The 57,183-nt window shown below is 64.2% G+C and carries 54 protein-coding genes and 1 tRNA gene (2 of these 55 only partly in view); 32 read left to right on the forward strand and 23 right to left on the reverse strand.

The window, feature by feature from the left end; translation table 11 throughout:
• Positions 1-271: the 3' portion of an SDR family oxidoreductase gene (locus ACNKU3_RS16820; RefSeq protein ID WP_418260711.1), read on the forward strand. 26 nt of this gene lie to the left of the window's left edge; only the last 271 of its 297 coding nucleotides appear in the window; the start codon falls outside the window, past its left edge; the stop codon is at positions 269-271.
• Positions 272-314: 43 nt separating this feature from the next.
• Here the strand turns inward: ACNKU3_RS16820 and ACNKU3_RS16825 are convergent, their stop codons facing one another.
• The 6 genes from ACNKU3_RS16825 to ACNKU3_RS16850 all read right to left on the reverse strand — a co-directional run bounded on the left by ACNKU3_RS16825 (position 315) and on the right by ACNKU3_RS16850 (position 7,297).
• Positions 315-2,165 carry a flavin-containing monooxygenase gene (locus ACNKU3_RS16825; protein WP_418260712.1) on the reverse strand — a complete coding sequence of 617 codons (1,851 nt, stop codon included), beginning with the start codon at positions 2,163-2,165 and terminating at the stop codon, positions 315-317.
• Positions 2,166-2,240: 75 nt separating this feature from the next.
• A complete protein-coding gene (locus ACNKU3_RS16830; RefSeq protein WP_418260713.1) occupies positions 2,241-2,768 on the reverse strand; it encodes a CoxG family protein in 528 nt (175 codons plus the stop codon).
• A 63-nt stretch (positions 2,769-2,831) separates the two neighbouring features.
• Positions 2,832-3,644: a TauD/TfdA dioxygenase family protein gene (locus ACNKU3_RS16835; protein ID WP_418260714.1), complete on the reverse strand. Its 813-nt coding sequence runs from the start codon at positions 3,642-3,644 to the stop codon at positions 2,832-2,834.
• Between the two features lie 175 nt (positions 3,645-3,819).
• Positions 3,820-4,458, reverse strand: coding sequence for a TetR/AcrR family transcriptional regulator (locus ACNKU3_RS16840; RefSeq protein WP_418260715.1), 639 nt, complete (start codon positions 4,456-4,458; stop codon positions 3,820-3,822).
• The gene (locus ACNKU3_RS16845) at positions 4,449-5,117 is read right to left on the reverse strand and encodes an NrdJb (protein WP_418260716.1); all 669 of its coding nucleotides are present in this window, start codon (positions 5,115-5,117) and stop codon (positions 4,449-4,451) included. Before ACNKU3_RS16845 ends, ACNKU3_RS16840 begins: the two co-directional genes overlap by 10 nt.
• Before the next feature lie 29 nt (positions 5,118-5,146).
• Complete coding sequence (locus ACNKU3_RS16850) at positions 5,147-7,297, reverse strand: adenosylcobalamin-dependent ribonucleoside-diphosphate reductase (RefSeq protein ID WP_418260717.1); 2,151 nt, start codon at positions 7,295-7,297, stop codon at positions 5,147-5,149.
• A gap of 532 nt (positions 7,298-7,829) precedes the next feature.
• Here ACNKU3_RS16850 and ACNKU3_RS16855 point away from each other — a divergent pair.
• Genes ACNKU3_RS16855 through ACNKU3_RS16875 form a run of 5 tightly spaced genes read left to right on the forward strand, consistent with a single transcriptional unit; the run spans position 7,830 to position 12,570 of the window.
• Complete coding sequence (locus ACNKU3_RS16855) at positions 7,830-9,755, forward strand: FAD-dependent oxidoreductase (protein ID WP_418260718.1); 1,926 nt, start codon at positions 7,830-7,832, stop codon at positions 9,753-9,755.
• Positions 9,756-9,773: 18 nt separating this feature from the next.
• Positions 9,774-11,195: a hypothetical protein gene (locus ACNKU3_RS16860; RefSeq protein ID WP_418260719.1), complete on the forward strand. Its 1,422-nt coding sequence runs from the start codon at positions 9,774-9,776 to the stop codon at positions 11,193-11,195.
• Positions 11,196-11,213: 18 nt separating this feature from the next.
• A complete protein-coding gene (locus ACNKU3_RS16865) occupies positions 11,214-11,792 on the forward strand; it encodes a Tll0287-like domain-containing protein (protein WP_418260720.1) in 579 nt (192 codons plus the stop codon).
• Positions 11,779-12,138: a c-type cytochrome gene (locus tag ACNKU3_RS16870; RefSeq protein ID WP_418260721.1), complete on the forward strand. Its 360-nt coding sequence runs from the start codon at positions 11,779-11,781 to the stop codon at positions 12,136-12,138. The genes ACNKU3_RS16865 and ACNKU3_RS16870 overlap by 14 nt, the downstream gene beginning before the upstream one ends.
• 27 nt (positions 12,139-12,165) lie before the next feature.
• The gene (locus tag ACNKU3_RS16875) at positions 12,166-12,570 is read left to right on the forward strand and encodes a globin family protein (RefSeq protein WP_418260722.1); all 405 of its coding nucleotides are present in this window, start codon (positions 12,166-12,168) and stop codon (positions 12,568-12,570) included.
• A 65-nt stretch (positions 12,571-12,635) separates the two neighbouring features.
• Here the strand turns inward: ACNKU3_RS16875 and ACNKU3_RS16880 are convergent, their stop codons facing one another.
• Together ACNKU3_RS16880 and ACNKU3_RS16885 are read right to left on the reverse strand one after the other, a co-directional pair.
• Positions 12,636-13,706 (reverse strand): Glu/Leu/Phe/Val family dehydrogenase, encoded by a 1,071-nt coding sequence (locus tag ACNKU3_RS16880; RefSeq protein WP_418260723.1) that lies wholly within the window; start codon positions 13,704-13,706, stop codon positions 12,636-12,638.
• 35 nt (positions 13,707-13,741) lie between these two features.
• On the reverse strand, positions 13,742-17,242 hold the full coding sequence (locus ACNKU3_RS16885; protein WP_418260724.1) for an indolepyruvate ferredoxin oxidoreductase family protein: 3,501 nt from the start codon (positions 17,240-17,242) through the stop codon (positions 13,742-13,744).
• Between the two features lie 128 nt (positions 17,243-17,370).
• Between ACNKU3_RS16885 and ACNKU3_RS16890 the strand changes: the two genes are divergently transcribed.
• The 4 genes from ACNKU3_RS16890 to ACNKU3_RS16905 all read left to right on the forward strand — a co-directional run bounded on the left by ACNKU3_RS16890 (position 17,371) and on the right by ACNKU3_RS16905 (position 19,640).
• Positions 17,371-17,847 carry an Lrp/AsnC family transcriptional regulator gene (locus ACNKU3_RS16890; protein WP_418260725.1) on the forward strand — a complete coding sequence of 159 codons (477 nt, stop codon included), beginning with the start codon at positions 17,371-17,373 and terminating at the stop codon, positions 17,845-17,847.
• Positions 17,848-17,946: 99 nt separating this feature from the next.
• On the forward strand, positions 17,947-18,267 hold the full coding sequence (locus ACNKU3_RS16895; RefSeq protein ID WP_418260726.1) for a YbjQ family protein: 321 nt from the start codon (positions 17,947-17,949) through the stop codon (positions 18,265-18,267).
• Between the two features lie 3 nt (positions 18,268-18,270).
• The gene (locus ACNKU3_RS16900) at positions 18,271-18,744 is read left to right on the forward strand and encodes a YbjQ family protein (protein ID WP_418260727.1); all 474 of its coding nucleotides are present in this window, start codon (positions 18,271-18,273) and stop codon (positions 18,742-18,744) included.
• The gene (locus ACNKU3_RS16905) at positions 18,741-19,640 is read left to right on the forward strand and encodes a M48 family metallopeptidase (RefSeq protein ID WP_418260728.1); all 900 of its coding nucleotides are present in this window, start codon (positions 18,741-18,743) and stop codon (positions 19,638-19,640) included. Before ACNKU3_RS16900 ends, ACNKU3_RS16905 begins: the two co-directional genes overlap by 4 nt.
• On the opposite strand, the gene ACNKU3_RS16910 is transcribed toward ACNKU3_RS16905, so the two are convergent.
• Positions 19,632-20,510: a DUF3667 domain-containing protein gene (locus ACNKU3_RS16910; protein WP_418260729.1), complete on the reverse strand. Its 879-nt coding sequence runs from the start codon at positions 20,508-20,510 to the stop codon at positions 19,632-19,634. The genes ACNKU3_RS16905 and ACNKU3_RS16910 overlap by 9 nt on opposite strands.
• A gap of 89 nt (positions 20,511-20,599) precedes the next feature.
• On the opposite strand from ACNKU3_RS16910, the gene ACNKU3_RS16915 reads away from it, so the two are divergent.
• Together ACNKU3_RS16915 and ACNKU3_RS16920 are read left to right on the forward strand one after the other, a co-directional pair.
• Positions 20,600-21,856: a valine--pyruvate transaminase gene (locus ACNKU3_RS16915; RefSeq protein ID WP_418260730.1), complete on the forward strand. Its 1,257-nt coding sequence runs from the start codon at positions 20,600-20,602 to the stop codon at positions 21,854-21,856.
• A 160-nt stretch (positions 21,857-22,016) separates the two neighbouring features.
• Entirely contained in the window at positions 22,017-23,597 is a 1,581-nt protein-coding gene (locus tag ACNKU3_RS16920; protein WP_418260731.1) for an AsmA family protein, read from the forward strand.
• A gap of 72 nt (positions 23,598-23,669) precedes the next feature.
• On the opposite strand, the gene ACNKU3_RS16925 is transcribed toward ACNKU3_RS16920, so the two are convergent.
• The 4 genes from ACNKU3_RS16925 to ACNKU3_RS16940 form a co-directional block, all read right to left on the reverse strand.
• Complete coding sequence (locus tag ACNKU3_RS16925) at positions 23,670-24,140, reverse strand: ferritin-like domain-containing protein (protein WP_418260732.1); 471 nt, start codon at positions 24,138-24,140, stop codon at positions 23,670-23,672.
• Between the two features lie 92 nt (positions 24,141-24,232).
• Complete coding sequence (locus ACNKU3_RS16930; RefSeq protein ID WP_418260733.1) at positions 24,233-24,523, reverse strand: DUF1330 domain-containing protein; 291 nt, start codon at positions 24,521-24,523, stop codon at positions 24,233-24,235.
• 102 nt (positions 24,524-24,625) lie between these two features.
• The gene (locus ACNKU3_RS16935; protein WP_418260734.1) at positions 24,626-25,492 is read right to left on the reverse strand and encodes an LLM class F420-dependent oxidoreductase; all 867 of its coding nucleotides are present in this window, start codon (positions 25,490-25,492) and stop codon (positions 24,626-24,628) included.
• Between the two features lie 101 nt (positions 25,493-25,593).
• Positions 25,594-27,489 carry an N-acyl-D-amino-acid deacylase family protein gene (locus ACNKU3_RS16940; protein WP_418260735.1) on the reverse strand — a complete coding sequence of 632 codons (1,896 nt, stop codon included), beginning with the start codon at positions 27,487-27,489 and terminating at the stop codon, positions 25,594-25,596.
• Between the two features lie 89 nt (positions 27,490-27,578).
• On the opposite strand from ACNKU3_RS16940, the gene ACNKU3_RS16945 reads away from it, so the two are divergent.
• The 6 genes from ACNKU3_RS16945 to ACNKU3_RS16970 all read left to right on the forward strand — a co-directional run bounded on the left by ACNKU3_RS16945 (position 27,579) and on the right by ACNKU3_RS16970 (position 34,627).
• Positions 27,579-29,045, forward strand: a complete 1,467-nt coding sequence (locus ACNKU3_RS16945; protein ID WP_418260736.1) for a protein adenylyltransferase SelO — start codon at positions 27,579-27,581, stop codon at positions 29,043-29,045.
• A gap of 114 nt (positions 29,046-29,159) precedes the next feature.
• Entirely contained in the window at positions 29,160-29,498 is a 339-nt protein-coding gene (locus tag ACNKU3_RS16950; RefSeq protein ID WP_418260737.1) for a YegP family protein, read from the forward strand.
• Between the two features lie 87 nt (positions 29,499-29,585).
• Entirely contained in the window at positions 29,586-31,211 is a 1,626-nt protein-coding gene (locus tag ACNKU3_RS16955) for a tRNA-dihydrouridine synthase (RefSeq protein WP_418260738.1), read from the forward strand.
• 25 nt (positions 31,212-31,236) lie between these two features.
• On the forward strand, positions 31,237-32,580 hold the full coding sequence (gene nhaA / locus ACNKU3_RS16960; RefSeq protein WP_418260739.1) for a Na+/H+ antiporter NhaA: 1,344 nt from the start codon (positions 31,237-31,239) through the stop codon (positions 32,578-32,580).
• 145 nt (positions 32,581-32,725) lie between these two features.
• Complete coding sequence (gene lysM / locus ACNKU3_RS16965) at positions 32,726-33,217, forward strand: peptidoglycan-binding protein LysM (RefSeq protein ID WP_418260740.1); 492 nt, start codon at positions 32,726-32,728, stop codon at positions 33,215-33,217.
• A gap of 822 nt (positions 33,218-34,039) precedes the next feature.
• Positions 34,040-34,627, forward strand: a complete 588-nt coding sequence (locus tag ACNKU3_RS16970; protein ID WP_418260741.1) for a carboxymuconolactone decarboxylase family protein — start codon at positions 34,040-34,042, stop codon at positions 34,625-34,627.
• Between the two features lie 14 nt (positions 34,628-34,641).
• Here ACNKU3_RS16970 and ACNKU3_RS16975 read toward each other — a convergent pair whose 3' ends face one another.
• Positions 34,642-35,127, reverse strand: a complete 486-nt coding sequence (locus ACNKU3_RS16975; protein ID WP_418260742.1) for a hypothetical protein — start codon at positions 35,125-35,127, stop codon at positions 34,642-34,644.
• A 304-nt stretch (positions 35,128-35,431) separates the two neighbouring features.
• Between ACNKU3_RS16975 and ACNKU3_RS16980 the strand changes: the two genes are divergently transcribed.
• Positions 35,432-36,259: a hypothetical protein gene (locus ACNKU3_RS16980; RefSeq protein WP_418260743.1), complete on the forward strand. Its 828-nt coding sequence runs from the start codon at positions 35,432-35,434 to the stop codon at positions 36,257-36,259.
• A gap of 330 nt (positions 36,260-36,589) precedes the next feature.
• Complete coding sequence (locus ACNKU3_RS16985) at positions 36,590-36,919, forward strand: hypothetical protein (RefSeq protein ID WP_418260744.1); 330 nt, start codon at positions 36,590-36,592, stop codon at positions 36,917-36,919.
• Between the two features lie 142 nt (positions 36,920-37,061).
• On the opposite strand, the gene ACNKU3_RS16990 is transcribed toward ACNKU3_RS16985, so the two are convergent.
• Positions 37,062-37,138, reverse strand: a tRNA-Val gene (locus ACNKU3_RS16990).
• A gap of 65 nt (positions 37,139-37,203) precedes the next feature.
• Here ACNKU3_RS16990 and ACNKU3_RS16995 point away from each other — a divergent pair.
• A complete protein-coding gene (locus ACNKU3_RS16995) occupies positions 37,204-38,097 on the forward strand; it encodes a fructosamine kinase family protein (protein ID WP_418260745.1) in 894 nt (297 codons plus the stop codon).
• Position 38,098: 1 nt separating this feature from the next.
• On the opposite strand, the gene ACNKU3_RS17000 is transcribed toward ACNKU3_RS16995, so the two are convergent.
• Genes ACNKU3_RS17000 through ACNKU3_RS17015 form a run of 4 tightly spaced genes read right to left on the reverse strand, consistent with a single transcriptional unit; the run spans position 38,099 to position 42,874 of the window.
• Positions 38,099-39,823, reverse strand: a complete 1,725-nt coding sequence (locus ACNKU3_RS17000) for a hypothetical protein (protein ID WP_418260746.1) — start codon at positions 39,821-39,823, stop codon at positions 38,099-38,101.
• Positions 39,824-39,825: 2 nt separating this feature from the next.
• Positions 39,826-40,776 (reverse strand): glycosyltransferase family 2 protein, encoded by a 951-nt coding sequence (locus ACNKU3_RS17005; RefSeq protein ID WP_418260747.1) that lies wholly within the window; start codon positions 40,774-40,776, stop codon positions 39,826-39,828.
• A 9-nt stretch (positions 40,777-40,785) separates the two neighbouring features.
• On the reverse strand, positions 40,786-41,193 hold the full coding sequence (locus ACNKU3_RS17010) for a GtrA family protein (RefSeq protein WP_418260748.1): 408 nt from the start codon (positions 41,191-41,193) through the stop codon (positions 40,786-40,788).
• On the reverse strand, positions 41,180-42,874 hold the full coding sequence (locus ACNKU3_RS17015; RefSeq protein ID WP_418260749.1) for a hypothetical protein: 1,695 nt from the start codon (positions 42,872-42,874) through the stop codon (positions 41,180-41,182). The genes ACNKU3_RS17010 and ACNKU3_RS17015 overlap by 14 nt, the downstream gene beginning before the upstream one ends.
• A gap of 121 nt (positions 42,875-42,995) precedes the next feature.
• Between ACNKU3_RS17015 and ACNKU3_RS17020 the strand changes: the two genes are divergently transcribed.
• The 4 genes from ACNKU3_RS17020 to ACNKU3_RS17035 all read left to right on the forward strand — a co-directional run bounded on the left by ACNKU3_RS17020 (position 42,996) and on the right by ACNKU3_RS17035 (position 46,327).
• Positions 42,996-43,850 (forward strand): class I SAM-dependent methyltransferase, encoded by an 855-nt coding sequence (locus tag ACNKU3_RS17020; protein ID WP_418260750.1) that lies wholly within the window; start codon positions 42,996-42,998, stop codon positions 43,848-43,850.
• A gap of 515 nt (positions 43,851-44,365) precedes the next feature.
• The gene (locus tag ACNKU3_RS17025; protein ID WP_418260751.1) at positions 44,366-44,866 is read left to right on the forward strand and encodes a hypothetical protein; all 501 of its coding nucleotides are present in this window, start codon (positions 44,366-44,368) and stop codon (positions 44,864-44,866) included.
• Between the two features lie 215 nt (positions 44,867-45,081).
• Positions 45,082-45,651, forward strand: a complete 570-nt coding sequence (locus ACNKU3_RS17030; protein WP_418260752.1) for a phasin family protein — start codon at positions 45,082-45,084, stop codon at positions 45,649-45,651.
• Positions 45,652-45,661: 10 nt separating this feature from the next.
• Positions 45,662-46,327, forward strand: coding sequence for a TetR/AcrR family transcriptional regulator (locus ACNKU3_RS17035; protein ID WP_418260753.1), 666 nt, complete (start codon positions 45,662-45,664; stop codon positions 46,325-46,327).
• On the opposite strand, the gene ACNKU3_RS17040 is transcribed toward ACNKU3_RS17035, so the two are convergent.
• On the reverse strand, positions 46,324-46,989 hold the full coding sequence (locus ACNKU3_RS17040) for a class I SAM-dependent methyltransferase (RefSeq protein ID WP_418260754.1): 666 nt from the start codon (positions 46,987-46,989) through the stop codon (positions 46,324-46,326). The genes ACNKU3_RS17035 and ACNKU3_RS17040 overlap by 4 nt on opposite strands.
• 49 nt (positions 46,990-47,038) lie before the next feature.
• On the opposite strand from ACNKU3_RS17040, the gene ACNKU3_RS17045 reads away from it, so the two are divergent.
• The gene (locus tag ACNKU3_RS17045) at positions 47,039-47,518 is read left to right on the forward strand and encodes a peroxiredoxin (protein ID WP_418260755.1); all 480 of its coding nucleotides are present in this window, start codon (positions 47,039-47,041) and stop codon (positions 47,516-47,518) included.
• A 54-nt stretch (positions 47,519-47,572) separates the two neighbouring features.
• On the opposite strand, the gene ACNKU3_RS17050 is transcribed toward ACNKU3_RS17045, so the two are convergent.
• Positions 47,573-48,943: an SLC13 family permease gene (locus ACNKU3_RS17050; RefSeq protein ID WP_418260896.1), complete on the reverse strand. Its 1,371-nt coding sequence runs from the start codon at positions 48,941-48,943 to the stop codon at positions 47,573-47,575.
• Positions 48,944-49,055: 112 nt separating this feature from the next.
• On the opposite strand from ACNKU3_RS17050, the gene moaA reads away from it, so the two are divergent.
• The 6 genes from moaA to ACNKU3_RS17080 are packed head-to-tail and all read left to right on the forward strand — an operon-like array spanning position 49,056 to position 54,737.
• Complete coding sequence (moaA, locus tag ACNKU3_RS17055; protein ID WP_418260756.1) at positions 49,056-50,066, forward strand: GTP 3',8-cyclase MoaA; 1,011 nt, start codon at positions 49,056-49,058, stop codon at positions 50,064-50,066.
• A gap of 28 nt (positions 50,067-50,094) precedes the next feature.
• Entirely contained in the window at positions 50,095-51,036 is a 942-nt protein-coding gene (locus ACNKU3_RS17060) for an AAA family ATPase (RefSeq protein ID WP_418260757.1), read from the forward strand.
• A gap of 3 nt (positions 51,037-51,039) precedes the next feature.
• Complete coding sequence (locus tag ACNKU3_RS17065) at positions 51,040-52,443, forward strand: VWA domain-containing protein (RefSeq protein ID WP_418260758.1); 1,404 nt, start codon at positions 51,040-51,042, stop codon at positions 52,441-52,443.
• A gap of 42 nt (positions 52,444-52,485) precedes the next feature.
• Complete coding sequence (locus ACNKU3_RS17070; protein ID WP_418260759.1) at positions 52,486-52,656, forward strand: hypothetical protein; 171 nt, start codon at positions 52,486-52,488, stop codon at positions 52,654-52,656.
• Positions 52,653-54,338, forward strand: a complete 1,686-nt coding sequence (locus ACNKU3_RS17075) for a DUF1631 family protein (protein ID WP_418260760.1) — start codon at positions 52,653-52,655, stop codon at positions 54,336-54,338. Before ACNKU3_RS17070 ends, ACNKU3_RS17075 begins: the two co-directional genes overlap by 4 nt.
• A 48-nt stretch (positions 54,339-54,386) precedes the next feature.
• Entirely contained in the window at positions 54,387-54,737 is a 351-nt protein-coding gene (locus ACNKU3_RS17080; RefSeq protein WP_418260761.1) for a PilZ domain-containing protein, read from the forward strand.
• Position 54,738: 1 nt separating this feature from the next.
• Here the strand turns inward: ACNKU3_RS17080 and ACNKU3_RS17085 are convergent, their stop codons facing one another.
• Complete coding sequence (locus ACNKU3_RS17085; RefSeq protein WP_418260762.1) at positions 54,739-55,959, reverse strand: PilT/PilU family type 4a pilus ATPase; 1,221 nt, start codon at positions 55,957-55,959, stop codon at positions 54,739-54,741.
• Positions 55,960-56,144: 185 nt separating this feature from the next.
• Positions 56,145-57,183, reverse strand: partial view of an endopeptidase La gene (gene lon / locus ACNKU3_RS17090; RefSeq protein ID WP_418260763.1) — the 3' portion only. Its footprint extends 1,385 nt past the window's final position; only the last 1,039 of its 2,424 coding nucleotides appear in the window; the start codon falls outside the window, past its right edge; it ends in the stop codon at positions 56,145-56,147.

A 57,183-nucleotide genomic window follows, 5' to 3' on the forward strand; every position in this document is an offset into this window, starting at 1 on the left:
CTTCAACGCGATAGCGCCCTGCCCGACCCGCACTGCCTTCATGGATTTCCAGGAAAAGGAACTGCCCGAGGGCTTCATGGACGCCTGGCCCTGCCCCTCGCTGGGCCGCATGGCGACCGCCGAGGAACAGGCCTGGCCGCTGATCCTGCTCAACAGCCCGCTGAAGCGGGTGGTCACCGGTACGTTCCTGTACACGGAACAGGGTTTCGCCAGCGGGGAATTCACCGGGGCCATCGACCCGGCGTTCATGATGGGCGGCCAGTGCAACTAGAAGTACCAGCAACACGGACTGGAGCACGGGCCTGCAAGCGGGGTCAGGTGATATTCAGCCCCTGCAGCTCGCCCTGCTCCCGCCATTCCCGCATCAGGCCTTCGAAGGCAGCCCAACCGGGGCCATAGGCCTCGCCGAGATACCAGCGGTATTTCTCCTTGCCTTCGCTGTCCACCTGCTTCTCGCCCTCGTTGTTGAAGTAACTCGGGGTGCACTCGCGCTGCAGTTCGGAGATATCGATGGCCGTTTCCCGGATGTGGCTGACCCAGGCCTGCTGTGCCGCGGCCTCCGGCTCGACGGTCGTCGCACCGCGCGCCTGCACCTGGCTGATGATGTAGGCGATGTGGCCGGCCTGCCGGTTGAAGGTCTCGGTGGTGGTGGCGTTGAAGCCGCCCTGGTAGAAACCCATGTAAAACTGGTTGGGAAAATTGCAGGCCATCATCCCGTGCAGGGTCTGGTAGCCGTCGGCCCAGTAATCGTAGAGCGAAATCCCGTTGCGGCCGGCGATAGTCCCGATGCCCCAGCGTCGGTCGAGGTCGCTGGTGACCTCGAAGCCACTGGCGAAAATCATGCAGTCGACCGCGTACTCCTCGCCGTGGGCGACAAAGCCGGTCTCGGTCATGCACTCCACGCCCTGGGTAGCGGAGACGTCGATCAGGGTGACATTGGGTCGGTTGAAAGTGTCGTAATAATCGTCGTTCGACAGGGGCCGTTTACAGTTGAAGCGGAAATACGGCTTCAGGGCCTCGGCGGTACGCCTGTCGTCGATCATCGCGTCGATCCGGCGGCGCATTCGCTCGACCACGCGATAGTCCATTTCCTCGCGGCGTTTCAGGTATTCCTCGATCGACATTTCCGGATAACCTTCAGCTGCCAGTTCCGCGGACAGGTTGCGGTTGATCTCCGTCCAGAAATCGCAGATCAGGTCTTCCTCGGCAGGCTTCGGCCCGTCGATGGCAAAGCGGTGGAAATTGTCGATGCGCTCCTGCTGCCAGCCCTCGCCCAGCGCAGCCTGCCAGGCCGGATCGGTGGGGGGGTTGTCGCGCTTGTCGACCATTGGCGGCGTGCGCTGCAGTACGTACAGCTGTTTCGCGTACTTGCCGAGGTAGGGCACCGCCTGGATCGCGGTAGCGCCGGTACCGATGATGCCCACGCGCTTGTCGGCGAGTTTGTCCAGCACCGGGTTCTTGTTGTCACCGCCGCTGTACTCGTAGTCCCAGCGGGCGGTGTGGAACATCTTGCCGCGGAATTCGTGGATACCCGGAATACCCGGCAGCTTGGGAATGTTGAGCAGGCCGTTGGCCATGATGACGAAGCGCGCGCGGATGTCGTCGCCGCGATCGGTGGTGACCCGCCAGCGCTGGATGCCCTCGTCCCACTGCAGGGAGGTGATCAGCGTGTGAAACAGGGCCTTGTCGTAAAGCTCGAAACGCCGGGCGATGGACTGGCAGTATTCGTAGATTTCATGGCCGTCGGAGAATTTTTTCGAGGGCGTATAGCCCATCTCTTCCAGCAGCGGCAGGTAGCAGTAGGCGTCGTTGTCGCACTGGGCGCCGGGGTAGCGATTCCAGTACCAGACGCCGCCGAAGTCGCCCGCGTGGTCGATATTGCGGAAATTGTTCACCCCCGCCTTGCGCAGGTGAAAAGCCGCCAGCAGCCCGGACCAGCCGGCGCCGAGCACCGCCACGTCGAGGTCCTCGCTGATCGCGGCGCGGGGTTCAACGCTCTGGTGCGGGTCACCTTCGTAAGTGTGCTCCGGGTCGCCCACCGTGCGCTCGTACTGTTTCTGGCCCTCCGGGCGGATACGCTTGTCGCGCTCGCGGCGGTATTTCTCACGCAGCGCGGGAATATCCAGTTCACTGGCTGGTGGTACGTCAGTTGGCTTACAGGACATCGTGCCTTCTCTTATCGGTGTTGGGGGCAGAACAGTAACAGAGCCTATCCAATTCGAACCCGCGATGAAACCACTTCAGGGGGTGCCCGCGCGACTGAACCAGCCGCGTAACCACCTGGCGAGGCGCGTGACCCAGCTGACCGCGGGTTCGGGAGTGATACCTGCCGCCTGTTCGATCTCGTTTTTCAATTTGCCGGAAAAGGCCCGGGCCATCTGCGGTAGCAGGGGCTTGCACATAGCCTCCCACATGGGCGCCATCGAGCCACTGCCCTCGACCACCAGGTGCAGGCTGACTTCCGTGGCTTCCGGCCCGAGTGGAGTGGCCCGATAGGAACCGCTGCCGACCACCGGCTCCGACGCCAGCTGATAGGTGAAGTCGACATTGCCGGGGCCATCCCAGCCCTGCACATGCACCATGACATTGACGGTTTTCACCATGCCGCCGGCGCCGACCTTGATCACCCATTTGGAGTGATGCTCGTCGATGACTTCGCACTCCTGGCAGCCCGGAAACAGCACCGCCCATTTGCGAATGTCCTGTACGTAATCCCAGACTGACGCGATTCCCGCGTCGATCTGCAGCGAGTGTGTCGCCTCAATCATGCCAGCTCCATTATTTCGGGTTTAACCTTGATCCCCTCCATCAACCGGGGAGCGCGGAAGGGCTCAGGAAAAGGCCTCTTCACCGACCAGGGTGGTTCGGTGCATTTCCCGGCCGCTGTCCATGGGATAGGGTTCCGCGCGATGCAGCACCCCGGTGTTATCCCAGATCAGCAGGTCGCCAACACACCACTCGTGGCGATAGACGAAACGCGGCTGGGTGGTCCAGGCCAGCAACTCATCGAGCAGCGCGTCGCTCTCCGCGCGATCCATGCCTTCTACATGCGAAGCGTGGCAGCCGATAACCAGTGACTTGCGCCCGGAGGCGTGCGTCCAGACCAGCTTGTGGGTACGGTCCTGGATGGCGTCGAAATGCGCCTGGTCCGCCGCGGTGGGTTCCACACCCGCCCGCCGCATGGAGGTTCTGAAACTGTGCACAACCCGGAGGTCGGCGATACGCGCCCTGGTCTGCGCCGGAAGCGCCTCATAGGCCGCGTAGGAATTGGCGAACTCGGTCTGGCCTCCCACAGCGGACAACCTGATTCCGGTGAGCAGGGAGCCAAAGACCGGCACCGAGTCGTGGGTGCCGTCCATGTGCCACAGGAAGGAACCCTTCAGGTAGTTACCCTGGGGATTGGTTTTCCTGTCGAGGGCAATCTTGTAGATACCCTTTTCGCCTTCCTCACGCACGGTGCCCATCATCCCGGCGAGGGCCACCTGCTGCTCGTCACTCAGGTGCAGTTCCGGGAACACCAGCACGCCCCGCCTGACCAGCAGCGTCCGCAATTCGACCGCCACTTCCGGACGCAACAATGCATCGACCCCGGCATGTATTTCAGTGCCGATGTCTTCCTTGAGATTGATCGCCTCGAATGCCATGAGATTCTCTCCCGACCTCCACGACAGACACGCGTGCGGGGCCAACTGGTTATCGTTATTGGTTGGCAGGCAGGCGCGACAACTGGCGCTCACAGCTCTGCCGTCAATTATGATACTGGACAGTCTTTTTATTCGTCAAGCGGCTTCGGGGGTGGCTCAGGTGAATGGTCCGGTATTACCAGTTCTCCCGCGCGGTGGTAAGGACACGGACTGATTTCCTGACCCAGTCCCTGCGCTGTTGCGCCGTCACCGACCCGCCGGTCAGCAGAATATCGATATACCAACCCCGCACGGTGAGGATGAACACCTCGGCCACGCTCTGGGGGTCGTTACAGGGGACGCCGTCCAGTGCTGCACGCTCCCGGATGAAATCAGCGATACGCTGGATGCCCAGCTGGCTGCGCCGGGCGGCTTCCGCGGCGAGTTCGGGGAAGCGGTGGCTTTCGGAGTACATCAGGCGGTTAACGCTGAGCATTTCGCCTTCGAAGCTGCGTTCGAGGATGTGATTGGCAAAGGCCTCGAGGCCCTCTTCCAGGCTCAGGGTCTGGTTGCCGGCGTTGAGCACGCTGTCGGGTGCGAGCCGGGCAATCTGGGCTTCGATAATGCCGTGAAACAGGGCCTCCTTGGAGGAGAACCGGGAATACACCGTGGTCTTGGACATCCGGGCATTCTTGACGATTCTCGACACCGACGCCCCGCCGTAGCCGTGCTGCAGGAATTCCTCCAGCGCGACGTCCAGCAGGGTGTTCTCGATATCAGCTACTTCATCCAGCCGGGGTCGACCCCGGGTACGCCGGGGACGGCTTACCCGCACTTGGACTCGCCGCAATTAAGGCAGGTGAGGCAGCCGTCCATCAGGATGGCGGCTTTAACGCTGCACTTGCGGCACAGTTCCGCGGTGGCGGGAAACTCACCGCCGGCGCCGTCGTCACCAGTCTTGGCGACGTATTCGGCCTTTTTCTCGTCGAGGATTTTCTGCTGGTGCTCGGACAGGCCGGGCGACTTCAGCATGCCGATGGTCTGCAGGTGATCCTCGATCACCCAGCCGATCTCGGCGACCAGCGAGGGCATGAAGCGGCCGCCGGACTTGAAATAGCCGCCCTGGGGGTCGAACACCGCTTTCAATTCCTCCACCAGGAAAGTGCAGTCGCCGCCCTTGCGGAACACCGCGGACACGACGCGGGTCAGCGCCACGATCCACTGGAAGTGATCCATGTTCTTCGAGTTGATGAAAATCTCGAAGGGGCGCCGCAACTCGTGATCGGTACCCGGATTGAGGATGATGTCGTTGATGGTCACGTACAGGGCGTGATCCGACAGCGGGGTCTTGATCTTGTAGGTGGCGCCGTCGAGGGTTTCCGGGCGCGAGACCTTCTCGTGCATCTGCACGATATTGCTCTCGACTTCGGGCGCCGCTTCCTCTTTGCTTTTCACCTGGAAACCGACGATTTTCTGGTCGATTTTCTTGCTCATCTGCTGTTACCTCGCCGAGGCCGCTGGCCTCAGAATTTGCCGTAATAACCTTCTTTCAGGGCGTCGAAGAGGTTGGCGGCGGTGTGGGTCTCGCCGTCGTATTCCACTTCCTCGTTGCCCTTCAGTTCAATGGTGGAGCCGTCTTCAAGCTTGAACACGTACTTGGTGTTCTCCAGATCCTGCTCCTTCACCAGCACGCCCTGGAACGCTTCCGGGTTGAAGCGGAAGGTGGTACAGCCCTTGAGGCCGCGCTCCGCCGCGTACAGGTAGGTGTCCTGGAAATCCTCGTAGGGAAAATCCGTGGGCACGTTCACGGTTTTCGAGATGGAGGAATCCACCCACTTCTGCGCCGCCGCCTGCACGTCCACGTGCTGCCGCGGGGTGACGCTGTCGGCGGCGATGAAATAGTCGGGCAGCTTGTTCTGCTCGTCCTCGGTAAAGGGCATGGCGCCCGGGTTGACCAGCTCGCGGTAGGCCAGCAGTTCGTAGGAGAACACGTCGACCTTTTCCTTGCTCTTCTTGCCCTGGCGGATGACGTTACGGCTGTAGTGGTGGGCGAAGCTGGGCTCGATGCCGTTGCTGGCGTTGTTCGCCATCGACAGGGAAATGGTCCCGGTGGGCGCGATGGAGGAGTGGTGGGTGAAGCGGCCGCCCTCACGGGTCAGGGCCTCTACCAGTTCCGGTTCCACCTTGGCCAGCGCCTGCATGTAGCGGCTGTACTTGCCGTGCAGCACCCGGCCGGGGAGCTTGTCGCCCACCTTGATGCCGTCCGCGGCCATTTCCGGCCGGCGGCGCAGCATGTCGCCGGTGACTTCGAATTCCTGTTCCATGATCGGCGCAGCGCCTTTCTCCCGCGCCAGGTCGAGGCCGACCTTCCAGCCGGAAACCGCCATCTCGCGGCTGACCTGCTCGGTAAAGTCGAGGGAGTCCTTTTCACCGTATTTCAGGCGCAGCATGGCCATGGTCGAGCCGAGGCCGAGGAAGCCCATGCCGTGGCGGCGCTTGCGGGTGATCTCGTCGCGCTGCTGCTCCAGCGGCAGGCCGTTGATCTCGACCACGTTGTCGAGCATGCGGGTGAACACCGCCACGACCTCGCGGTATTCCTCCCAGTCGAAATACGCCTTCTCGCTGAAGGGTTCGCGGACGAAACGGGTCAGGTTCACCGAGCCCAGCAGGCAGCTGCCGTAGGGCGGCAGGGGCTGCTCGCCGCAGGGGTTGGTGGCGCGCACGTCTTCGCAGAACCAGTTGTTGTTCTTCTCGTTGACCTCGTCGATCAGGATGAAGCCCGGCTCGGCGTAATCGTAGGTGGAGGTCATGATGGCGTTCCACAGCTTCAGCGCGCGAATCCGCTCATAGACCTTGCAGGCTACCCGGCCCTGGGCGTCGGTAACGTAGCCGCTGCTGACCGGGAACGGCCGCCAGATGATTTCCACCGCGGGGTCGGCCGCCAGGCGCTCGTAGTCCTTTTCCGGGATCGGGAAGGACAGCGGCCACTCGCTGTCCGCGCGCACCGCGCGGATAAAATCCTCGGTGATCAGCAGCGAGAGGTTGAACTGGCGCAGGCGGCCGTCCTCGCGCTTGGCTTTCACGAATTCGAACACGTCCGGGTGGTGGACATCGAAGGTGCCCATCTGCGCGCCGCGGCGGCCGCCGGCGGAGGACACGGTGAAACACATCTTGTCGAAGATATCCATGAAGGACATCGGCCCGGAAGTGTAGGCGCCCGCCCCGGACACGAAGGCGCCTTTCGGCCGCAGGGTGGAAAATTCGTAACCGATACCGCAGCCGGCCTTCAGCGTCAGCCCTGCCTCCAGGTTGCGCTGCAGAATACCTTCCATGGAATCGGGCACGGTGCCCGACACGGTGCAGTTGATGGTGGAGGTGGAGGGCTTGTGGTCCTGCGCCCCGGCGTTGGAAACGATACGCCCGGCGGGAATCGCGCCGCGCTGCAGGGCCCAGATGAAGCGCTGCTCCCATTCCTGGCGCACACTGGCATCCTCGACTTCGGCGAGGGCGCGGGCCACCCGCACCCAGGTGGCGTCGATATCCGCGTCCACCGGGTTGCCTTCCACATCCTTCAGGCGGTACTTGCTGTCCCAGATGTCCAGAGATGCGCCCTGGAGTTCGATGTTGGTGTGATTGCCGCGGAGACTACCGCGCTGCTTGGCCGCTGATTCCAAAACATTTCCCCCGTGAACGCCGCTTCCGCTGCCTCGCAACCGCCGCGCAGCTTTGTGGTTTGAACGAGTATTAAAACCTATATATCGACATTCCGGCAACGAAAAACACAATATGTGGGTGCGATTTTTTCTCCGACGAATCGACCAGGGGGAAAGCGCAGGCTCGAAATCGCTCCAGCATGGCGCAGTGCGCACCATCCGATGGCACCGCGGGCGCACGCAAATGGTGAATTCGGACCGCCGCGAACCTGCCTGTTTTTTGATCGAATTTTATAAGTCCATGTTTATAAAGAATTATTTAATCGTGGCACGGTAAGTGCTTTGGTACAGGTACAGCGAATGGATGTTCGTTGTTTCTGCAAACTTGGTACTTCAATACGGGCAAAGACGCCCTCCTCCCGACCTTGGGAGGAGGGCTTTTTTTTTGGTTTTTGAAACCGTATTTCTTTCAGGGGCGGAGTCGATGTCAGCGGTTTCAGCGACTAGCGAACAATCTCCAGCACCCACTGGCCAGGCAAGGGCACTGCCGCCAGTGGTAATCGTGGGGGCCGGACCGGTCGGCGTGCGGGCGTTGCGGGAAGTGCGCCGCTGCCGACCGGAACAACCGGTCATCCTCTATGGCGACGAACGCCATGACCCCTACAACCGGGTGCAGCTCAGCGGCCTGCTCAGCGGCGAGCACAAGCTCCACGAACTGGCCCTCGCCACCGACGTCCTCGCCGACGAGGACCAGTACATCGAATTCCGCCGCTGCCGGGTCAGCGCCATCGACCCGGGCAGCCACACCATCACCGATGCCCGCGGCCACCGCCAGGCCTACGGCAGCCTGATCCTCGCCACCGGCTCGCGGCCTTTCGTTCCGGCCATCGCCGGCGCCGGGCTGCCCGGCGTCTATACCTTCCGCGACATGGCCGACGCCGAGCGGCTTGCGGCGCGCCGGGTACAGAGCAAGCACACCGTGGTACTGGGCGCCGGCCTGCTCGGTATCGAGGCCGCCCACGGCATGCTGCGCCACCACACCCGGGTCACCCTGGTCGACCACAACCCGCACCCGATGTTCCGGCAGCTGGACCCTGCCGCGGGCGGTATCCTGGCAGGGCAGATAGAGGAAGCGGGCATCGAACTCCTGCTCGGCACCAGCATCCGGATGCTGATCGGTACCGGCAAGGTGGAGGGCGTGGTACTGCGCGACGGCACCGAACTGGCCTGCGACACCGTCATCGTCGCCACCGGCATCCGCCCCAATACGGACCTCGCAGTACAGGCGGGCCTGGCCTACGGCCGCGGCATCACCGTCAACCCGGCCATGCAGACCTCCGCCCCCGACATCTACGCCGTGGGCGAGTGCTGCGAGGTAGCCGGCGAGGTCTTCGGCCTGGTCGCCCCCGGGCTGGAACAGGCGGGCATCGCGGCGCGCAATATCGCCCGCAACCCGCCCCCGGCCAGCTACCACCAGCGACAGCAGGCGACCAGCCTCAAGGTCGCCGGCCTGCCGGTGTTCAGCATGGGCGTGGCGGACCCGCCCCTGAGCATGCACACCGTAACCTGGCGCGAGGGCGGCAGCTATCGCCGCCTCTCGCTGGTGGCGGGACACATCGTCAGTATCAACGCCGTGGGCGACTGGCCGCAGCTGTCCGCCCTGCGGGAAATGGCGCGCAAGCGCCAGTGGGTCTCGCCCTGGCAGCTCTGGCGCTTCCGCAAGACCGGTGAACTGCTGGCCGAGGAGGCCGCCGGCGACATCGCCAGCTGGCCCGCCTCCGCCATCGTTTGCAACTGCAACGCGGTTTGCGCCGGAGACCTGCGCGCGGCCATAAGCGCCGGCGCCGCCACACCTGCCGTACTGACCGCCCGCACCCTGGCCGGTAGCGGCTGCGGTTCCTGCAAGCCGCTCCTGCAGGAGATGCTCGGCAGCACCGCCCCGGTGGAGCCGGGCAAGGGCTGGCGCACCCTCGCCGGCCTGGCCACACCCGCCCTGCTGGTCGCCCTGGTGGCGCTGGTCCTGTCCCTGCCCTACCCGCAGACCGTGCAGCTGGACTGGGACTGGGGCGACCTGTGGCGCAACGACCTGTTCAAGCAGGTCAGCGGTTTCACCATTCTCGGCCTCAGCGCCGTCAGCGTGCTGTTTTCCCTGCGCAAGCGCATGCGCTGGCTGCGCCGACTCGGGGACTTTGCCTGGTGGCGTATCGCCCATGTACTGCTGACCGCGCTGGCGCTGTTGGCGCTGGCGGTGCACACCGGTTTCCGCATGGGCAGCCAGCTGAATTTCGCCCTCAGCCTGACCTTTGTCGCGCTGCTGGTGGCCGGCGGCGTACTCGCCGCCGGCATCGCCTTCGAACACCGGCTGGCCCCGGCACAGGCGCGCCGCCTGCGCAGCGTCGGCCTGTGGAGCCACGTGCTGCTGTCGTGGCCGCTGCCGGCGCTGCTGGCAGCGCACATTCTCAAGACCTACTACTTCTAGCCCCGGATATGTGGATGTATGACGAACAGGAACGCAAGCCTCTGGACCCTCTGGCTGGTATTGACGGTCGCGCTGGGTGGCTGGCTGCTGTACACCCTGTTCAAGGGCGAGGAGGCCGCTAAAACCGTGTTCCTCCCCGGCACCACCAGCCCCGGCCACCACCAGATCGAAGAGGTCTGCAGCGCCTGCCACGGCGCCTCCTTCTCCGACCTGGATACCATGCAGGAGAAATGCGAGGGCTGTCATGCCGACGCCCTGAAAGCCGCCAAGGACGACCACCCGAAATCCAAGTTCACCGACCCGCGCAACGCCGACCGCATCGCCGTGCTGGACGCGCGCTACTGCGTCACCTGCCACGTCGAACACCGGCCGGAGATCACCTTCGAGATGGGCGTCACCATCCCGCCGGATACCTGCTACCTCTGCCATGAGGACATCGCCGAGGACCGGCCCAGCCACGCGGGCATGGGCTTCGACACCTGCACCAGCGCCGGCTGCCACAATTTCCACGACAATACCGCGCTGTACGAGGACTTCCTGCTGCGCCACGCCCACGCGGCGCCCACGGATTTCGAGGGGCGACTGCTGCAGGCGAACCTTGCCGAAATCGCCGAGCAGCTGCCCGACTACCCGCTGGACAAATGGCCGATAGCGGCGGCAACCCTCGAACAGCAGCAACTGCCCGAAGGGGTCAACGCGGATGCGCACATCGCCGAAGACTGGCTGGCCAGCGGCCACGCGCGCTCGGGGGTCGGCTGCAACGCCTGCCACATTCCCGCCGCCAGCGAGGACAATCCCGATCCGGCCTGGACCGACCACCCCGACCAGACGGCCTGTGCCGCCTGCCACCAGGGCGAGGTCCAGGGTTTTGTCGCCGGCCGCCACGGCATGCGCCTGGACGCCGCCAACCTGGGCAAACAGCTCTCACCGCTGACCACCGACATGGCGCGCCTGCCGATGCAGGCCGACGCCGCCGGCCGCGAACTGACCTGCCAGTCCTGCCACGGCGCCCACCGCTACGACACCCGCGAGGCCCAGGTGGAGAGCTGCCTGGGCTGCCACGCGGACGAGCACTCGCTGGCCTACCGGGATTCGAAACACTACCAGCTGTGGCAGGCGGAGCTGTCCGGCGCGGCGGAGGCGGGCAGCGGTGTCACCTGCACCAGCTGCCACATGCCGCGCAGCGAGAAGGACTACTACTGGGGCACCTTCATCCACCACGAGGTCCAGCACAACCAGTCCGCCAACCTGAAACCCAACGAGAAGATGATCCGCCCCGTGTGCCAGAGCTGCCACGGCCTCGGCTTCACCATCGACGCGCTGGCCGATCGCACCCTGATCGACAGCAACTTTTCCCAGCCCCCGTCCGTGCATATCCAGAGCATCGACCTCGCCGAAAAGCGGGCCGCTGCCGCGGAGGCAAGGGCGAACACACCCTGACCCCAGAGGACTTCCGTTATGATCCCATTGCGCAAAACCCTGCTCGCCACCGGTCTCGCTTCACTCATGGCCCTGCCCATGACCAGCCAGGCCGACGAAGCCAGCACCCCCATGTTCACCCCCAAGCAGATGACCGACTGGCTGCACCTGGTCATGTCGTCTGACCGCACCGTGTACACCCGCATGATCGTCAACCGCCTGCAGAACAAGGAAAAGGTGATCAAGGCAAGCGAGCACTTCGAGGACGAAAAGGCCCTGGTGCTGCCGGCACAGATGTTCCGCTTCGGCGCCGAGATGGTCGGCGAGGCCACCGACGACTTCTCCTACTCGCTGCTCAGCGAGTGGCCGATCAACAAGCAGAACGCGCCGCGCACCGAGGTGGAGAAAACCGGCCTGGCCTACGTCGCCGCCAACAAGGGCGAGAACTACTACGCCACCGAGGAACTGGGCGGCAAGAAGTACTTCACCGCGGTCTACGCCGACACCGCCGTCGCACCGGCCTGCGTGACCTGCCACAACGACCACAAGGACACGCCGCGCAGCGACTTCAAGATTGGCGACGTGATGGGCGGAGTAGTTATCCGTGTACCGCTATAGCCTGGTAGCGGGACTGGCACTGCTGGCAGGCGCCGCCCAGGGCGAGGACTACCCGGAATTCCCCGGGGAGCGCTTCGCCCTGGGCCGCTCCGTGTGGGTCGAGAACTGTGCCACCTGCCACGCCTATGGCATAGCCGGCGCCCCGCTGGCCACCGATGCCAGCAAGTGGGAACCACGGGTCGCCAAGGGCCGGGACGTGCTCTACGAGCACGCCCTGGAGGGCTTTTACGGCCCCGGCAGCACCATGATGCCGGCGCGCGGCGGCAACGACAGCCTTAGCGACGAACAGGTGACAGCGGCCGTGGATTACATGGTCAAGCTCGCCACCGGCACCGAATTTGACTGAATTGCATCTGGATAACGAGGACACACTATGAATCCCGAACAAATCGTATTGGTAAAACAGAGCTGGGCGCAGGTCGTGCCGATTTCCGAGCAGGCCGCCGAGCTGTTCTACGGCAAGCTGTTCGAACTCAACCCGGACTACCGGGAGCTGTTCAAGGGCGATATGAAAAGCCAGGGCAAGAAACTGATGACCATGATCAACACCGCTGTCGGCTCCCTGGATGACCTGTCAGCGGTGGTGCCCGCGGTGCAGGACCTGGGCAAGCGGCACGTCGGCTACGGGGTCACAGACGAGGACTACAACACCGTCGCGGCGGCCCTGCTGTGGACCCTCGGCCAGGGCCTGGGCGATGGATTCACCCCCGAGGTAGAAGAGGCCTGGACCATCACCTATACCACCCTGGCCAATGTGATGATCGAGGCGAGCAAGTAAAAAGTGGGGGTCAGAGCCCTTTTCTTCACAGAAGAAAAGGGCTCTGACCCCCCATCCTCTTTTCCTTACCCCGCCGCCTTCAGCGGCGCCCTACCCAGCCGCGCCCGCTCCAGGATCTCCTCCGCCATCGCCTCGGCGACCTCCTCGGTGGTGTGCCCGCTCGCCTCGGCCCGCCGCAGCACTTCCAGCAGGCTGCCCTCGATACGCCCGACATGCTCCTGGCGCAGCGTGTCCGGGGAACCGAGGCGCTGGTGGTGCACATCGATGATACCGCCGGCATTCACGAGAAAATCCGGGCAATAGAGGATACCGCGATCGCGCAGCTGCGCGGCGTCGTGCTCCGTAGCCAGCTGGTTGTTGGCGGAGCCGCAGACGATGCCGGCCCGCAGTGCGGCGATACTGCGCTCATTGAGCACCGCCCCCATGGCGCAGGGGGCGAAGATATCGGCTTCCACAGCGAGGATCTCTCCGCTGTCGACGGTGAACACCCCCAGGTCATCGACGGCCCGGCGCAGGTTCGCCGCGTTGACATCAGCGCCTATCACCTCGGCGCCCGCATTGCGCAGGAATTTCGCCAGGTAGTAACCCACGTGGCCGAGGCCCTGCACCGCCACTTTCAGGCCCTGCAGGGATTTCTCGCCGGTCCGGTAGAACACCGCCGCGCGCATGCCCAGGAATACCCCGTAGGCGGTGCTCGGCGAGGGGTCGCCGCCGTACTGGTTGTCCTCGAGGCCGCTGACCCAGCGGGTGCGTTCGGCCATCACCCGGATATCGGCGACCCCGGTCCCGGAATCCTCTGCCGCCACGTAGCGCCCGCCCAGGGTGTCGATGAACTCGCCCATGGCGAGCAGCAGCTCGCGGCTCTTGTCCTTCTGCGGGTCGCCGATGATCACCGACTTGCCTCCGCCAAAAGGCAGCCCCGCCAGCGCCGACTTGTAGGTCATGCCGCGCGACAGCCGCAGCACGTCGTGCAGCGCGGCGTCCTCATCCGCGTAGGGAAACATCCGGCAACCGCCGACGGCCGGGCCCAGGGTCGTATCGTGCACCGCGATAATCGCGCGCAGCCCGCTGGCATTCGCGCTGGAAAAAGTGACCAGCTCGTGCCGGTCATAGGCGGGGGCGGAAAACACACTCATTGCCAATCCTCGTTGATGTCGGTGTCAATTCAGGTTCATGCCGCGTCGACGAAGCGCACTGCCGACGCCGGTACTTCGCCGCGCAGTTGTGCCAGCAGGTGGTCGCGACGCTGCGCCAGTTGCTCGCGATTGCGGTCCTTCACGTGTCCAAAGCCGCGCAGCTGTGCCGGCAGTTGCGCCAGCTCCAGTGCGATGGCGTAGTTGTCGTCGCGCAAATCCCCCAGCACGCTGTCGAGGAGCGCCTGGTAATCGGCGATATCGCTGCGTTCACGGCGGCGCTCCGCGGTGTAACCGAAGATATCCAGGCGGCTGCCACGCAGGCCGCGGCATTTCGCCAGCAGGCGGAAGACCGTCAGTATCCAGGGGCCGAACTCGCGCTTGCGCGGCTCGCCGCTGTGCGGGTCGCGCTTGCTGAGCAGGGGGGGCGCGAGGTTGATGCGCAGTGTCAGGTGCCCGGTAAATTGCTGGCGCAGTTTTTTCAGAAACTCGCCGTCGCTGTAGAGGCGCGCGACCTCGTACTCGTCCTTGTAGGCCATCAGTTTGTACAGGTTGCGCGCGGCGGCAATGGTGATCGAGCCGCGTTCACTGGCGCGCGGGTCTGCGGCGCGTACCCTGTCGACAGCGCGGCGGTAGCGCTCGGCATAGGCCGCATCCTGGTAGGCTGTGAGACGGCGGACGCGGTCGGCGATGATGTCGTCGAGGCCCTCCAGACGCGGGGCCGGCGCGGGAGACAGTTCCTCCACCAGGGCCAGCACCTGCTCGGGCTGGTGCGCGCAGCGGCGCCCCCAGAGGAAGGCGCGCTTGTTGAACTCCACGGCCACGCCGTTGAGTTCAATGGCGCGCTCCAGCGCCTGCGCGGACACCGGCACCGTGCCGCGCTGCCAGGCGAAGCCCAGCAGGAACAGGTTGGCGGCGATGGCGTCGCCCATCAGTTGCGTGGCGATACGCGTGGCGTCGATGAAATGGGTGGCGCCCTCGCCGACCTCGTCGCTGATCCGGGTTTTCATCGCGGCACCGGGGAACTTTGCGTCCGGGTTGAGGATGAAGGCGGAAGTCGGCGCTTCGGCTTCGTTGACGATTGCGCGGGTGCGACCATGGGACACCTTGCCCATGGCCTCGTAGGCGGCCGTCACCACCAGGTCGCAGCCCAGCAGCAGGTCCGCCTCGCCGGCCGGAATACGCACCGCCTTGATATCCTCCTGGCTCCGGCTCACCCGCACGTGACTGACCACTGCGCCAAACTTCTGCGCCAGGCCAGTCTGGTTCATGGTCGCGCAGCCCTTGCCTTCGACATGTGCGGCCATCGAAACCAGCGCGGCGATGGTCAGCACACCAGTGCCGCCGACCCCGGTCACCACACCATTCCACGGCGTGTCCAGGCCGGGCAATTGCGGTTCCGGCAGTGCCGCGAACTGCGCGTCGGAGTCCCCCGCGCCCGCGGGCTTGCGCAGCTCGCCGCCGAGGACGGTGACAAAACTGGGGCAGAAACCCCTGGCGCAGCTGTAGTCCTTGTTGCAGGAACTCTGGTCGATCTGGCGCTTGCGGCCGAGTTCGGTCTCCAGCGGCAGTACCGAGAGGCAGTTGGATTTCACGCTGCAGTCGCCGCAGCCTTCGCAGACCGCGTCGTTGATGAACAGCCGTTTCGCCGGGTCTTCCATCGCGCCCTGCTTGCGCCGGCGGCGCTTCTCGGCGGCACAGGTCTGCACGTAGACAATTACCGAGGTGCCCTTGAACTCGCGCAATTCGCGCTGCAGGGCGTCCATTTCATCGCGTCCGTGCAGCGAGTACCCGGACACAGCGGCAAACTCGCCGCGCCAGGCTTCCGGCGCATCCGACACCAGCGCGATCCGGTGCACGCCCTCCGCGCTGACCTGGTGGATGACGTCGCCCACGCTGAGGCTGCCGTCGATGGGCTGGCCACCGGTCATGGCGACCGCATCGTTGTAGAGAATCTTGTAGGTGATGTTCACCCGCGCCGCTACCGCCGCGCGAATCGCCAGCAGGCCGCTGTGGAAATAGGTGCCGTCGCCGAGATTCTGGAAGATGTGCGGCGTTTCGGTGAACGGGGCCTGGCCGATCCAGGTCGCACCCTCACCGCCCATCTGGGTGAATGTGTGGGTCTCGCGGTCGGGCATCCAGGTGGCCATGTAGTGGCAGCCGATGCCGCCGCCGGCGCGACTGCCTTCCGGGACTTTGGTGGAAGTGTTATGGGGGCAGCCGGAACAGAAATGCGGCACCCGCTCGATGATTTCCCGGGGCTGCGCCAGGGAGGCTTCCTTGCGGTTGATCCAGGCGATGCGCTGCTCCATTTGTTCGGAGTGGAAAAAGCGCTTGATCCGGCTGTGAATGGCCAGCGCCACCATGGCCGGGGTCAGCTCACCGAGGTTGGGCAGCAGGTCGCGGCCGTTCTCGTCGAACTCGCCGAACACCCGCGGACGCGAACCAACCGGGTAGTTGTAGAGCTGCCCGGTGAGCTGGTCCTCGATGATGGAGCGCTTTTCCTCCACCACGAGGATTTCCTCCAGGCCCTCGGCAAACTCGTGGGTTGTGCGCGGTTCCAGCGGCCAGGGCATGCCCACCTTGTACACCCGCAGGCCGATCTCGGCGGCGGCTGCCTGGTCGATGCCCATGTCCTCCAGCGCCTGCAGCACGTCCAGGTAGGCCTTGCCGGAGGTGATAATGCCGAAGCGCGGATTGGGACTGTCGATGACGATGCGGTTGATACCGTTGACGCGGGCGAATTCGCGGGCGGCGTAGATCTTGTACTTGTTCAGCCGCAGCTCCTGCTCCAGCGGCTTGTCCGGCCAGCGCGCGTGCACGCCATCCGCCGGCAAGCGGAATTCCTCGGGAATGTGGATCTGGATGCGGCCGGGATCGACAGCGGCGGAGATGGCCGAGTCCATGTTTTCGGTGATCGCCTTGAGCGCCACCCAGCAGCCGCTGTAGCGCGACAGCTCCCAGCCGTAGACGCCGAGGTCGAGGACTTCCTGGACGTTGGCCGGCGCCAGCACCGGCACCGAGGCGCCGATGAACATGTGCTCGGACTGGTGCGGCAGGGTGGAGGATTTGCAGGCGTGGTCGTCCCCCGCCACCGCCAGGACGCCGCCGTACTGGCTGGTGCCGAAGGCGTTGGCGTGCTTGATCACATCCATGGAGCGGTCGACCCCGGGGCCCTTGCCGTACCACATGGCGAACACGCCGTCGTATTTCGCGCCGGCGAACAGGTTGGTCTGCTGGCTGCCCCAGACGGAAGTGGCGGCGAGGTCCTCGTTGACGCCGGGCTGGAACACGACGTTGTGCTGGTCCAGCCAGGGCCGGGCGCGCCACAGGGCCTGGTCGATGCCGCCCAGGGGCGAGCCGCGGTAACCGGAGATGAAGCCGGCGGTGTTGAGGCCGCGCTGGCGGTCGCGCTGCTGTTGCAGCATCGGCAGGCGCACCAGCGCCTCGATACCGGTCATGTACGCGTGGGTGGTGTCGAGGGCGTATTTGTCGTCCAGCGACACGTCCCGCAGCACTGGCGAATGATCCCTGCCCATGATTGGCTCCATTTAGGCGAATTTTGCCTAGTTTGGCCGGCTTCAGGGGAAAAAATTATTTCAAATTACCCCTATAAATGCCATTTAGTGCATAATTTATTCTTAATAATGCATATAGGAGAATAAAAATGACTGAAAGCTTCAACCGCCAGGATATCGACATCCTCAGCCTGCTGCAGCGCGACGCCACCCTCAGTACCAACGCCATTGCCGAGCGCATCAATATCTCCCAGTCACCCTGCTGGCGGCGCATCAACCGGCTGGAGGAAAACGGCGTCATCCGCCGCCGTGTCGCCCTGCTGGACCGCCACGCCCTCGGCATGGAAGTGGTGGTGTTCGCGACCATCAACCTGACCTCCACCGGACGCCAGAACCTGATCGAATTCGAACGCGAGATCGTCCGCCACCCGGAGGTAATGGAGTGCTACACGATGACCGGGATCTGGGACTACATGCTTAAGATCGTCACCCGCGACATCCGCCACTACGAGAATTTCGTGCGCAACACGCTGACCGCCAGCCCCGCTATCCGCGAACTGCATTCGCATATGGCGGTGACCGAGATCAAGAACAGCACGGAGCTGCCCCTGGATACGCAATTGTGAGCCAGTCCCCACAATTGACCGGTAACACTGCAACAGGCTCGCTCGCCGGTGTGGCGCTGGCTATGATGTCGCCTTCATGGACAGGGAGCGCATAACAACATGCTGGTCAGCAATATCGAAGTCATCCCCAACAAGCGGGTCATCAGGCACCTGGGCCTGGTCCAGGGCAGTACCGTGCGCGCCAAGCACGCCGGCCGGGACATCATGGCCAGTTTCAAGAACATCTTCGGCGGTGAACTGGGCAGCTACACCGAACTGCTGCAGGAATCGCGCGACGAAGCGGTTAACCGGATGACCGAACAGGCCGCGGCGATCGGCGCCAACGCGGTGATCAACGTGCGCTTCTCCACCTCCTCCATCGCCGCCGGCGCCGCCGAGATCCTCGCCTACGGCACCGCGGTCGAAATCGCGGACAACTGAGCCGTGGGCGCACTGGCCCAGTTGGGCATTTTTTTCGCCCTGCTGCTGGCGGGCTATCTCTTCGGCCGGCGGGCGGAATCGCGCCACTACCGGGAGATTCGCGAGCGCGAGGACCAGCTGCGGCACCTGCTGGTACTCGCCGAGCGCTTCCCGCCGGAGGGTATGCTGCGCCACCAGAGCCAGCTGGTGAACGGCAGCGTGGTCATTTCCGTGGACTACTTCAAGACCGTGGTGGCCGGCCTGCGCAACCTGGTCGGCGGCAACGTCAGCGCCTACGAAACCCTGCTCGACCGCGCCCGCCGCGAGGCTATCCTGCGCATGCAGGAGCAGGCGGACAGCCTCGGCGCGCAGGCGGTGATCAACATGAAGTTCGAGACCGCGCGGGTCTCCGGCAACGCGGCCCAGGGCCTCGGTTCGGTGGAAGTACTCGCTTACGGCACAGCCCTTATTCCTCCCGGGACAGCGGGATCGCGGTGAGCCTGCCAGAGGGCAATCCACGGATTCCCGAGGGCATCAACGCCCACAACGACAACCCGCTGCGCGAGTTCCTGGTCCTCGCCATCGGGGTGAGCGCGGCGCTGGTATTCGCGGTCGCCGCGCTCAGCCTGTCGATCCACCTCCTTGCCCCCTGCATCCCCTTCGCCTGGGAAGCCCGCGCCCTGCCACAGGATGGCCTGCCGCTCGGACCGACGTCTCCCGACGCCCGTGAAGACGCCGTCGCCGCACTCGGCGCAAGCCTTCTCGAGAGCAGCCTCGCACTGCCCATCGAGGGGGAACCCCCCGCGCAGCGCGTGCCCCCCGCGTACTTCCATTTCCACCTGGTCGATATGGACGCGCCCAACGCCTTTGCCACCCTCGGCGCCAACATCGCTGTCACCCTTCCCCTGTTGAACAGCGTGGATAGTGAAAACGGGCTGGCCATGGTACTGGCCCATGAAATCGCCCACGTGCAACTGCGCCACCCGATCGAGGCCGCCGGGCGAGGGGTGGTGGTGCAGATTGCCCTGGCGGCGCTGCTCGGGCGCAATGCCAACAGCCTGTGGGGCAGCAGCCTGGGAGCTGGCGGCCTGTTCACCCTGCTCAGCTTCAACCGGGAAATGGAACTGGCGGCCGACCGCCGGGCACTGGCCATCCTGCGCCAGCACTACGGCCATACGGCGGGGGCCGACGGGTTTTTCCGCGCCATCGATGACGGCCCGGGGCAATGGGCGGAGTTCACCCGCACCCACCCGAGCAGCGAACGCCGGATCGCACTGATCCGCGAGGCCATGGCTGGCGACAGCGCGGACGCCCACACCCGGCCATTGCCCGAGGCGCTGCGCAGCGCGACCCCGGCTGCGGACCCCGGGGACGGGGAACCGGCACTACAATAGCAGCAGCGCCATCACCGCCACTGCCGCGGAAGCCATCACCATGCAGGCCCCGTAACTGACATAGACAAGCAGCGACTTGCCGAGAGCGCCACCCCAGCCGGAGCCGTAAGCCCGGCGCAGGGCCAGCGGCAGGTAACAGAGCATCCAGAGGATCAGGACACTTCCCGCGCCCTCCCAGAACTTCTCCAGCGCCACGTCCAGCAGGTACAACAGGAACGTAAAGGAATGGTAGTGCAGCGCAAATACCAGGTGCTGCAGGTAGTGGAAGGGCGAAAAGAGATAGGCGAACTGCACCAGCAGGGCAAACAGGGGCAGCAGCAGGAACATCACCTGCGGGGCGTAATCGAGCATCGACTCGACCAGCGGACCGGGGTCGTCGCGCAGGCCGGCGATATTGTGCTCCATGCGCTCCTCGGCCTGGCGCAGCCACTCCGGGCTGTTTTCATTGGTGATCGACAGGTGGATATCGAGGTCGTTGGGGTCGTCGGGCTTTACATTGACCTGCACCAGCGCCTCGCTGTCCGCCGACACCTCGTCCCCCACCACGATAGCGGGGGCGAGACCACTGGACGTCGCGAAGGAAAAGTAGAGAAACAGGCAGAAACTCAGTACCAGGTAAAGCCGCAACGGCGGCAGGTAGCGCGCCCGGCGGCCGGCGAAGTACTCGGCGCTGAGCAGGCCGGGGCGCAGCATCAGGGGGTAGAGGGTGCGCCAGAAGCGTGAGTCGATCTCGATGAAATCGCTGGCCAGGTCCCTCGCCACATCGAGGAAGCGCTGGTCGGCAATGCCCTCGCGCTGGCCGCAATCGGCGCAGTATTGACCGCGCACCACGGCGCCGCAGTTGCGGCAGTGTTTCAGGTCCTGCTCCATCGATCCCCTTCCCCGCGGTTTTTCCCATTATGCACCCGGGCGCGCCCGCGCTAACATAGCGCCCTTCGTTGCCCTGTGAAGATTGTGTCGTGAAGCTGTCCCGATTTGGTGAAAAATTTGCCGGAGAGTCCGGCATCGTCGCATTGATGGACGATCTCGGTACCGCGCTCAATGAGAATCCGGACATGATCTTCATGGGCGGCGGCAACCCTGGCCGGGTGCCGGGCATGGAGGCCGTGTTCGGGGAAAAACTCGAAGCCCTGCTCGCGGACCCGCAACAACGCCACTCCCTGTTCGGTATTTACCAGTCCCCCCAGGGCGACCGCGAATTCCGCCGTGAAATCGCCCGCTTCCTGCAGCAGCAGTTTGGCTGGCAGCTGGGCGAGCAGAACATCGCGATCAGCAACGGCAGCCAGGCGGCCTTTTTCCTGCTGTTCAACATGCTGGCGGGGGAAATGCCCGACGGCAGCAAGCACAGCATCCACCTGCCGCTGGCGCCGGAATACATCGGCTACGCGGATACCGGGCTGTGCGAGGGATTTTTCAGCGCCACCAGGCCCGCCATCGAATTGCTGGATGACCGGCAGTTCAAGTACCACGTGGACTTTTCGCAGTTGCAGGTGGGTGCGGAGGCCGCTGCACTGTGTGTCTCCCGGCCCACCAACCCGACCGGCAACGTACTCACTGACGAGGAGATCGCCCACCTCGACAGTATCGCCCGGGCACAGGGTATCCCGCTGATCATCGACGGCGCCTACGGCCAGCCCTTCCCGGAGATCGTGTTTACCGAGGCCCGGCCCCACTGGAACGAGAACACCATCCTCGCGCTGAGCCTGTCGAAGCTCGGGCTGCCCGGCGTGCGCACCGGCATCCTGGTGGCCCGGGAAGAACTGGTCAGCGCCTTCACCAACGCCAATACCATCGCCAGCCTAGCCTGCGGCACCCTCGGGCCGCTGCTGACCCGCAGCCTGTTCGCCAACGGCGAAATCCGCAGGCTGGCACAGCAGCACGTCACCCCCTTCTACCGGGAGCGCTCGCAACAGGCCGTCGGTTTCTGCCGCGAGCACTTTGGCGACCTGCCCTGGCGGGTGCACAAACCGGAGGGTGCGATCTTCCTCTGGCTGTGGTTCGAGGGCCTGCCGATCAGCAGCCAGGAACTCTACCAGCGCCTGAAGCAGCGCGGTGTGCTGGTCGTGCCGGGGCACAATTTCTTCGTCGGCCTGGAGGACGACTGGCGGCACCGGCAGGAATGCCTGCGGGTCTCTTATGCGATGGACAGCACCACGGTCGAGGCGGGCATCGCCATCATTGCGGAGGAAGTGCGCCGGGCCTACGACGGGGACTGAGCGCCGCCGATTACCGCGGATCCAGCCTACCCCCTCGCCCCAAAACAGGAAATCTCAGCATCACCGACCAGAGGTCTGGATTGCCACAGGGACGCACGACACGAACCCTCGTGCGCTTTTCCGGTCATAATGGGACGTTCGACACTGCTCAAGGTAAACCATGCTGCGCAAGACCCTGCTGATTCTCGCGATTTTCCTCGCACTGATCCTTCTGGCACTGCTGCTCCTGCCCGCCTTCGTGGACAGTAAAAAGCTGCTCGACCCGGTTCTGGCGCAAATCGAGGACAGCAGCGGCATCAGCCTGAAAATCGGCGGTGACGCCAGGCTACGGCTGATCCCGCGCCCGGGCATCAGCCTGCGGGATATTTCTCTGCAGATGCCCGACGATCAGGAACCCGGCCTGCACGCCGACGGCTTCGACCTCGGGCTGCGCCTGTTTCCCCTGCTGTCGCTGCGCGTGGAGGTGGAACGGTTCGCGCTGGATAACCTGACCTTTGCCGCTGCAGCCAGCGGTGCTGACACTCCGCCAGGCGTCGATGTAAGCGGCAAATTCAGTTTCGATGAACGCGCCCGGCTGCTGAACCTCTCCGCGGTGCGGGCCATTCTCAACGGCATCACCGATGACCCGGTGGTGCTGGTGCTGTCAGGGCCTGTCGACATCGAATCCCGCAATGCCGAACTCACACTCGACCTGGAGCATGGCGAGGTCCGGGGCGGAGGCACCCTCAACTACGCTGCGGATGCGAGTCCTGAAGTTGATGCCAAATTGCATCTCAACCGTTTCTCTCCGGCCCTCTATGCCCTGGCCGGCCCCGACGCTGCCGCCGAGGTGGATACATCATCAAGCGCGGCGGGAGCAGAGGTCCTGCCACTGGACGCGCTGCGCGCGATGGACACCCGGGCTGAACTCACAATCGATGAAGTGCTGTGGCAGGGATACGCCATCCACAACCTGCAGGCCCGGCTCCGCGTGGTCAACGGCAACGCCATCCTGCCCGGCATTACCGGCGATGTGTACGGCGGCAAGCTGGCGATGAAGGCAAATCTCAATGCCCAACCCGCCGTTCCCCGTATCAACACCGAAGGCAGCCTCACCGGCGTCGATATCGCCAGCCTGCTGGCGGCCTCCCAGGTGGAGACGGTGCTGACCGGCAGCGCCAACCTGGATTGGGACCTGCGCGGCCAGGGCAACACCGCGGACGCCATCCGCGACAGCCTGCGCGGCCCGATTCACCTCACCACGGACAACGCGGAGCTTACCGCGGTAGGTGTCGAACAGAAACTCTGCGAGGTCGTCGCGCTGGCCAACCGTGAAGCCATGAGCAATGCCCTGCCCGACAGCAGCCAGTTCCAGCAGCTTTCCGCCACCGTCCAACTGGAGAATGGCAGGGCGCTGCTGCAACCGCTGAAGGCGGACTTGCCGGAAATGAGCCTCAGCGGCAAGGGCAAGCTGGACCTGGCAAGCCAGGACTTCGACGCGGTGTTCAACGCCCGGCTGTCGCCGGCGCTGGAGCAGCTCGACCCCGCCTGCCGGGTCAATGAGCGCATTACCAGCATCAAGTGGCCGGTTGAGTGTGAGGGCAATCTCGCCGGCGAGCCGAAGGAATGGTGTTCGGTGGACAGCAAGGAGATTCTCAAGGACCTCGGCGGCAACGAGTTGAAAAACAAATTGCAGGACGAGTTGGAAGACCGCTACGGCAAGGACGCCGGCGACAAGCTGAAGAAACTGTTCGGCAAATAGCCGGGCACATCGCGCCCGTGGATGCGGGCGCGGGCCGGGAATTGTTTACGCTGCCCGGGGCGGTTCCCGGCTTCAGGCCACCCGGTCCTGGATGCGCGCCAGTCGCGCCACCAGTTGCTGGGCGTGGGAGGCCTCGTCGGCGGCGAACTGGGCGGCGATGACCCGGGTTTCCGGATCGCCGCAGTTGGTGGCGTAAGCCGCGTAGAACTTGTTCGCAGCGCGCTCGTTGACCAGCGCCAGCAGGATCGCCTCGCGCAGGCTCATGGACGGGGTCGCATCGCCGCTGGCCGTCGACTCTGGCGGCACGTCGCCCGCCCAGTCGAACTCGTCCTCGCTGTAATCCGGCAGTTGCATGCCCTCGGCCAGTTCCGCGACCTCGGCCAGGTGCAGGTTGGACTCCTCGGCCATACGGGCGAAAAAGTCCGCGACTTCGAAGTTTCCGGCGGACTTCAACTCACCCGCCAGTTGCAGGTAACAGCGCCGCGCCTCGCGTTCGAGCTCCACCGAATGGGCGAGGAAACGGGCCAGTTTCTCGTTTGCCATCTCTACCCTGCCTCTAATCCACAGAAAAAGTCAGGACATTCTGTACCAAAGCGCGCTGGCGGCCAAGCCCCCAGCACGAAATAAGAATAGTCTCAGAGACCCTCGACGATGATGGTGCGGTAGTCCGCCGCCTGCAGGCGCTTGGGCAGCGCGGCCTGGTAGGCAGGGCTGTTGTACCAGGCCTTGGCCTCCGCCACGGAGGGAAACTTCAGCACGATCACGCCCTCGGGGGCGTGGCCTTCCAGGGCCTCGGTCTTGCCGTAGACGGCCAGCGGGGTCAGGTCGAAGTCGCCGCGCGCCTCGCGGGTCATCTTCTGGTATTCGGCGTAGGAATCCGGATCGCGGATTTCACTTTCCTGGTAAACGATAACGTATGCGGTCATTGCCTGTTTCCTTGTCGTTGTCAGAGTGCGACGCACTCCCCTTTATACATAACAGTCAGCGGGTGGGCCATCGGTGAACAGCGCCCGGTTTGCCGCTGCGGCTCAGCCCCGGTCCCAGAGCCGCTTCGCCTCGGCGATGTAATCGATGTGCGCGTCGATATCCGCGCCCAGCCCTCGCCCGGCGGAAGGGATACAACCGCGCTGGCCGCCGGCATCCCGGAAGGTGCGCAGGTGATCCACGGCCTCCTGCGGGCTGCGTGAGAAGATCGCCAGCAGTTCGCGGCCGTAGCTCCCGACGTCGCGCCCCAGGTGTTCGAGGTGGTGGCGGACCCGGGCCCAGTGTTCCACCGCGGTCGCGCCGTCCGCGGCAAAGATAAAGCCGTCGCCGTAGGTCGCGCCGCGGACGAAGCCCGGCTCGGAATGCCCGCCCAGCCAGATCGGGATCTGGCGCCGCGGCAGGGGGTTGATGCCGCCGCGGTCGATGCGGTGATAGCGACCGGTGAAATCGATTACCGGTTCCGTCCACAGGCGCCGCAGCAACTCGATCTGCTCCTCCGCCCGGCGGCCGCGATTGCGGAACTCCATACCCAGCGCCTCGAATTCCACGTAGTTCCAGCCGATACCGACGCCGAGGCGCAGGCGCTCGCGGGAGAGCAGGTCCACATCGGCCGCCTGCTGGGCCACCAGCGCAGTCTGCCGCTGCGGCAGGCACAGCACCCCGGTGACGAAATCGAGGGTATCGCTCACGGCGGCGGCAAAGCTGAAAAATACGAAGGGGTCCTGGAAACTGTCCTTTTCCGTGTAGGGGCCGGTCAGCGGCGGCTCGCGCCCCTCCTGCGGAGTTTTCACCACGTGGTCGTAGGCCATCAGCGTGGTATAGCCGAGCGTTTCCGCGGCGCGGATAAACTTGCGGATGGCATCCGGATCACCGGGTACTTCGGTAGTGGGATAGGCGACGCCAAGCTGCATGGTGCGGGACTCCCTGGGGCCGGCTACTCGGGCCGGCTCTCCTTTTTTATTGGTACTGCTTTTTGCGAACGGTTTTACCCGCGCTACAGCGGGCGACCATCTTAGTGGCTGGCGGCGGCACTGTCACTGCCGGCGCGCAGGGCGCGACCCAGGGGCTGCCTGCCCAGCACCTCTGTGTATTCGCCGTTACGCCACACCGCTGCGCCGTTGATGAAGGTGTGGGTGACCACGCCATCGGAGCGGCTGACCATCTGCCGGTGCTCGAACAGCGGGCGGTAGACGAATTCGCGGCTGGCGTTGCAGTCCCAGTCCTGCAGGGCCTGCGGGTCGATCATCACAATGTCCGCCTGGGCGCCAATCTCCAGGCTGCCCACGTCCAGGCCGAAGAACGCCGCCGGTTCCCGGGTCAGGCGCCGGACCATCTGCGCGACGGTGCGCGGCGAGCGCTGCTGGGCCAGCTTCAGGGCGTTCAGGTTGCTGTCGAAGAAGGCCATGTTGGTGATATGGGCGCCGGAGTCGTTGAAGCCCGGCAGGGTGTGCCGGTGCAGCAGCAGGTCCAGGGTCCTGCCGGGGTCGGTGTTGGCCACGTCCACCCAGAAGCGGAAGGATTTGTCGTAGTGGCGCATCAGGTGCAGCATGAAACTGGCGTCGTCGCCCACCGGGCAGGGAAATGCCTCGAAAGCCTCGCGCTCGGCATCAGAACGGGCCTTGCCGCGCCCGCCATTCTGGAAATACTGCAGGCGCTGGTAGACCGCCTGCAGGGTTTCGCCCTCCCACTCCGGCAACGGCGCGCCGTCGAAATGCATCATCGCCAGTTCCCGCGGCACCAGGTTGTCCGGCAGGCCGAGCTTCGCCCGCAGGGTCGCGGCGTCGTAGCCGTTGCGGCCGTGGCTCCAGTCGCGGCGGAAATCATCGACAAATTCCGGATCGTTGAGCAGCGCCCGACGGCCCTCGGCGTCGGCGTACTCCCGGGCGATCAGGCGGCTGGTGGAGCCGAGTTCCTCGAACAGGGGGCTGACGATGCCGTCCGACCAGATGCGGAAGTTGGTGGCCAGCGCCTGGAAGTGGATGGCGCCGCGAAACAGCCGGCTGTTCATCAGCGCGGCGAAGCCCAGGAAGGCTTTATTGGCCCGCGGCGCCAGTACGAAGCGCACCGCGGACAGCGCCGAGGTCTTCAGGGGTTTGCCGAACAGGCGGCCGCTGGTCAGCAGGAAGAAGAAAAAGGCCTTGAGCCGGTTGTCCAGGATCGGCGTGGTCTGCCACACCCGGCCGCGCTCGCGCACCGGCTTCAGCAGCCGCTTGAGTTCCCCGAAACCGGCAAACTGGGTGGGGATACGCTTGTCCTTGTGGGGCTCGTTGGCCAGGTAGTGGAAGGGCAGGCCATCGGTGGAAAGGCCGAGATAGCCCTGCTCCATCGCCTGCGCCACCAGCCTTTCCATCTTCTGCAACTCGGCCTCGGTGGGTTCGCGGGAAATGCTCGCCTCCAGCCCCATCACCTCCACCCGCAGCATGGAATGCGGCAGGAAGGTCGCGACATTGGGCCCCAGTGGCAGTTTCGCGAAATGCTCCATGTACCCGCCGGTAGTGCTCCAGTGCAGCGCGTCGACACACTTTTCCAGCACCGGCTTGGGGATATTCTCCACCCGGGTAAAGCAGTCGACGATGGGGTCCTGGCCGTTGCTGCGCTGGGGCCCGAAACAGGTCCCGAGACTGCAGTTGCCCACCACCACGGTGGTGGTGCCGTGGCGCACCACCTCCGGCAGACCCGGTTCCAGGTCCACTTCCAGGTCGAGGTGGGTGTGGATGTCGAGCAGCCCGGGCATCAGCCACTGGCCACTGCCGTCGATCACCTCCGCCGCCATGGAGCGTGGCAGGAACATGCCCTTGGCGGCGATCCTGCCGTTCTTGATGGCGATGTCCATTTCCGCAGGGCGCTCCCCGCTGCCGTCGAAAACCAGCGTATTCTGGATCAGGGTATCCCAGGTTTTACGCGACAACTGCCCCTCCTTAAGACCTGTGGCCGGATGGTTTACCATTACTCAACGCACATATAGCAGAATCACGCAGCGCAGGACAGAGAGCGACCATGGGACCGATTCCCTTCGACAACAGTTACACCCGGCTTCCCGGCGCCTTCTACACCCGCCAGGAACCGACGCAGGTACACCGGCCGGGGGCAATCCGGGTCAACCACGCACTCGCCCGCCAGCTGGGTATCGACCCGGACTGGCTGGACTCCGCGGAGGGCATCGCCACGATCGCCGGCAACCACGTCCCGGAGGGCGCCGAGCCGCTGGCCGCGGTCTATGCCGGCCACCAGTTCGGCAGCTACAACCCGCAACTGGGGGACGGTCGCGCCCTGCTGCTCGGGGAGGTGCTCGACCGCAACGGGCAGCGCTTCGACATCCAGCTCAAGGGTTCCGGCCCCACCCCCTACTCCCGCGGCGGCGACGGCCGCTCGCCACTGGGCCCGGTGTTGCGCGAATATATTGTCAGCGAGGCGATGGCCGCGCTCGGCGTACCCACCACCCGGGCGCTGGCCGCGGTGAGCACCGGCGAGCCGGTGATCCGCGACCGGGCCCTGCCCGGCGCCGTGCTGGCGCGGGTGGCCTCCAGCCATATCCGCATCGGCACCTTCCAGTATTTCTCCGCGGTTGGCGACCACGCTTCGCTGCGCCTGTTGGTGGAGCACAGCCTCGCCCGCCACTACCCCGAATTTGCCGGGGCGGAAAGTCCCGCACTGGCGCTGCTGCAGTGCGTTGTCGACGCCCAGGCCGCGCTGGTGCCGCGCTGGCAGGCCCTGGGTTTTATCCACGGTGTGATGAACACAGACAACATGCTGGTCTGCGGCGAGACCATCGACTACGGCCCCTGCGCCTTCATCGACGACTTCCACGCCGACAAGGTATTCAGTTCCATCGACCGCGGCGGCCGCTACGCCTACCGCAACCAGCCGGGCATCGCCCAGTGGAACCTCGCCTGCCTCGCCCACGCCCTGCTGCCGGTCATCGACGCGGACCAGGACCGGGCGGTCGAGCTGGCCCAGGCGGCAGTGGATACCTACCCGGACAAATTCCTCGCCGCCCAGTCCCGCTGCATGGCGGACAAGCTGGGACTGGACAGGCTGGAAGGCGACGACAAGGCGCTGGTGGATGCCCTGTTCGCCAACCTCGACACCCACGGCACCGATTTCACCCTCGCCTTCCGCCGCCTCTATGAACTGGCCGGCGGCGAACCAGCGGTGGGCGAACTGTTCGAATTCCCCGCGGCTTTCGCGCCCTGGCTGGCACAGTGGCGCGCGCGCCTGGCCGCCGACAGCCTCACCCCGGAACAGCGCCTGGCGGTCATGCGCCGCGCCAACCCGGTGTTTATCCCGCGCAACCACCTGGTGGAAGCAGCGATCCGCGCCGCGGAGGACAGGGGCGACCTGCAACCCTTCCACGCGCTGGTGGAGCGCACCGCCCGGCCCTTCGATTTCGACCCGGATGACCGCCCCTACGCCACGCCCCCGCGCCCGGAGCAGGTTGTGGAGCGCACTTTTTGCGGCACCTGATGCATCGGCGCGGTTTGAACTGCAACATACTGGCGCTTTCCCCGCCACCGGCTAGGCTGTAAAGAAGCCGCAGGGGCGGCTTGCTTGCCAGACATAAACCACGGGGAGACTAAAATGCCGGGCTATTTTGAAATCAAGGCCGCCAAGGGCGGCAAATTCTTTTTCAACCTGGTCGCCACCAATGGCCAGACCATCCTGACCAGCCAGATGTACAAGAGCAAGAAAACCGCCAAGAGCGGTATCGCATCGGTGCAGAACAACTGCAAGGATGCCGAGCGCTACGAGAGCAAGAAGTCCAGCAATGGCAAAGCCTACTTCGTGCTGAAGGCGAAAAACCACCAGGTCATCGGCAAGAGCGAGATGTACGAGTCCGATGCCGCCTGCAAGGGCGGTATCAAGTCGGTGAAGAACAACGGCGCCACCACCAAACTCAAGGACGAGACCGCCAGCTGATTTCCGGCCTCGCGGCGCGGTCGTGCATCGCGCCGCGAGGCAGTATAATTGCCCCAGTTTCCCGCAGTTCAACCGACGAGCCCCGCTTTGAGCATACAATTCTTCAACAAGACCCTGTCCGGCCCTTTCACCATCCCGTCCGGCATCGTCAGTACCGCCGTACCGATCATCCAGTACATCTTCGACAACATGCCCGAGGTCGGTGTGCTCACCACCAAGAGCGTGGGCCTCGAGCCGCGCCTGGGCAACCGTGAGCCGGTCCTGAGCCAGTATGCCCCCGGCTGTTTCGTCAATGCGGTGGGCCTGACCAACCCCGGCGCCCACGCCGCCGCCGAAACCATGGCGCAGCTGCGCATCCCCGAGGACCGCTTCCTGCTGACCTCCATCTTCGGCGGCAGCGTGGCGGAGTTCGTGGCAGTAGCGAAGATTCTGGCGCCGGTCTCCGATGGCCTGGAGCTCAACCTGTCCTGCCCCCACGCCAAGGGCTACGGCATGGCCATGGGCCAGGACCCGGACATGGTGCGCGAGATTGTCGCCGCGGTGAAAGCGGTGGTGGACATCCCGGTAATTCCCAAGCTCACCCCCAACACGCCGGACATCGCCGTGATCGCCCGGGCCGCGGAAGCGGGCGGCGCCGACGGCTTCTGCGCCATCAACACGGTGGGCCCGGGTTATACCTCCGCCCACGGCCACCCGGTGCTCTCCAACGGCGCCGGCGGCATGTCCGGCAAGGGTGTGCTGCCGATCGGGCTCAAGTGCGTGCGCGAGATCCGCTCCGCCAGCGCGCTGCCGATTATCGGCTGCGGCGGCGCCTCCTCCGCCGATGACGTGCGCGCCTACATGGATGCGGGCTCGAACATCGTCGGTATCGGCTCCGCCCTGGTCGGCATGAGCACCGCCGAGATGGGCGACTATTTCCGCACCCTCGCCAACGATCTCGAGCGCGGCAGGAACCAGGCGGAGGAGCAGGTCTACTACGACGTGGACATGCGCTTCGAGCCGGTCACCCTGGTCAGCAACCAGCGGGTCTGCGAGGACATCGCCCTGCTGCGCTTCGACCGCAAGGTCAACGTCCAGCCCGGCGAGTTTTTCTTCCTGTGGATTCCCGGCCTCGGTGAAAAGCCCTTCTCCGCGCTCACCGACGACCCCTTCACCCTGGCCATCATCGACGTCGGCGAGTTCACCCACGCCCTGATGGCACTGCCGGAGGGCACCCAGTGCTACGTGCGCGGGCCCCACGGCATCCCGGTGGACCCGCCGGAGGACGCGCGCATCGTCGCGGTGGCCGGCGGTACGGGCCTGGCGGCGGTCTACCAGATCGCCCGGGATTTCGGCAACGCGACCATCTTCGCCGGCGCCCGCAGCGCCAATCGCCTGTACTTTGTCGACGAGTGCCGCAAGGTTGCCGACGTGCACGTCGCCACCGATGACGGCAGCGAAGGTTTCCACGGCGTGGTCACCGAATCGCTGCGCCAGTACCTGCAGGGCCTCAGCACCGGGGAACTGGACAAGCTGGTCTTCTATAACTGCGGCCCGGCGCCGATGGTGCGCGCGGCGGAAGCCGTGCAGCGGGAGTTCTGCCGCGAGGACCAGATCAACAGTTCCATCGACTACCTGACCAAGTGCGGCGTGGGGATTTGCGGCGCCTGTGCCGCCCCGGACGGACGCCGCCTCTGCGTCGACGGCCCCTTCCTGCCCGCCAGCGAAGCCTGACAGGTCCGGCACAAGGAGAAACAGCGTGGCTAAAGGCGTCTACAACGCCCCCTGGGAAAAAGCGTTCGACCGCATCCTGACCCCGCTGGAGGAGTTCATCCACCGCCAGACCACCAGCGGCGTGCTGCTGATGATCTGTGCGGTGGTCGCCCTGGTGATCGCCAACAGCCCCCTGCACGAGGGCTACCAGCACTTCCTGCACGAGGAAATCGCGATCCGCTTCGGACAGTACGAGTTCGCCCTGTCCATCCACCACTGGATCAACGAGGCCCTGATGGCCATGTTCTTCTTCGTGATGGGCCTGGAACTCAAGCGCGAACTGCTGGCGGGGGAACTCGCCTCGCTCAACCAGGCCCTGCTGCCGATCTTCGCCGCCGTCGGCGGCATGCTGGTCCCGGCGCTCGGCTACTACGCCTTCAACCCGACGGGCCCCGAGGCCAAGGGCTGGGGCGTCCCCATGGCGACGGACATCGCCTTCGCCATCGGCGCGCTGAGCCTGCTGGGATCGCGGATTCCCAAGAGCCTGATCACCTTCCTGATCGCCCTGGCCATCGTCGACGACCTCGGCGCGGTGGCGGTAATCGCCCTGTTCTACACCGCGCAGCTGGACCTGGTGGCGTTGCTCTACGCAGTCCTGCTCACCGGCGTCCTGGTGGCGCTCAACCTCGGCGGCGTGCGCCGGCCATCGCCCTACGCGCTGGTCGGCGCCATGCTCTGGACGGCCATGCTCGCCAGCGGCATCCACGCCACCATCGCCGGTATCGTGGTGGCCTTCGTGATACCCATCCGGCCCAAGTTCCATCCCGCCACCTTTATCGAAAAGGTCCAGGACAGCACCCGGGAGATGCAGAAATCGATCGCCTCGAGCCCGGACATCATCCACAACCACCGCCTGCGCGCCCTGGTCATGACCCTCGGCAACGGCGCCCGCCTCTCCCAGGCGCCGGCCCAGCGGATGGAACACTTCCTGCACCTGCCGGTGGCCTACCTGGTGATCCCGATCTTCGCCCTCGCCAACGCCGGCATCCCGGTGAACCTCGGCGAGATCGGCAGTGTGCTCACCAACCAGGTCACCCTCGGCGTGGTCTGCGGCCTGCTGCTGGGTAAGCCCCTGGGCATCGCCGCGTTTACCTGGCTGGCGTTGAAACTGGGGGTCGCCCGCCTGCCGGCGGACCTCAGTATGAGCCACGTGATCGGCGTGGGGCTGCTCGGCGGCATCGGCTTCACCATGTCCATCTTTATTGCCGATCTCGGCTTCGCCGGCCGGCCCGAGCTGTTGCTGGCCGCGAAAACCGGCATTCTGCTGGCCTCGGCGGTTGCCGGTGTCAGCGGCGTCGTCTGGTTACTGACGCGCACCCCCAGGCCCTGAAGCGGCCGGCCTTCGCTGGTTTATCGCCGGTCGGGTTTAACAGGCCGGGAAAAACTCGTTTCTCACCGCAGCTTGACTATAGTTGGTATGTCGCCGGCCACCCGCGCGCCGGCGGCTCGACTTTTACCCGCAAGGAGATACCAACATGGGCCTGTTTGATTTCATCAGGAACGCCGGCGTAGACGAAGACCTGGAAAAAGCCGTGGAAATAACCCCGGAACGCCTCAACCAGCTGCGCCAGGAATCCATCAGCAAGAAAATCGCCCAGCTCGACATCGACGGCGAACAGGTCAGCGTCGCCGTCGACGGCGAGGTCGCCACCCTGACCGGCAGCGCTCCCAGCCAGGAAGCGCTGGAGAAAATGGTGCTCTGCGCCGGCAACCAGCACGGCATCGCCAGCGTGGACTGCCAGCTCAGCGTGGATGCGCCCGCGGTAGCCGCCGAGGCAGCCAGCCCCGCCGCCAGTACGGAGGCCCGGTTCTACACCGTGCAGTCCGGGGACACCCTGGGCAAGATCGCCCAGCAGTTCTACGGCAGCGCCAGCAAGTACCCGCTGATTTTCGAGGCGAATACCCCGATGTTGAAGGACCCCGACCACATCTACCCGGGCCAGAGCCTGCGGATTCCGCCGGCCTGATCACCAATACCCGCCTGCGCGGGGTGGTCGGAACCATTCAACGGTTAAAACCTGCCACGTTAGTGGCGGGCTTTAACCCCTGCAATCAAGGAAAACACGGATCATGTGGCCAAATGACGTGCATGGCCAGTATGGCTACAACCGCAGCGTGTCAGACGCGCCAGCAAACTGTCCCCTGGTAATTCGATAGTCGCAAGCACACCCCACAGGACGGCGTTATTGGGCGTAATCGCTTCTTCCGCGACATTCAGGTTTCATATCAGCGTACGAATCAACTGCGGAGGTGTGCCGACATGCCTCGTACCCCAAAATTTTTTCGCCGGATTGACGAAGTCATTCTCGCGGCCATTTTCCTCTGCCTCTGCACCATCCTGACGGCGGTGGAAGTTTATTATGTAGACGCGAACCCTGAACCGTCGCTGAGCTTTGACCAGTGCGCCAATTGTGGACAATCGGGAAACCGGATGCCCCAGCACTCGAGATCGCTTCGGGTGCATACGATCGAGGGCCCGCGAATGGTGACCTTGTGGTAGCTGCCCGGCGCGCGACGAGAACGGCCGGACCAGGACTCCACCAGTCATCCTGTTCCGGTAGCTGCGAGCGTCCTGGATAGCGCGATACCTACGCGAAGCTACAGTTCAATTTGATGGGGATGCTCTCCCCGCTCATACGCTGCATTGCGCGAGAAGCAAGGCTACCTCTGTTTCCACAGGCCTCCTGCGACTAGAATGTCAGGCTGTGGACTGACCTCCACCGGGCAATTCCGCGCCGATGAGGCGGTTGCCCGACTGCCAGCATAAACAATAAGACGGAGTAGCAGCCATGCCGCAAGCCGATCCTCCCGCGCGCCTGCCACAGATACAGCCAGACGAATTCACCGATGAAACCCGCGCGTTCTTCGGCCAATGGAGCAACGACTTTTTCCGCGATGTGGACAAAAATCCGGTGTTGCTCACCTTCGCCCACCACCCCGCGCTGGCCAACGCCTTCTCGCCGCTGAACGTGCATGTCCTGACGGAGAATACACTGCCGGTAAGACAGCGCCAGATCGCCATCATGCGCACCGCGTGGATCTGCCAGTGCACCTATATGTGGTCGAGCCACCTCAACACCAGCCAGCGCTGCGGCCTGCCCACGGAGATTTTCGATCCGATCAAGCGCGGCGCGGACGACCCCTACTTCAGCGAGTTCGAACGCACCGTGATCCGGGCGGCCGAAGAACTGGTACAGGAAAGGAACATCAGCGAAGGCAACTGGGAACTGCTCGCCAGCCAGTGGAGCAAGCAGCAACTACTGGATTTCATGTTTACCGTCGGTTGCTACGCAATGGTGGCAGGTGTGATGAACAGCGCGGGCGTCGAACGCAACCCGGATTTGCTCGCGCTGGCCGAGGAATTCGGACAACCCTGACCGGGGCCCCTGTACTACGCTGTTTTCTCCAGGTCGCGCAATCGCAGCAGTTCCGTTGCGCCAATCAGGGGCACCAGGACCAGTAACATCATCAGGGTGGGGGCGATCATCTGGATCGCGGACAGCTGGGAAAACTCCTCGTAGACCTGCGCTACGGAGCGATCGTGAAACCAGCCGACGATGATTTCCTCCAGTATCTTGAACACGATCAATAGCAGCAACATGGCCAGGCTCTTCCACGCGATACGCCAGGCTATCGGGTGTGCGTCACCCCGCCGGCCGATCGACAGGGCCTCGCCGATCAGGATGAACTTGCCCATCACCAGGGCCTTCACCAGGGCCAGGCCCACGGAAATCTCCTCTATCCCGGCGCTCCCCTGCTGCGACACACCGTACAACATGACCACGAAAAAACACACAAACAGGTACGCGCTGATAATGGCGAAGCGGTACAGTTCTTCTTTCAGGCGAGATGAAACCGATTTTCCCGTACTTCCCATTATGTCGCTCCACAGTTTTCCAGGTGGAAAATGCTGAATCAGTGCCTGCCAGCCCTGCTGCCTGCGAGGTCGACGAAGAATCCGCTCCCAGGGCACTGAGGCCTTAAAGCCAGAAGTATAATTCGCCGCGTGCGGACCTGCGCAGGGTTTCGGATTGATCTTGATCAACGAAGCACCAGATTATCGCACCCCGGATCACTTTATTCCCCGGGCTGTCGTACAAGAGTCTGGCGGGAGAGCGCCGTTACTGGTAAATAAAACAACTGGCGGTACGATTGATCGACCTATCCTGGAGCTGCTTCCAATGATGAAACCTCTGATGCTATTCACCGCAGTCACCCTGATCGCCAGCAATGCATCTTTTGCAGAGGATTCCCCCCCCGCCAGTCACGACCTGGCGGCCCGGCACACCTTCCTGCTCGGTGCAGCACACCAGGAGGCGAATGCCGATATCAGGGCCAGTGTGGCCCATTTACCGGAGCACACCGTCAACCTGGACGACCTCGGTGTCGACGAAAGTTATTACTCCTGGTACGCGGAGTACCGCTATAACTTTGCCAGGCACTGGGGCCTGGTTATCGCCGCGGATGCCTTCAATGGCGACGGCAATGTAAGGAGCGACTCGGAATTCAACTACGGGGGATCGATTATCCCGGTGGACGCAGCGCTGAAAACCGACTTCAGCGTGAACACCCTGTTTGTCGATCTCATGTATACCGTCTACAACTCCGCGGCCACCGAAGTCTCGCTCGGGGCGGGGATACACATGCTCGATTTCGAGACCAGCCTGCGCGCCCGGATCGAAACAGACAACAACCAGTTCGACAGCAAAAAGGCCAACGAGGACCTGCTGGCGCCGCTACCCAATATTCGCGGGCAGTGGATCCAGCGCCTCGGGGACAAATGGACCTTTTTCGTGACTGCCGGCTGGATGAGCGCCAATGTCGACGAATGGGACGGCAGTTTTGTCTATGCCCACCCGCGGGTGCACTACCGCTTCAGCAAGCATTTCGGCGCGGCGCTCGGCTACCAGTTTACCGATGTCGATGTCACCCACGAGGGCAAGCGGGTAGAGACCGAGTTCGACGTCGAACTCAAGGGACCGACGCTCACCCTGAGCTACCAGCTGTAGCCTGACAGCAAGCTCTCCCCGGGGCCACCACGAACCAGTGGCCCCCGGCGGCGGGGCAGCCTTGATTACCCTGATCGTGCACAACTCAACCGGCCTTCAGATCCTTCAAACGCCATAACAATTGACCTCTTCACGGTGCAACAACAATGGAGAAAGATGCTATTGAGGGTTCCACAGCGGGGTCAAAGGCCCACCGGGGGACAATTTGAAGGAAATTGAAAAACAGCAAATCCCGGGAGCCGCAGGAGAAGTCGCAGCGTTCTCGCGAGATTGTGCTATCAGTTAAAGTGAACCTGAGACCTTCGAATGCACGATTCAGGAGAACGCCTAATGCCTCGGGAAATTTTCATCGCCTTGACCAACGCGGTACCCGGGAAGGATGAGGCCTTTAACCAGTGGTACGACAACTGCCATCTTGCAGATGTCCTGGACTGTCCGGGTATCGTTTCAGTGCAGCGCTTCGATGTCAGGGATTTCCGCGGAAATCGCGCAAAACACCAGTACGCAGCGGTATACGAGGTGGACCACCCCGATCCAGTGGCTGCCGTGGAGGAGGTATTCCGCCGCTTCAGTGAAGGCGAGATGACGCAGACCGACGCGATGGCCGATGACTTTGTCGCCCTGCTCTGCACACCACGGGATGGAGCAATCTGCCGGTAGGGAGCCACTCCCTGGAGAAAGCAGGGCTTCGGCGCTGGCGCACCTCGTTGCAGCAAGCTCGCGCTTGCTGTCGAACGGCCAGTTCTCAACCGGGGGCCGGCCCAAACAAAAAACCCCCGCCTGGCGGCGAGGGTTTTGTGTTTGGTAGGACTACCCAGATTCGAACTGGGGACCTCTACCATGTCAAGGTAGCGCTCTAACCAACTGAGCTATAGTCCTGTAATGAGGCCGGCGATTATATAGACGACCGCGGCAATGCTCAACACCTTCTGGAGAGAAATTCCTTGGTCGATCGGCAGGACTGGCAGGCGCTCGCATCGGCGGTATCCGCGGCAACCGGGCGCCGGTTCCGGGCTGAGGATGCCCGCGCCGTCGGCGGCGGCTGTATCAGCAGCGCATACCGCGTGGAGGGCGACGGGGCATGCTACTTCGTCAAGACCGGCCCGCTGGCGCGGCGCGGGATGTTCGAGGCTGAACTGGAGGGGCTGGAGGCCATCCGCGCCAGCCGGACCCTGGCGGTACCCCGCCCCCTCATGGCTGGCGCCAGCGGCGATACCGCCTGGCTGGTGCTGGAATTCCTCGTACTGGGAGGATCCGCCGGCACTGCCGGCGCGCAGTTGGGAGAGGGGCTGGCAGCGCTGCATGCGCAGGCCGGGGAGTCCTTCGGCTGGGCGCGGGACAATTTCATCGGCGCCACACCCCAGCCCAACCAGGCTTCAGACAACTGGGTCGCATTCCTCGGAGAGCAGCGGCTCGGCTTCCAGCTCGACCTGGCCGCCCGCAACGCTGCTCCCGCCCGGTTGGAAACGCAGGGGCGCCTGCTGATCGAAGCACTCCCGGCCTTCTTCACCGACTACCAGCCCCACCCCGCCCTGCTCCACGGTGACCTGTGGGGTGGCAACTGGGGTGTGCTGGCATCGGGAGAGCCCGTGGTCTTCGATCCGGCGGTCTATCGCGGCGACCGCGAAGCGGATATCGCCATGACCGAACTGTTCGGCGGCTTCGGCGCGGACTTCCACATCGCCTATCGTCACCACCTGCCGCTGGATGCCGGCTACAGCACGCGCCGGGACCTCTACAACCTCTACCACCTGCTCAATCACTTCAACCTGTTCGGTGGCGGCTACGCCCGGCAGGCACTGGCGGTAACAGAACGCCTGCTGGCCGAACTGGGCTAGCTCAGCGCAACATGCGGGTCGGGAAGCTGGCCAGGCATTCGGCCAGTACGGCATCCGCCTCCGCCGATTTTTGCTGGTGGCGCAGCAGGTTGATTTCCAGCTGGCAGGCAGTCTTTTGCCAGGGTTCCTGCTGCCTGGCCTTCTGCGCGTATTCCAGTGATTTGGCGGCGTCGTTCCTGCGGGCGTAGCCCATTGCCGCGCTCAGGTCCCGATCGGCCGATGGCGGCGAGGGCAGCAGGCGCGGCGGCAGCGATCGGTCAGACCTTACCAGCAGCCAGGATACGGCATCCTGGTACAGCAGCCGCCACTTGCCGCTGCCCACCAGTGCCTGCAACATGCCCTGCCCGTTGCGCTGGGTACTCGGCCAGAGGATAAAGTCCGCCCCGGTGGCTTCGATCGCCTGCATCCAGCCGGGACGGTTGTTGAGAATGCCCACGTACTGGAGATAGGTCTCCGCCGAGTACAGGGTATCCGCCCGGCCGTCGATGAATACCTTGAGCTCGCCGTCGGTGCGCAGGTGCAGGTAGCCGCCCCAGTTGTACAGCGCGAACACATTGCCCTTGAAATGATTGGCCTGCATAAAGCTCACGGTATCCGCCGGGTAGCTGTACTCCGCCGTCAGGTAATGGAAGGCCGGCGCCGCCTGCACCGGGTAGGGCAGGACGCGCCAGGCAGCGAACAGCAGCACCAGCACCGCCACGCCGAATGCCGCCGCCCGGTGGCGCAGCTGGTTACAGACCAGCGCGGCCAGCGGTGCCAGCATCACCGCCAGGGAAATCCCGAAAATGGGGATAAAACGCCGGCTGGTCAGCGCCATGGCCAGGGTCAGTGCGGTCAGTACCAGTCCTTCCCAGGGCACCCCGGTCCGCCGGCGCACCTGCGGCAACAGGTAAAACAGCGCCAGTGCCGGCGCCCACATGAAATAGAAGAATAGGGGCGCGCGAATCCCGCCCGGGCGGAAGGGCGAGTGCCACTCGCCCAGTTCCCGGAAGGGCGAGCTGCTGTCGAAGGCGTAGATCAGCGGGTAGAGGAAGGTTTTCAGCCCCGAGGGATTCAGCGAGGCCGCGGCCACGCAGATCAGGCAGGTAAGCACCGCGGAACGCAGGCGCGGCAGGCTGAAATCACGCCAGGGGAAGACCAGCACCGACAGCGCCATCAGCCCGAAGAAGAAGCCCCCGTGCAGGTTGACCCATACCAGGAACAAAAGCGCGAGCACCCAGCGGCGCGGCTCCCGGCCCAACAGCAGGCACAACAGCAGGGCGTAACACAACAGGCTGTAGAGGTGCGGGCGCACGTCGATAAACGGGGCGCCCAGGGCCACAGCAATAGCCGCACAGAGTAGCGCGGCAAAGGGATTGCCGTTTTCACGCAACAGGGTCCACTGCAACATGAGGTAGGTGGCGATCACCACCAGCCACTTCCAGTACACCAGCGCATCCATGCCGAACACGGCGGCCCAGCTGTGGAAAATGACATCGGAGAACCACTCGTGGTTCAGCCAGTCGTGGCCGTGTGCGGAATAGGACCAGTCGTCGACCATCCACGGTGTGCCGGTCTGGAACAGTTCGCGTCCTGCGGCGAGGTGCCACCACAGGTCCGAGCCCATCATCTCTGTGTAGCCGAAGGACAGGTAGAGCACAACGCCGGCGACAAACAGCAGGATACGCAACCCGCTGATTGAGGTATCGGCAAACAGGCTCGCCGGGGACTTCTGGGGGTCAGGCAAAATCAGGTTTCCTCACGGTCGCCGCGGGGCCGGTGGTAGGCCTTGGTGAAATACAGTGTCCGCTGCTTGCTTTCGTTATAGGTCCGCGCCAGGTACTCGCCGATAATACCCAGGCAGATCAGCTGCACCCCGCCGAGGAACAGCACGATGATGATCAGGGAGGGATAACCGGGTACCGGGTTGCCAAACAACAGGGTACGCACCAGCAGGAACAGGCCGTAAAGCAGGGACAGGGTCGACGTCACCAAGCCGAGGTAAGTGGCCATTTTCAGCGGCGCGGCGGAAAACGAGGTGATGCCTTCGAGGGCGAAATTCCACAGGCGCCAGTAGTTCCAGCTGGTCTTTCCCGCGGCTCGAGCCTCGCGGTCATAGAGGATGGCCTTTTGCGGGAAGCCCACCCAGGCATACAACCCCTTCATGTAGCGGTGCCGTTCCGGCAGGGAACGCAGGGCGTCTACCGCGCGCCTGCTGAGCAGGCGAAAATCCCCCACGTCGCGGGGTATCTCCATATCGCTCAGTCGATTCAGGACACGGTAAAAGCCGTGTGCCGTAATACGCTTGAGGGCTGAATCGCCGCGCCGTTCCCGGCGCTGGCCATAGACCATGTCGTAGCCCTCACGCCAGGCGGCGATGAACTCGGGGATCAGCTCCGGCGGATCCTGCAGGTCTGAGTCGACAAGGATGATGGCATCGCCCCCCGCGTGATCCAGGCCCGCGGACAGGGCCACTTCCTTGCCAAAGTTGCGGCTCAGCTCGATCACGCCCACGCGCTCGTCCTGTTGCCGCAGTGACTCGAGAATGGCGAGGCACTCGCCCTCGCTGCCGTCATCCACATACAGAATCCGGAAATCGGCGTCACAGCCCGCCAGCACCGCGCTCAGGCGTCGATGAAAATGTTCCAGTACAGCGGTCTCGTTATAGACCGGCACTACTACTGTCAGCAACTGCGCCACAGCGCCTCCTCAAACCCTGAATACCCAGCTGTTGGCCAGGGTAAAATTCCAGCTTACCACCACCAGCAGCGCCACCCCCTGGGCCAGCAGGTAATTCCAGTGCAGCTGGTGAACACCGCAATACATGATCCCGGCATTGATCAGGCAGCCACAGGCGACCATCACCAGGAAGCGGCGCAACGCGCGACCGTGGGGGGCCGCCTGCTGCCCTTCCGGCGCGGAGAACGTCCAGTGGTAATGCATTGCGTAGTTGAAACACACCGCCACGACAAAACCGATACTGCTCGCCAGCGTACTACCGATCCCCAACAGCGCGACGCCTGTCAGCAACACGCCGTAGTGCAGCACCGCGGTAAGCACACCTACCACACCGAAACGCAATCCACGTGCGAACATCCCCTTGCTAATGCCGGACACGGAATATCCTCAGGTCGCCGACGAAAAGCTGGAAGTTGCCGTAGGCGGCCCGGTGCAGCAGCAGTTCAGGCATGAAATGCGGCAGCTCGAAGGCCTGGACTTCCTCCAGCAGGGGGTTTTCACCGGCCAGCGCGCGGCGGTAAAACAGGGCGTGTGCCGGCGTGGTTTTCACCAGTCGCTCCAGCACGTCGGTGCGCGGGCCGTTGAGTTCATTGGCAAAGGCGGTGTCGTACCAGTTCTCGCTGAGAATCACGTAGTCCGCCTGGCGCAGGCTGGCGGCATCCCCCGCGGCGTATTCCGGGCGGAACAGGGCGACCCGGGTTCCGGGCGGCGGATTGACGTAATAGCTGAAATAGGCAGTGGCCGCAGGCCTGGCGGCAAACCAGGGGCGTAATTCACGCCGCGGATCGTTGTGGTAATCACTGACCATGTCCCAGGCCAGCAGGGCCGACCAGCCGAGCACCGCGAGTGCCAACCAGGGCCGCCGCAGCCAGCCGGAGGACGCCGCGCCGGCGGCGATGACAATGGCCGCCCCCGGCAGCAGCGGCAGGTAGTGCCGGTAATAGGTCACCGGTGCGAGGAAGGCCATGAACAGCGCAAAACCGGCCACCGGTAGCAGGACCAGCCAGAGCCGCGTATTGTCCTGCTCCCTGTACAGATAGCGGCAGCCCGCGAAGAGCAACAGGCAGGCGGGGATGCCGAGCCCCACCAGCAGCACCGCGGGCAGGTTGACCAGGTTGCGCAACCACTTGTTGGCGCCGATATCCGCATAACCGCTGCCGAAGGCGGTACCCTCAATACCCATGGTGTAGGTGTGCACCAGCCCGACCCGCGTCAGCAGCAACCACAGCAACGCGGGCAGCAGCAGCCACCAAACGACCAGCGGGACACGCAGCCGGTTCCAGGGCACTACCAGGGCATAGGCCGCGAGCGGAGCAAACCACCAGTTGGGGGAAAAATCCTGGTTCGAAAGCGCCGCCATCCACACCGCCACGGCCAGCACCAGCAGGACGATCCGCAGGTCGCCCCAGCCCTCGCGCAGGACCGTCCAGCAACGCGGCGGCAAAAACGGCAGGTAGGCAAACAGCGCAAAGGCCCAGAACTTGGTCCACACCGCCGCCACCAGCAGCGGAATACTGCACGCCAACGTCACAGCGGAACGCCGCCGCAGAGCCCAGGCGACACAGGCGAGCAACGCGTAGATAAAGAAAGTGGAAGGCGCATCCACCGTCCCCGACTGGGACTGGCTGATATGAAATCCCGAGACTGCCACCAGGCCGGCGGCGAACCAGGCGGCCCCCGGATGGGCCGGCATCAACTGCAGTGTCAGCAGCGCTACAGCCACCGCCGTCAGGGCACCGAGCACAGCGGAGTGCACCCGCGCCACGCGGATATGCTGGGGGCTGTGGCAGTAGGCTTTCACCGCACTCGCGTTGCCGCGCACCCCCTCCGGTGGCGGGTATCCGAGCAGCGAGGTGATCGCGATGGTCTGGTAGCCGGTCAGGGGGCTATAGGTGAAACCGTCGAGCGCCGCGCGGCAGGAACCGCCTTCATCGAAATTGACCAGGGTGAAACTGCCCGGCCGGTCCCAGTTCCAGCCCAGGGTTACAGCGGAGTAAAGGCGCGGCACCAACGCGAGCAGGAACAGTCCGGCCAGCAAAATGCACCTGTGCGTGTTCAACAATCGCCCCGGGGCCCCCTGCATGTCCTTGCGCTTCCCTGTTCTTGTGGCGCACAGTATCAGGGGATGCGCCAAGGAAATAAACCCCGCAACCGCCGAACTCACAGTTGGAGAAGCCTTGATGAAAGTTTTTACCCGTCTGCTGGCCGCCGCAGGCCTCGCCACCGGACTGCTGCACAGTTCCCTGGCAGTCACCCAGGAGTTGACGCTGGACAATGTCATCGCCGCCCGCAGCGCCGAAGACCGCGCGCGGGATGTCTATCGCCACCCAGCAGAAACACTTGAGTTCTTCCAGGTAGCGCCGGGGATGACCGTGGCCGAGGTACTTCCCAGCGGCGGTTGGTATACACGAATTCTTGCACCCTACCTGGGGTCGGACGCCACGCTCTATGGCATCAATTACGCCCCGCGCATGTGGCCCATGTTCCAGCGCGGCGAAGTCTGGGAGCGCGAGCGCCTCGCCGCCACCAAGGCGTTTGCCGGTGATGTCGCCAGCTACACCGACAACGGCATCAAGGCCAAGGGCTTCAGCTTTGCCGACATTCCCCCGGGCATCGCCGACAGCGTGGACCGGGTGCTGGTCATCCGCGCCCTGCACAACCTGAACCGCTTTGAAGAACAGGCCGGCACCCTCACCCAGGCGCTGGCGTCGATCCGCGCGATGCTCAAAGCCGATGGCCTGGTCGGCGTAGTCCAGCACCGCCTGCCGGAGTCCGCACCGGAGCCGGGCAGTGACGGCAGCCGCGGTTACCTGAAACCCTCCACGGTTATCGCGGCCTTTAACGCGGCCGGATTTACCCTGGTAGGCAGCAGCGAAATCAACGCCAATCCCAAGGACCAGCCCGGCCCCGAAGATGTGGTCTGGCGCCTGCCACCGAGCTATGCAGGCAGTGAAGACGACCCCCAGCGCCGCGCTGCAATGGACGCCATCGGCGAATCGGACCGCATGACCATGCTGTTCCGCAAAGCCGACTGACCCACCCGTCCGGGCCCTTCATGAAATAACCATTGGTTATGATGTGAAATAATAAAATATCATACGGTAATTTCTTGTTTCCGCCGGAACCCTTCCTATACTGGATGGAGCGGGCGGTGTCGCGATCTGTGCATGGGATGGATCGCGAACCACTCAACACTGCCTGCCCTCGGGGAAGTTGGCAGACATTAGTCAGAGATGTCTGTCTCCAGTGGGACGTGACCGGTGCTGCACCGGATTTGAATCGACCTGGGCAAACGCATTGCTTTACCCCGACCACGCCGTCATCTGTTTTCAGTGGCGGCGTTTTTTTATTTCCCGAACGTCACTTTCCGCACTGCTCGCCCGGCATTCCCGTTGACGGGCCACGCCTGCACCCGGGCTTTTCTGGTGTTATTACCACTGCTGCACAGCGCAATTTCCGCCGTCTAGTATGTTTATTCTAATTTTCCTGCTTAGTCTGTGTTGCAGATGGCGGCACCGGACCGTCAGTTGCAAACGACAGGAGTGCAGACATGGCCGAAGAAGTAGTAGTAGCGAAGAAAGCCCCCGCTAAAAAAGCAGCCCCCAAGCGCAAGGCGCCCGCCAAGAAAGTGGCGGCCAAGCGCAAGCCAGTGGCAAAACGCAAGCCCATCGCCAAGGTGGAAACGAAAGTCGAAAAAGCCGTTTCCAAGGTCGAGAAAATGACCAGCGAGATCAGCAGCAAGGCGAAGGAAACCGGCCGCAGTGCCTTCCTCGCCGGTCTCGGCTGCTATGGCATGGCCTACGACAGCATGAATGCCAAGCTGGATACCGTCCAGGCCAGTTTCGATTCGCGCAAGAAAGAAGCTGACAAGGTGTACAAGAAGCTTGTCAAACGCGGCGAGAAACTGGAAAAGGACGCTATGAAAGCCATGGACGATTTCAGCATCCCCAGCCTCGAAATGGACAGCAAAAAGCTGGAAGCCGGACTCAGCCAGGCAAAAGCCAAATTCGAGGAACTCAAGACCAGCGCGACCTCGCGTTTCGCCTTCTGATTCCCACAGACACTTATCCCGGTTCTGCCGGGCCTCCAGGGGCTATCTCGATAGCCCCTTTTTTATGTACAGGATGTACTGTATGCCGCGAGAGGCCATGGATGGCCGAAGCGGCGCATGTACAGGATGTACTGTATGCCGCGAGAGGCCATGGATGGCCGAAGCGGCGCATGTTCTAATCTGGGCTATCGGGCAATACAGGCGAGGCGCCAACCATGAGCAACAAAAAAGACAAGGTTACCGACAAGGCCAGCGAATTCGCGCGGCACATCTGGCTGGCGGGTGTGGGCGCCTATGGGCGCGCGGTGGACGAGGCCCAGAGCAGCCTGAAAAAGGCCACGCCGCAACCGCCCAAACTGTTTCGCGAACTGGTCAAGGCCGGCGCCGCCCTCGAGGAGGAAGCCAACGAGGCCACCGCCGCGGCGCGCGCCTCGGTAGAGGAACGCATCGCCCAGGTGCGGGAGAACTTCCACCTGCAACGCCCGGCGCGGGTCGAAGACCTGCAGGCCCTGCACAGCAAGATCGATGAACTCACCCGCCAGGTGGAAGCGCTAGCCGATCAGTTGCAGGCGCAACAGAAAAAAGCGGCGCCAAAGCGCAAGGCGAAGGCTGCGGTGAAAAAAGCTGCGGCCAGGAAAACCCCGGCCAAAAAAGCCCCGGCCAGGCAGAAAGCCGCTGTGAAACAATCCCCCGCGGCAGCGAAGGCGAAAGCCCCGGCAAAACGCCAGCCCGCGGCACGCCGGAAGCCAGCTGCACCCCGGAGCGGCGCCGGCGACAAAAGCTGACCGCTAAACGATGAAGACCCGTGATCGCATCCTCCACGCCAGTCTGGCGCTATTCAACCTGGAGGGCGAGGAACACACCACGACCATCGACATCGCCAACGAACTGGACATAAGCCCGGGCAATCTCTACTACCATTTCAAGGGCAAGGACCAGATCATCGCCGAGCTCTACCACCAGTACCACACCGCGCTTTCCAGTACGCTGCGGGCGCCGGTGCAGCAGCCACTGAGCGAGGATTCACGCAACGTCGAGCAGAACTGGTACTACCTCTACGTTGTGCTGGAGGAGATGTACCAGTATCGCTTCCTCTACCACAACCTCAGCAACATCCTGCAGCGCTACCCGGATATCCGCCGCCAGTTTCGCCGCCTGGTGGAGCTCAAGCACAGTGCCCTGGACGCGATCTGCCAAACCCTGATGCAGCAGGCGGTTATCGCCACCGGCGAGGAGCGCCTGCAGGGACTGGTGGAAAACATGGCCCTGCACCTGACCTTCTGGCTGAGCTACGACCGGCTGCTGCACGAGGACCGCGAGCCCTCGATCACCATCCACCAGGGGGTGCTGCAACTGCTGGCCATGATCGCGCCCTACCTGGGCGACGACCAGCTGGTGTTCTACCGCGACTGCCAGGACATCTACGCCAGCATGCTCGCCGCGGAGCGCGAGACCCTCTAGCCGTCGACAACACAGGATGCCGGCTTGCGCAGCAGGATCACATCCGCGCCGATGCGCTCCAGTCCCGCGCCGTGCTGCCGCGCCCACCACTGCCAGGTCTGCTCGCTGAAAAAACACACATGGGTGGCGTCGTTCTTGTAGTGCCAGTTGGCGAAAGCCGCCTGGTCGCGGACCAGCTTGGTCATGATGCCGAGCAGGCCACCCGGCTCCAGCAGGCCCCACAGGCGCTGTAACTCCGCCCCAGGCCGCTGCAGGTGCTCGACCACTTCGGTGGCGGTGATAAACCGGTAGTGCTGGCGCAGGGCCGCGGGGTCGGGATGGTAGAAGGGGTCGTAGAGCATAAGCTGGTAGCCGGCCTCCGCCAGCATGGCCGCCAGCGCCGGCCCGGGGCCGCAGCCAAAGTCCATGCCGCGGGCGGGGGCGGGCACCCGCTGCATCAGCGGTTCCGCCAGGCGGCCGAGAAACCTGCGGTATCCGGGGTCGTCCACCGCGTTACGGTGCAGGTCGTATTCGGCTTTCTCGGCGGCGGCGGACAGGTGGTAGGCGGGCGGCACGAACACCAGCGCACAGTGGCTGCAGCGCAGGTATTCACGGCGCCGGTCGCGGTGAAAAACACCGGCGCCGGACGCCGCACAAAGGGGGCAGTGCAAGTCGGCATTCATCTGCTATAGTCCCTGTTCACTTTCCACCACCCCGTTACAGGAGTCCGCCATGACCGTTAAAGTCGGTGATAAAATCCCCTCCGCCACCCTGAAAACCATGACCGCTGAGGGCCCTCAGGATATCAGCACTGAAGCGATTTTCGGTGGCAAGAAAGTCGTCCTGTTTGCGGTACCCGGCGCCTTCACTCCCGGTTGCTCCAACACCCACCTGCCCGGCTTCGTGGTCAACGCCGACAAGATCAAGGCCGCCGGCGTGGACACCATCGCCTGTGTCGCCGTGAACGACGCCTTCGTCATGGGTGCCTGGGGCAAGGCCCAGAACGCCGAGGAAATCCTGATGCTGGCCGATGGCATGGGTGAGTTCACCGCTGCGCTCGGCCTGGAACTGGATGCCAGCGGCTTCGGCCTCGGCACCCGCAGCCAGCGCTACGCGCTGATCGCCGAGGACGGCGTGATCACCCACCTGAATGTCGAGCCGGGTCCCGGCATCGATGTGAGCTCTGCCGAAACCATCATGGCGCTGCTCTGAAGCTTGCTGTACCGCGCGCGGCCCCACGGCTGCGCGCCATCTCCCCTCCCGGCCTCAGGCGAGGCTGAAATAGCACACCGTACTGATGATCGCCGCGCCGATGAAGTTCAGCGCCAGGCCCTCCCGCGCCATCCGCGCCGTGGTCAGGTAACCGCTGCCGAACACCACTGAATTGGGCGCCGTGGCAACCGGCAGCATGAACGCGCAACTGGCGCTCATCGCCGCCGGCACCATCAGGATTTCCGGCTCGATGCCCATGCCCATGCCCACCGCGGCGAGGATCGGCATCAGCAGTGTGGTACTCGCGGTATTCGAGGTGGTCTCGGTCATGAAGGTGACAACCAGCGCGACCACGAGGATCAGCGCGAACAGGTGGAAACCGGAAAAATTGCTGAACACCCCGCCCATCAGTTCACTGAGCCCGGAATTGACGAAACCCTTGGCCAGGCAGATGCCACCTGCAAACAGCAGCAGCGTACCCCAGGGCACTTCCACGGCCTTTTCCCAGTTCAGCAGCCTGCCGCCGCGTCCATTGGGCAGCAGGAACAGGAATACCGCGGCGATCAGCGCCACCGATGCGTCGTTGGCCTGGGGCAGGCCGAGCAGGCCGCTCCAGCCACCGAAGGGTTCCACCCGGGTAATCCAGGCCAGCGCGGTGACCAGGAACAGCGTCATCACCCGTTTTTCCTCGGGGCGCCACTCGCCCACAGCAGGCAGGTTCACCGCTACCGCACCGCTCAATCCCCGGGTGAGGTAGAGCGCCATGCAGGGAATCATCAGCACCACCACCGGCACACCCCAGCTCATCCACTGGGTGAAGCTGATACTGCGCCCGGTGGTTTCCTCGAATACCTGCATGAAAATCAGGTTGGGTGGCGTACCGATCGGCGTGCCGATGCCGCCGACGCTGGCGGCGTAGGCCAGTCCCAGCAGCAGCGGCGCCACCAGTTTCTGCCGGTCCGAGCAGGCGTCGAGTACCGCCAGCGCCACCGGCAGCAACATCAGGGTGGTGGCGGTATTGGAAATCCACATGCTGAGCACCGCGGAGGCGATCATGAAACCCAGCACCAGGCGGGTACCGCTGTCACTGCCCACCAGGTGTACCAGGCCGAGCGCGATCCGCCGGTGCGTACCGGACTGCTCCATGGCCTTGGACAGCAGGAATCCGCCAAGTAGCAGCAGGATAACCGGGGAACCGTAGGCCTCGCCGACTTCCGCCGGGGTCAACACGCCGAACAGCGGCAGCAGCGCCAGCGGCAGCAGGGAGGTAGCGGGAATCGGCAGCGGTTCGAACACCCACCAGATCACGCACAGCACCGCGAGTCCGGCGACAACCGCCACGTCCCTGTCCTGCCCGGCGGCGGTCATTGCCCCGAAAGTGGCAAGGGCCAGCAACAGGCCCACCCCGATTGCCCATTTTTGAATCACGTATCTCTCCCCCAACCCTACTGCTTTTCCGCGCTCTCCAGATTACAGCCCTGTAACACCCGGGGCCGTGTACTGGTATCGTACATGACAGAAGCATACACTTGCGGGCATGAAAGCTGTATTGCCCTCCTCGCTTGTTGACCAATTCGGGCGCCGCGTTAACTACGTGCGGCTCTCGGTCACTGACCGCTGCGACTTCCGCTGTGTCTACTGCATGGCGGAAGACATGGAGTTTGTACCCAAGCGCGAAGTGCTCAGCCTGGAAGAGCTCTACCAGGTGGGCCGCGCCTTCAGCGAACTGGGCGTGGAGAAAATCCGCCTCACCGGCGGCGAGCCCCTGGTCCGCAACAACGTCATGTCCCTGGTGGAACGGCTGGGCACACTGCCGGGACTGCAGCAACTGGCGCTCACGACCAATGGCTCCCAGTTGCAGCGCCTCGCCCCGGCCCTGAAGGCCGCCGGCGTGCAACGCGTCAACGTCAGCCTGGACAGCCTGAATCCCCGCAAATTCCGCCAGCTCACCCGCTACGGCAATCTCGACCAGGTGATCGCGGGGATCGATGCAGCTGTGGAAGCCGGTTTTGCCGGGGTAAAACTCAACGCCGTGGTCCTCAAGGGCCGCAACGAAGACGAGGCCGTCGCACTGGTGGACTTCGCCCGCCAGCGCGGTATTGATGTCGCCTTCATCGAGGAAATGCCGCTGGGCCTGATCGACGACCACGACCGCGCCCTGACCCTGTGCACCAGCGAGGAACTGCGCGCGTTGATCGGCAGCCGTTACCCGCTGCAGGCCGAGGGCGATCCCGCCGGCAATGGCGGCCCGGCCCGCTACTACCGCATGCCGGACAGCCCGACCCGGGTGGGATTTATCTCCCCCCACAGCGCCAATTTCTGCCACCTGTGCAACCGCGTACGGGTGACCGTGGAAGGCCGCCTGCTGCTCTGCCTGGGCAACGAACACTCGGTGGACCTGCGGGCCATCCTGCGGGCGCCGGACTACCATCCCGAAAAACTCAAATGGGCCATCGTCGAGGCCATGGCGATCAAACCCGAGCGCCACCACTTCGACAATTCTCAGGAACCCCAGATCCTGCGGTTCATGAACGCCACCGGCGGCTAGCCTCGCGCCCGCCGACAAGGAAAAGACAGTGCGAATCGACGACTTTCCCCAGCTCGCCTCGATCGAGGCCATCCAGCAGGGTTTCGAATCCATCGGCTACATCTGTTCCGAGAGTATCGCGACGGCTGTCTACCTCGCCTTCCAGCTGCGCAAACCAATCCTGGTGGAGGGGCCACCCGGCGTCGGCAAGACCGAACTCGCGAAGACCACCGCCAGCGTGCTCGACGTGCCGCTGGTGCGCCTGCAGTGCTACGAGGGGCTGGACGAGAGCAAGGCCCTGTACGAGTGGAAATACAGCAAACAGCTGTTGTACACGCAGGTGCTGAAGGAAAAACTCGGCGACCTGCTGCACGGCGCCCACGACCTGGCGGAGTCGGTGGAACGCCTGCACCAGTTCGGCGACATCTTCTATTCCGAGGAATTCCTCGAACCGCGGCCCCTGCTGCACGCCATGCAGCATGAACAGGGCGCGGTGCTACTGATCGACGAGGTCGACAAATCCGACTACGAGTTCGAGGCGCTGCTGCTGGAAATCCTCTCCGATTACCAGGTCTCCATTCCGGAAATCGGCACGGTAAAAGCGCGCACCGCGCCAATGGTCTTCCTCACCAGCAACAACACCCGGGATATTTCCGACGCGCTGAAACGCCGCTGCCTGCACCTTTACATCCCCTTCCCCTCGGTGGAACTGGAGGAGCGCATCGTGCGCAGCCGGGTGCCGGACATCGACGCCGAACTGCGCCATCAGCTGGTCGCCTTCGTGCACGCGCTGCGCGAGCTGGACCTGAAGAAAGTACCGGCAATTTCCGAGACCATCGACTGGGCGCGCAGCCTGCTGCTGCTCCACGCCGGCAAGCTCGAAGCCGACCTGGTTCGCGACACCCTCAACGTGCTGCTCAAGTTCGAGGACGATATGGAAACCGCGGGCGCGCAACTGCCCAGCCTGCTGCGCGAGGCCCGCGGCGACTGAGCCATGCCCGACAGCCTGGTCAGTTTCATTCGCATCCTGCGCTCCCACAACCTGCCGATTTCGCCGGCCGAGACCCTCGACGCGGTGCGCATCGCAGCCCTGCTCGGCTACGAGGACAAGAGCCAGCTGCGCGATGGCCTGTGCATGGCGCTGGCCAAGGGCGAGGCGGAACGCGCGCAGTTCCACCGCTGCTTCGAACGCTTCTTCAATCCGCACAAGGAAGCGCCCGCGCTCAACACCGAACTGCTCACAGCGAGTACCGCGGAAGCCATGCCGGGACGCGCCAGTGGCGGCGGAGGCGGCGCCTCGCCGCTGTTGCAGCAGGCCGCGGCGAACGATGCAGGGATCGACCGCCTGCTGCAGTCCCCCCTGCTCGCCGCCTTGCTGGCCAACGACCGCGACGCCGTCAACATCGCCATCAGCGACGCCAGCCAGCGCGCCGGGCTGGCGGATATCCGCCTGTTCACCCAGAAGGGCCTGTACCGGCGTCGCATCCTCGCGGCGCTGGGCGAAGAACAGTTGCGCGAGGGCGTCGCACGCCTGGAAAAGGGCGCCGATCCGGCGCTGGAGGAATTGCGCCGCTACCGCGACCTGCTGCGGGAGCAGGTCGGCGACTTCGTCGACCGCCAGTACCTGCTGCATGCCGAGGGCAAGAACCAGCGCCTGGTCGACGACATGCTCAAGCAGGCGCGGTTGGCCAATATCGAGAACACCTACATGGACCAGGTGGAAGCGCTGGTGCGGCGCATGGCGAAGAAACTCGCCGCGCGCTACGCCCCGCGCCGGCGCACGGCCCAGCGCGGCCAGCTGGACATCCGCCGCACCATGCACCGCGGTATCGCCCACGACGGCCTGATGTTCGACCTGCGCTGGCGGCGCACCCGCCGCGAACGGCCGCAGGTATTCGCCCTGTGCGACGTCAGCGGCTCGGTGGCGCCCTACGCGAAATTCCTGCTGCTGTTCCTCTACAGCCTGCAGGACGTCCTGCCGCGAGTGCGCAGCTTCGCCTTCGCCAATCGGCTCGGTGAAGTCAGCGGGCTGTTCGCCGAACATCCGCCGGAGGCGGCGATTGAAATCGCCCGCCAGTCCTACGGTGGCGCCACCGACTACGGCGCCTCCCTGCAGGATTTCGTCAATCTCGCCTGGGAGGATGTGCGCAGCGGCTCCACGGTGATCATCCTCGGCGACGCGCGCAACAACTACGGCGAGGCGCGGCTGGACCTGCTGCAAAAGCTTTACCGGCGCGCGAACCGGGTCATCTGGCTCAACCCCGAGTCCAGAAATAGCTGGAAAAGTGGCGATTCCGAGATGAATCGCTACCGCAGCGCCTGTCATTTGATGGCCGAATGCAATAATCTTAGGCAGCTGGAACGGGTTGTTGATCAACTACTCAAGAGTATGCGCTGAACCCCCATGATCTATCACTGCAGGGACTGCACGTACCGGGGCATGAAAAGCGGCCCTTCCGGTCAATGTCCCGCCTGCGGTTCCTTCAACATTTCACTCGGGGAAAACCAGCGCAAAGAGGATGCAAAAAAGGGCCTGAAATTCCAGCACATCGCCCTGGCCGTCTCCTGGACGGCATTGCTGGTACTGATCCTGCGTAAATTTATCGAATGAACCTGACGCCTGAATCGTTTCCGATGAGCGCCTCCGTGCGCAGTTCGGTGCTGCAACGCTTCACTCACCCCGAGAGCCTGCTACGGGGCGCGCAGCTCATGGACCGGCGCGAACTGGACGAATACCTCGGCAGTTACACAGATACCGCGCTGTCACCGCTCGACGCGGTGCTCCGCGCCGCCGACCAGACCGGCGACCCGGCCCTGCCGCCGCCGGCGGAAAGTGCCCTGCTGGCCTGGGTCGGTGAGAGTTTCGAACTCTGGGAGCAGGACTTTCCGCTCGACCCCGCCATTGCCACCAGCATGCGCCAGCTCAAGCCACTGGTCGCCCGCGCAGTCCTCGACGACAGCGCGTTCGCGATACCCGGAGCCCATGCCCTGCACAAGCTCCTCGACGCACTCCACGACGCCGCCATCGGCTGGCAGGCGGACCTCGGGCGCAGCGGCGAAGCCGTGCTCAAACTGCTGGAGGAATCCGTCAGCGCGCTGCAGGATCGCGCACCGCTCGGCGGCCCGCAGCAGCTGGCGCTGCTGATTGCCAATGCCACCGAGGCCAGCCAGCGCCTGCACGCCCGCGGCGTGCGCATGGCGCAGCGCATAGCCGACGTCGAACGCGGACGACTGCGCAGCGCCCACGCCAGGAGCACGGCGATCGCCGCCATCAACCAGCTCCTGGCGAGCGCAGCCCTGCCAAATGCCTGCGGCAGTTTCCTCCGCGGCCCCTGGCTGGAAAGCGCCCAGCTGGTATTGCTCAAGTTCGGCGCCAATGCCAGTGAATGGGGCCGGATGCAGGAAGTGATGAACCGCTTTGCAGCGGCGCTCGCGCCCATGCCGGAAGAGGAAGGCGCTGATGCGGAGGCCTCCGCCTCGGCTATCCGCCGCTCCCTGGAGCGCTGGTTGCTCAGCCTGCAGCACCAGCCGGACAGCGCGAAGCGGGAACTGGGTGAACTGGAATACCTGCTGTTGCGCGCGCTCAGCGGACAGTCCATCCAGCGTGCGCCACAATCACCCATCCCGGTGACAGAAAACACAGTCGGCGGGCCCGCCACGGTCGACCTGCCCGCTGCGATCGCTGAAGGCCAGTGGGTACTGCTGCGGGACACCCGCGAGGAAAGCCTGCGCATGCAGGTGGTGCTGCGTCAGGACGAACAACAGCAACTGGTGCTCTGCCGCCACTCCGGGCAGCAGCCGCGCAACTACAGTTTCGGCGAGTTCAGCCAGCTTCTAGCCAGCGGCGCGGTTGCTGCCCTGCCCTCAGGCGCCACCTTCAGCCGGGCACTGGCGCATACCGCCGGCGTCCAACCTGCAGCCGCGGCCGCAACGAGAAGCCCCGAGCCATCCCCTGCGCCCACGCCGGCACAAGCGGCGCCGGTCCGGCGCGAGCCGCCGCCTGCTGCACCGGCCGGGAGCAGCGCTCCCCGGGACCTGCCGCTGCCCCCACTGGGCACCTGGCTGGGCTTTCACGATGTGGACCCGCCGCTGCTGGCCAAGCTGGCGATGCACGACGCGGTGCGCCAGCTGATCATCTTCGTCAATCGCAAGGGCATCGAACTGCGCCGGCTCGAGGAGTCCCGGTACATCGCCCTGGTGGAGGACGGGCAGATCGACATTCTGGAAGCGCGCTCCAATTTCCGCGAGGAAGTGGAACGCGCACGCCGCCGGCTGCAGCAACACGGGCCCTAGCCAATGCAGGACACATCTCATAAAAGTGATAACAAAGGGAACCAGGGAATGGATCTGGAACGCAGACACATTCGGCTGCCCGCGAAATACCGGGTGTACATCGAGGCTGACGCTGCCGCAGGAGAAGATAACAGCATCGAGGTCTGCCGCGCGCTGGACGTGTCGCTCAGCGGCCTGCAACTGGAGCTGACCCGGGAATTAGCCCTGAATGCCTATATTCATGTCGGCGTGGAAGCCAGCGGCGCAGCGCCGTTGATCCTGGTTGCAGTGGTGCGCTGGTGCCGTCCGGCAGATGCCGACAGGCCGGACACCTGGCGCGCCGGCCTGGAACTGCAGCCTGACGCCGCCGACTCGGACTACAGCGACTGGCGTCGGCTGCTGGCCCAATTCGACGACTGAGTCAGCGCAGCGAGTGCTCTTCCTCTTCTTCCACCAGTTCGAGCGTGAGGCCGGAACCCGAGGCATAGGCCGCCGCCGGCGCGCTGCCGCCGCCCGCTGCTGACGGCTCAGGCGCCCTGGCCGCGGCTGCGGGCGCACTGCTGACCGGCGCCTCGCCCCTGCCCTCGCGGGCGAACTTGATTTTCAGGCGGACGTTATTGGGCGAGTCGGCGTTGCGCACCGCCTCCTCCTCGCTGATCAGCCCTTCCATGAACAGCTCGAACAGGGCGGTATCGTAGGTCTTCATGCCGGAATCCTCAGATTTCTTCATGACTTCCTTGATACCGTCGATCTGCCCGCGCTGGATCAGGTCGGCCACCAGCGGGGTGCCCAGCAGGACCTCGATCGCGGCGCAGCGCTTGCCGTCCACGGTCGGGATCAGGCGCTGGGAGACGAAGGCCTGCAGGTTCAGCGACAGGTCCATCAGCAGCTGGTGACGGCGCTCCTCGGGGAAAAAGTTGATGATCCGGTCCAGTGCCTGGTTGGCATTGTTGGCGTGCAGGGTGGAAATGCAAAGGTGGCCGGTCTCGGCGAAGGCGATGGCGTGCTCCATGGTTTCGCGGTCGCGGATCTCGCCGATCAGGATCACGTCCGGCGCCTGGCGCAGGGTGTTTTTGAGCGCGTTGTGCCAGTTGCGCGTATCCACCCCCACCTCGCGCTGGTTGATGATGCTCTTCTTGTGGTTGTGGACGTATTCCACCGGGTCCTCGATGGTGACGATATGCCCGTAGCTGTTGGAATTGCGGTAGTCGATCAGCGCCGCCAACGAGGTGGACTTGCCGGAGCCGGTCGCCCCCACGAACAGTACCAGCCCGCGCTTGCGCATGATGACTTCCGGCAGGATCGGCGGCAGGCGCAGGGCCTCCCAGTGGGGAATCTCTGCCACGATGTTGCGGCAGACCATCGCCACTTCGTTGCGCTGCAGGAAAATATTCACCCGGAAGCGCCCGTAGCCGGAGATCGACATGGCCAGGTTCATTTCCAGCTCCTGCTCGAACTCCGCCTGCTGGGTCGGATCCATCACCTCGTAGGCGATTTCCTTGATTTCACCGGGCTTCAGCACCTCGCCGTCGAGCGGTTGCAGCTTGCCCTCGAACTTGGCACAGGGCGGCGCCCCGGTGCTCAGGTACAGGTCGGACCCGTTGCGGCTCGCCAGTGTTTTCAGCCATTCTGTGATTTTCACGCTACATCCCCCTACCTCGGCCCGGCGCAACATCGGCCAGATCACGCGCAAACTGTATCAGGAGGGTAACAACGCTCCCACAGGATTCTGCGAGAAACGCGATTCAGGTCACGCTAGTGGGCGCTGCTGCGGCCAGAACGCGGGGGAATGCGCAAAGCGATGCCGCCGGAGGGCGGCACCAGTGCCTAGTGCAAGGCCAGGTCCTGCCGGTGTTCGTGGAACACGAACTCGAACACCTCACGGAAATTGCGCGCGAAATGCACGTTGATGCCCTCGCGCAGGTAGTCCGGCAGGTCGTCGAAATCCCGCCGGTTGGCGTGCGGCAGGATGATTTCCATGATCTTCGAGCGGCGCGCGGCAATCACCTTTTCCCGGATGCCCCCCACCGGCAGCACCTGGCCGGTCAGGGTCAGCTCGCCGGTCATCGCCAGCGGCCGCCTGATCCGCTCCTTGCGCGCCAGCGAGACCAGCGCGGTGGCCATGGTGATGCCGGCGCTGGGGCCGTCCTTGGGCGTCGCCCCTTCCGGCACGTGCAGGTGCACCATGCTGGTGTCGAAGAAATCCAGGTCGCAGCCGTAATCCTTGAGGTGGGCGACCACGTAGCTGTAGGCGATTTCCGCCGATTCGCGCATGGTCTCCCCGAGCCGCCCGGTCAGCTTGAAGCCGCGATTGAGGGTGTGCACCTGGGAGGACTCTATGGCCAGCGTCGCCCCGCCCATCGCCGTCCAGGCGAGGCCAGTTGCCACACCGAGACCGCGCAGGGGCTTTTCCTGGGAGAACGGCGGCTTGCCGAGCAGGGTCTCGATATCCTTCTTGCCGATGCGCATGTTCCGCTCGTCGCTTTCCAGCATGTGGACGATGGACTTGCGCATGATCCGCGCGAGCTGTTTCTCCAGATTGCGCACCCCGGCCTCGCGGCAATAGGACTCGATCACGTACTTGAGCCCCGCATCGTTGATCTTCAGTTGGGCGCTGGTCAGGCCGTGGCGCTTCAGCAGCTTTGGCCACAGGTGGCGGCGGGCGATGGAAAGTTTTTCCTCCGCCACGTAGCCGGCCAGGCGAATCACCTCCATGCGGTCGAGCAGCGGCCCCGGAATGGTGTCCAGCTGGTTCGCGGTGCACACGAACAGCACCTTGGACAGGTCCACCCGCAGGTCGAGGTAGTGGTCGAGGAATTCCGCGTTCTGCTCGGGGTCCAGCACCTCCAGCAGGGCCGAGGCCGGA

Origin of the sequence: Haliea sp. E17 (assembly GCF_048323675.1) — a bacterium.
Lineage (GTDB): Bacteria > Pseudomonadota > Gammaproteobacteria > Pseudomonadales > Halieaceae > Mangrovimicrobium.

Coding starts and splice junctions, on each gene's coding strand:
- ACNKU3_RS16825 (WP_418260712.1), bottom strand. CDS start 2,165: ATGTCCTGTAAGCCAACTGACGTACCACCAGCCAGTGAACTGGATATT.
- ACNKU3_RS16830 (WP_418260713.1), bottom strand. CDS start 2,768: ATGATTGAGGCGACACACTCGCTGCAGATCGACGCGGGAATCGCGTCA.
- ACNKU3_RS16835 (WP_418260714.1), bottom strand. CDS start 3,644: ATGGCATTCGAGGCGATCAATCTCAAGGAAGACATCGGCACTGAAATA.
- ACNKU3_RS16845 (WP_418260716.1), bottom strand. CDS start 5,117: ATGAGCAAGAAAATCGACCAGAAAATCGTCGGTTTCCAGGTGAAAAGC.
- ACNKU3_RS16860 (WP_418260719.1), top strand. CDS start 9,774: ATGACGAACAGGAACGCAAGCCTCTGGACCCTCTGGCTGGTATTGACG.
- ACNKU3_RS16865 (WP_418260720.1), top strand. CDS start 11,214: ATGATCCCATTGCGCAAAACCCTGCTCGCCACCGGTCTCGCTTCACTC.
- ACNKU3_RS16875 (WP_418260722.1), top strand. CDS start 12,166: ATGAATCCCGAACAAATCGTATTGGTAAAACAGAGCTGGGCGCAGGTC.
- ACNKU3_RS16880 (WP_418260723.1), bottom strand. CDS start 13,706: ATGAGTGTGTTTTCCGCCCCCGCCTATGACCGGCACGAGCTGGTCACT.
- ACNKU3_RS16885 (WP_418260724.1), bottom strand. CDS start 17,242: ATGGGCAGGGATCATTCGCCAGTGCTGCGGGACGTGTCGCTGGACGAC.
- ACNKU3_RS16890 (WP_418260725.1), top strand. CDS start 17,371: ATGACTGAAAGCTTCAACCGCCAGGATATCGACATCCTCAGCCTGCTG.
- ACNKU3_RS16895 (WP_418260726.1), top strand. CDS start 17,947: ATGCTGGTCAGCAATATCGAAGTCATCCCCAACAAGCGGGTCATCAGG.
- ACNKU3_RS16910 (WP_418260729.1), bottom strand. CDS start 20,510: ATGGAGCAGGACCTGAAACACTGCCGCAACTGCGGCGCCGTGGTGCGC.
- ACNKU3_RS16920 (WP_418260731.1), top strand. CDS start 22,017: ATGCTGCGCAAGACCCTGCTGATTCTCGCGATTTTCCTCGCACTGATC.
- ACNKU3_RS16925 (WP_418260732.1), bottom strand. CDS start 24,140: ATGGCAAACGAGAAACTGGCCCGTTTCCTCGCCCATTCGGTGGAGCTC.
- ACNKU3_RS16930 (WP_418260733.1), bottom strand. CDS start 24,523: ATGACCGCATACGTTATCGTTTACCAGGAAAGTGAAATCCGCGATCCG.
- ACNKU3_RS16935 (WP_418260734.1), bottom strand. CDS start 25,492: ATGCAGCTTGGCGTCGCCTATCCCACTACCGAAGTACCCGGTGATCCG.
- ACNKU3_RS16945 (WP_418260736.1), top strand. CDS start 27,579: ATGGGACCGATTCCCTTCGACAACAGTTACACCCGGCTTCCCGGCGCC.
- ACNKU3_RS16950 (WP_418260737.1), top strand. CDS start 29,160: ATGCCGGGCTATTTTGAAATCAAGGCCGCCAAGGGCGGCAAATTCTTT.
- lysM (WP_418260740.1), top strand. CDS start 32,726: ATGGGCCTGTTTGATTTCATCAGGAACGCCGGCGTAGACGAAGACCTG.
- ACNKU3_RS16970 (WP_418260741.1), top strand. CDS start 34,040: ATGCCGCAAGCCGATCCTCCCGCGCGCCTGCCACAGATACAGCCAGAC.
- ACNKU3_RS16975 (WP_418260742.1), bottom strand. CDS start 35,127: ATGGGAAGTACGGGAAAATCGGTTTCATCTCGCCTGAAAGAAGAACTG.
- ACNKU3_RS16980 (WP_418260743.1), top strand. CDS start 35,432: ATGATGAAACCTCTGATGCTATTCACCGCAGTCACCCTGATCGCCAGC.
- ACNKU3_RS16985 (WP_418260744.1), top strand. CDS start 36,590: ATGCCTCGGGAAATTTTCATCGCCTTGACCAACGCGGTACCCGGGAAG.
- ACNKU3_RS17020 (WP_418260750.1), top strand. CDS start 42,996: ATGAAAGTTTTTACCCGTCTGCTGGCCGCCGCAGGCCTCGCCACCGGA.
- ACNKU3_RS17025 (WP_418260751.1), top strand. CDS start 44,366: ATGGCCGAAGAAGTAGTAGTAGCGAAGAAAGCCCCCGCTAAAAAAGCA.
- ACNKU3_RS17030 (WP_418260752.1), top strand. CDS start 45,082: ATGAGCAACAAAAAAGACAAGGTTACCGACAAGGCCAGCGAATTCGCG.
- ACNKU3_RS17035 (WP_418260753.1), top strand. CDS start 45,662: ATGAAGACCCGTGATCGCATCCTCCACGCCAGTCTGGCGCTATTCAAC.
- ACNKU3_RS17040 (WP_418260754.1), bottom strand. CDS start 46,989: ATGAATGCCGACTTGCACTGCCCCCTTTGTGCGGCGTCCGGCGCCGGT.
- ACNKU3_RS17045 (WP_418260755.1), top strand. CDS start 47,039: ATGACCGTTAAAGTCGGTGATAAAATCCCCTCCGCCACCCTGAAAACC.
- moaA (WP_418260756.1), top strand. CDS start 49,056: ATGAAAGCTGTATTGCCCTCCTCGCTTGTTGACCAATTCGGGCGCCGC.
- ACNKU3_RS17065 (WP_418260758.1), top strand. CDS start 51,040: ATGCCCGACAGCCTGGTCAGTTTCATTCGCATCCTGCGCTCCCACAAC.
- ACNKU3_RS17070 (WP_418260759.1), top strand. CDS start 52,486: ATGAAAAGCGGCCCTTCCGGTCAATGTCCCGCCTGCGGTTCCTTCAAC.
- ACNKU3_RS17075 (WP_418260760.1), top strand. CDS start 52,653: ATGAACCTGACGCCTGAATCGTTTCCGATGAGCGCCTCCGTGCGCAGT.
- ACNKU3_RS17080 (WP_418260761.1), top strand. CDS start 54,387: ATGGATCTGGAACGCAGACACATTCGGCTGCCCGCGAAATACCGGGTG.